Raw genomic sequence first — 55690 nt, forward strand, 5'->3', positions numbered from 1 at the left:
AACCCCCCACCGGCCCGCAGCCGAAGACCGGGCCCTAAAGGGGCGCGGGGAACTGCGCGAGCAACCCCCCACCGGCCCGCAGCCGAAGACCGGGCCCTAAAGGGGCGCGGGGAACTGCGCGAGCAACCCCCCACCGGCCCGCAGCCGAAGACCGGGCCCCTCAGCCCCCCGCCAACCGCCGATCCATCGCCAAAGACAGTTCCGCCTCCACCACATCCCTCGCCAGAGGACGCAGCCGGGACAGATCCTGGTCCGGGGCGTGCGCGCGCAGCAGGTCGACGAACAGGCCCGCCAGGGCATCCGCGTGGGAGCGGACCTCGCGGCCCGCCGCGAGCACCGCCGCCAGCGGAACGCCCTCACGCACCAGCGCGGCCGAGACATCGAGCAGCCGGCGGCTGATGTGGACGATCTCCTCGCCGTCGACCGCGAGATAGCCGAGGTCGAGCGCCGCCGCCAGGTTCTCCGGGGTCACCTCGCCCGCGAAGTGGTCCGCCAGGGCCTGCGGGGTCAGCCGGACCGGGGTCTCCTCGGTCGGCTCGACCAGCCCGAGCGCCTCGCCCGCGTCGCGCCCGGACTCGAACGCGGCGGTCAGGTCGGCGATGCCGGAGAGGGTGTGGCCGCGCTCCAGCAGGGCGGCGATGGTCTGCAGCCGGGCGAGGTGGCGCTCGTCGTACCAGGCGATCCGCCCCTCGCGGCGCGGCGGCGGAATGAGGTCGCGCTCGCGGTAGAACCGCAGCGTGCGTACGGTGATGCCGGCCTTGGCGGCCAGCTCCTCCATGCGGTACTCCCGGGGCCCGCCCGGAACGCCGCCCCCGTCCCCGCTCCCCACTCCTGCGTCTGCCACGTCCGCCAGCCTATGTTGTACCGCCGGTAACTTTCCTCCACGCACCCCTACCGCTCGGTATGCCGCTGCTCTACTCTCCCCATTGTGCCAGTGATTACTGGCAGTGTTTCGCGTCTTTCAGACTCTCCGCACAGACGTCCTGCATGGAGGCGGTGGCATGGTCCAGCACGAGCGCGAGCCCGAGCACGTACGGGTGGCGGTGATCGGGTCCGGATTCGGCGGGCTCGGCGCCGCGGTCCGGCTGCGGCGGGAGGGCATCACCGACTTCGTCGTCCTGGAGCGGGCGGGCTCGGTCGGCGGGACCTGGCGGGACAACAGCTATCCCGGGTGCGCCTGCGACGTACCGTCGCACCTGTACTCGTTCTCCTTCGCGCCCAACCCCGACTGGCCGCGCACCTTCTCCGGGCAGGAGCACATCCGGGCCTATCTGGAGCACGTCGCCGACACCTTCGGGCTGCGCCCGCACATCCGCCTGGACCACGAGGTCACACTGATGCGCTGGGACCGCGAGGGGCTGTACTGGGTGATCGAGTGCGCGGGCGGCGGCGTCCTGCACGCCGATGTCGTCGTCTCCGCGACCGGGCCGCTCTCCGACCCCAAGATCCCCGACATCCCCGGGCTCGACACCTTCCCCGGCAAGGTCTTCCACTCCGCGCGCTGGGACCACGACTACGACCTGAGCGGCAAGCGCGTCGCCATGATCGGGACCGGCGCCTCCGCGATCCAGATCGTCCCGGCCGTCCAGCCGAAGGTGCGCACCCTCACCCTCTTCCAGCGCACCCCGCCGTGGGTCATGCCGCGGATGGACCGGGCGATCACCGCACCCGAGCGCTGGCTGCACCGGCAGCTTCCGTTCACCGGGGCCGCGCGCCGCGGACTGCTGTGGGGCATCCGGGAGTTGCAGGTCAGCGCCTTCACCAAGCGGCCGAACGAGCTGGGCCTCGTCGAGTCGCTGGCCAAGCGCAACATGGCACGGGCCATCAAGGACCCGGCCCTGCGCGCCAAGCTGACGCCCGACTACCGCATCGGCTGCAAGCGCATCCTGCTGTCCAGCGAGTACTACCCGGCCCTCGCCCAGCCCAATGTGGACCTCGTCGCCTCCGGGCTCAGTGAGGTGCGCGGCTCCACCCTGGTCGCCGCCGACGGCACCGAGACCGAGGCCGACGCGATCGTCTTCGGCACCGGGTTCCACGTCACGGACATGCCGATCGCCGACCGCGTCGTCGGCGCGGAGGGGCACACGCTGGCCCAGGCGTGGAAGGGCGGCATGGAGTCGCTGCGCGGCGCCACCGCCGCCGGCTTCCCCAACTGGATGACGATCATCGGCCCCAACACGGGCCTGGGGAACTCCTCGATGATCCTGATGATCGAGTCGCAGCTCAGCTATATGGCCGACTACCTGCGGCAGTTGGACGTCCTGGGCGGCCGCGTGGCGCTCACCCCCCGGCCGTCCGCCGTCGGCGCCTGGAACCGGCGCGTGCAGGAGCGCATGAAGCGGACCGTGTGGAACACCGGCGGCTGCACCAGCTGGTACCTGGACGCCAGTGGCCGCAACACCACCATCTGGCCCGGCACGACAGGGGAGTTCCGCAGGGCGACCCGCGAGATCGACCTCGGGGAGTACGAGGTGGTCCGCGCCGCGGCGCCCGAACCGGCCCCGGCCGCAGAGGGCAGCGCGCGGGAGCCGGGAGCGAACCCCACCACCTCCGAGGCGGTGACCTCGTGAGACGCCCCGCACACGTCACCTCGGGCCCCTTCGCCCCGCCCGACCCCGCCCGTACGCTGACGGCCGTCTCCGCCGACGGCGCCCGGCTGCACGTCGAGGTGCACGGGCCCGAGGGCGCCCCGGCCGTCGTCCTCGCCCACGGCTGGACCTGCTCGACCGCCTTCTGGGCCGCGCAGATCCGCGCCCTGGCCGGGGACCACCGGGTCGTCGTCTACGACCAGCGCGGTCACGGCCGTACGGCGGCGAGCCCGACGTGCTCCGCCGAGGCGCTCGCCGACGACCTGGAGGCGGTGCTGGGGGCCGCCCTCGCACCGGGCGAGAAGGCGGTGCTCGCCGGGCACTCGATGGGCGGGATGACGCTGATGGCCGCGGCCGGACGGCCCGCCCTGCGCGAGCACGCGGCGGCGGTCCTGCTCTGCTCCACCGGCAGCTCGCGCCTGGTCGACGAGTCGCTGGTGGTGCCGCTGCGGCCGGGCCGGCTGCGCACCCGCCTCACCGCGGCGGTCCTCGGCTCCCGGGCCCCGCTCGGCCCCGTCACGCCGGTGGCGAAGAAGGTCCTGCGGTACGCGACGATGGGCCCGGGCGCCGCCCCGGAGCGCATAGAAGCGTGCGCCAGGATCGTGCACGGCTGCGCCCGTGGCTCCCGGTACGCCTGGTCGAAGGTGCTGGCGGAGCTGGAGATCGACGCCCGGGTACGGGAGTTGAGGGTGCCCACCGCCGTGGTGGCGGGCACGGCCGACCGGCTCACCCCGCCGGTGCACGCCCGCCGCATCGCGGCGGCGCTGCCCGACTGCGTGGGCCTCACCGAACTCACGGGCATCGGCCACATGACGCCGATGGAGGCCCCCGAGGTGATCACGGAACGTCTGCGTGAACTGGTTCGTACGTATGTGAGCGTCGAGGAGGACGTGGCATGAGCAGGGTGAGCCTGGAGGGGCAGGTCGCGGTCGTCACGGGCGCGGCCCGGGGCGTCGGCGAGCTGCTGGCGCGCAAGCTGTCGGCGCGCGGCGCCAAGGTGGCCCTGGTCGGCCTGGAGCCGGACGAGCTGAAGCGGGTGGCCGCGCGGCTGCACACCGAGGCCGAGTCCTGGTTCGCGGACGTCACCGACCACGAGGCGATGGCGCGGGTCGCGGGCGAGGTCAAGGAGCGGTTCGGCAAGGTCGACATCGTCATCGCCAACGCGGGCGTCGCCTCCGGCGGCCCGTTCGTGGACTCCGACCCCGACGCATGGCGCCGCGTCATCGAGGTGAACCTCATCGGCGGCGCGGTCACGGCCCGCGCCTTCCTGCCCGTCCTGATGGAGAGCCGGGGCTACTTCCTCCAGATCGCCTCGCTGGCGGCGATCACCCCGGCACCCATGATGACGGCGTACTGCGCGTCCAAGTCGGGGGTGGAGGCCTTCGCGCACAGCCTGCGGGCCGAGGTGGGCCACAAGGGCGTACGGGTCGGGGTCGGGTATCTGTCCTGGACCGACACGGACATGGTGCGCGGGGCGGACGAGGACGAGGTGATGCGCGAGCTGCGGCAGCGGCTGCCGTGGCCCTCCAATCGCACCTATCCGCTGGGCCCGGCCGTCGACCGGATCGTGGCCGGCGTCGAGCGCCGCTCCTCGCACGTGTACGCGCAGTGGTGGCTGCGCGGGATGCAGCCGGTGCGCGGTTACCTGCCGGCCGTCATCGGGGCGGTGGGCCGGCGCGAGATGCGGCGCTTCGAGCCGCGGCTCGCTTCGGTCAGCCGGGGTCTGGTGGGCGCGGGAGGCGCCGCCGACCAGCGGGAACGCACGCTCCGTGACCTTCCGTAACTGATCGAAATGCGCCTTATGTCCTTGCGTGTCACGCTGGTCGAGGCCCGGCGGAGCCGAGGGAAAGGCCCCGGCACCCGGCCCCCTGAACACCCTCGTAGGAGTGAACTCGATGGGCATCAAGGACCAGTTCCAGGACAAGGCGCAGCAGGCCCAGCAGAAGGGCAAGCAGGCGATGGGCGCCAAGAAGGACCAGCAGCAGGAGCGCGCCCGCCAGGCCCAGCAGAAGGGTCGCGAGCTGCCGGACGAGGCCCAGCGCTCGGCGCGGGAGCAGCAGGACAAGTACGACATGGACTACGACGCCTAGTCGCACTCCCGTGAACGGGAAGTGGCGCGTCCCGGGTCGCCCGGGACGCGCCACTTCTCCGTGCTCCGGCGCGTCCTAGCCGCCGTACACCACGGTCACCGGCGCGTGGTCGCTCCACCGCTCCTCGTGCGTCGCGGCGCGCTCCACGAAGCCCTTGACCGCGCGGGCCGCCAGGCCCGGGGTGGCGAGCTGGTAGTCGATGCGCCAGCCCGAGTCGTTGTCGAAGGCCCGGCCGCGGTAGGACCACCACGAGTACGGGCCCTCCTGGTCGGGGTGGAGGCCGCGCACCACGTCCACGTATCCGCCGTCGGCGGCGTCGAGAACGCGCGAGAGCCACTCCCGCTCCTCCGGCAGGAAGCCCGCGTTCTTCCGGTTGGCGCGCCAGTTCTTCAGGTCGGCCTCGCGGTGGGCGATGTTCCAGTCACCGCAGACCACGACCTCACGCCCGTCGGCCGCCGCCCGCGCGCGGAGCTCCTTGAGGTAGGGCAGGAACTCCCCCATGAAGCGGTACTTCTCGTCCTGCTTGGCGGTCCCGGCCTCCCCGGACGGCAGATAGAGGCTGGCCACGGTGGCGCCGGGCAGGTCCGCCTCCACGTACCGGCCGCTGCCGTCGAACTCCGTGCTGCCGAACCCGACCCGCACCCGCTCCGGCTCGCGGCGGGTGTAGAGCGAGACCCCGGCCCGGCCCTTGGCCGCGGCGGGGGCGTGCACCACGTGCCACCCCTCGGGCTCGCGCACCTCGGCGGTGAGCTGGTGCGGCTCGGCCCGCACCTCCTGGAGGCACACGACGTCGGCGTCGGAGCCGGCCAGCCACGCAAGGAATCCCTTCTTGGCGGCGGCGCGGAGCCCGTTTACATTCACAGTGGTAACAGTGAGCACCCGCGCACCCTACCCACCCGGTCACCGTGATCGCCTGCATAGAAGTACGCTCTATCGCATGCATATACGTACGCGCGGGTACGACCACCCGGACGCCGTGAAGCTCAACGACCAGGTGCAGCTCGAATACGCCGAGCGCTACGAGGACGAGGGCGACGCCACGCCCCTGGACGCCTCGATGTTCCGGCCGCCCCGCGGCCTCTTCCTGGTCGCGTACGACGATCAGGAGCGCCCGGTCGCCACCGGCGGCTGGCGCACCCAGGACGAGAACGACGAGGGCTACTCGGACGGCGACGCCGAACTCAAGCGCATGTACGTCATACCGCAGGCGCGGGGGCTGGGCCTGGCCCGCCGCATCCTCGCCCTCCTGGAGGCCGACGCCCGCGCCGCGGGCCGCACCCGGATGGTCCTGGAGACCGGCGACCGGCAGCCGGAGGCGCTCGCCCTCTACGCCTCGAGCGGCTACGCGCCCTGCCCCAAGTTCGGCTACTACCGCCACTACCCCAGCAGCATCTGCTACGCGAAGTCCCTGCTGCCGTGATGCCGCCGAGCCGCCCCGAGGGGCGGCCACGGGGCGGACTGCGCCGACCGCTTTTGTCATGAGCCCGACCCCCCTCACCGGTTAGGCTGCTGAGCGCACGCGCACCGCACGGGGGAACACGTATGAGCGACGACACACTGCCCGAACCGGCCCAGCTGCCACTCTCGCCGGACGAGCTGAAGCGGCACCACTCCGAATGGTCCGCCGGACTCACCAAGGCCCCGCCCGCCGACAGCTACGTGGACCCGCTCACCCCGGTCCCCCTGCGCCCGAACCCGCCGATCACCGGGTCGCCGCTGCTCAAGCCGCCGCTCCAGGGGCCGCCTTCGGCGCCTCTGCCCGACTTCCGGCTCGGGCCGTACCCGCCGCCGTCGCCCGCCGGCCCGCCCCAGGACATGCTCCGGATCGCGCCCGGCGTCCTCACCGCGGCGGCGGGCCGCGCGGACGAGATCCACACGGCGTTCACCAAGCCCGCCGCGGCGCTGGAGGACCCCGCGCGCAAGGCGTCGGCGGCGATGGACGGCTGGGAGTCGGCCAGGGCCATCCGCACGGCCGGCGCGCAGTGGGAGAAGCAGGCGGGCACCGTGGCGGGCTGGCTCGCCCGTATCTCGGAGAGCCTGCGGATCGGGGCCCGGGACTACCGCACGACGGACCACGCCGTGGACGAGTCGCTGAAGGGCATCGCACCCCGCCGCTCGAAGCTGGAGGGGCTGTAGGAATGCCGTCGTTCTACCAGGAGATCCTGGACACCGACCTCGGCCCGCTCCAGAAGCTCGCCGACCAGTGGCGCACCACCCACACGGACCTGGCCAAACTGCCCAAGCGGGTCCACGACGAGGTGCTCACCCCGCTGCGCGACAAGGGCTACTGGGAGGGCGCCGCCGCCCCGTACGCCTGGCGGATGATCGACGACATCGAGCGCCAGATCGAGGCCGCCGCCAAGGTCGCCCAGGCGGCGGTCGGGGTCCTGGACGACGCGCTCGGCGAACTCAAGTCCGTGCAGAAGGACTTGAAGGACGCGGTACGGCGTGCCCAGGACAGGGGGCTGCACATCGGCGGCGACGGAGTGGTCTCCACCGACGTCGTCAACGGCGTCTGCACGGTGGTCGAGAAGGGCTCGGCGGACGCCAAGGCGATCGAGGACGCCCAGCGGGAGATCGTCGGCATCGTGAAGCGGGGCGTCGTCGCCGACCGGAACCTGGCGTTCTCGCTCATGGCGGACGTGGGGCTCGGCGACTGGTTCAACACCGCCCCGCGGCACACGAACATCGACACGACCCAGACCATCGGCCAGGCCGACTACAACGCCCTCGACCTCGCGATGCGGGGCAAGGACCCGCACCCCTCCCCCCAGGGCGACGACCCGTACTCCCTCGGCTTCGACTGGGTCACCGGCATCGGGCCGCGCGAGCGCGAGTACCACGACGGCGACCGGATGACCGAGCTGATCAAGTCCAGTGTCAGCATGGAGCAGCTGCGGGCGGACACCCTCGCCAACTGGAACAAGGACGGAAACGACCAGGGCACCGTCCACTACTCCATCTCCAAGGGCGGGAAGATCGGCGCCCTGGAGAAGCTCTTCCTCACCGACCTGCCCGCGATCGCCACCGGCGACGAGGACCACCTGGGCGAGGCGTTCGTCGGCTCGTACTCCCTCGACTACGCGGTCAAGGGCCAGGACCCCGACGGCTCCCTCGTCGTGGAGTACACGCTCAACAACAAGACCAGCAACGAGTCCTTCCTCCACTTCGTCGGCTACTACGACTGGCTGAAGAAGACCAACCGCGACGACGGCGTCTTCTCCACCGTCGGGCAGCAGATGACCTGGACCGAACGCATCCCGGCAGCAGGGAAGTAAGCACCGTGCCCCACCACTCCCGACGCGCCCTCGGGGCCGTCGCCGCCCTCGCGGTCCTCGCCGCCCCGCTCACCGCGTGCGGCTCCGACGCCCTGCGGCGCTGCGTCCCGGCCGCCGCGACGTCCGCCACCCCCGGCGAGCTGACCGGCCGCTACGAGGGCGCCCACGAGGCCGCCGGGGTGCGTCTGACGCTCTCCGAGGGCGGCGCCATGCGGGCGGAGAAGTGGCCCACCGGCGACTACCACCGCGCGAAGCTGGGCGCCACGTTCAACGGCTCCGGCACCTGGGAGATCGAGCCGTCCACGTCCTCCACCGACCGCGCGCTGCTGCGGCTGCACTTCACCGCGCCCACCCTGTTCCTCCAGGGCGACACCCTCGACAAGCTCTCGATCGGCACCGACGCCACCCGCACGGACCTCTACGACGACCTCGACCCGGACGTCTGCCCCGACTTCCGCCTCCGGCGCGCCAAGCCCTGAGACGACGGGCCGTCAGGGGGCGCGGGGCCCGGGGGCGGGGGCCTCGGAGGCGGCGCCCCTCCGGGGGCTGCCCTCCAGGGGCGGAAACGACGAGATCCCGGCCGGACGGTGACCGTCTGACCGGGATCTCGTGCACCCTTCGCGGGTGAACCCGCGGTGGGTTGTTGTTGTGGACCTGAGGGGATTCGAACCCCTGACCCCCTCGATGCGAACGAGGTGCGCTACCGGACTGCGCCACAGGCCCTTGCAACGGGTGAAACATTAGCACCCCGACGGGGGTGCTTGGAAATCCGGTCCCCGCTGGTCAGCGAGACGGGCCTCACTCGTTGGCGGCGCGGGGGCGCTCGTCGTCCGCGTACTGGTCGAAGAGCGGGGTCCGTCCGCTCCCCGGCGACGTGCGGCGACGGGGCGCCGGAGGGGCCGGAACCGTCGGGTCCGCGGTGGAGGAGCGGGCCGAGGACCAGGTGTCCGGGGCGCCCAGGTCGATGCTGCCGGTGGCGCGCGGGGCGACCGGGGCCGTCACATAGGTGGGGAGCGGCACCGGGACCGGCTCCCAGCTGTCGCCGCGCTCGGGGCCGCGCTCGCGCTGCTGGTCGACCCACTCGGCGTGGTCGGTCTGCTCCACCAGCGCGCGCCGGTCGGCCTCCTGCGGGGAGACGACGGGCTCGGGCTCGGGGGCCGGGTGCGGCTCCGGCTCCTCCTCGGGCTCCGCGACGGCGACGGGCTGACGGCGCGGCTGGCGCTCGCGCAGCCGCTGCGCGGCGGCCTCGGCCCGGCGCCGGTCCATGACGAACGCGAATCTGCGCCGCTCCTGGGCGCGCAGATGCATGATGTACGCGCTGAGCAGGACGGCCGGGACCGCGGGCGCCCACAGGAAGCCGAGGCCGCCCACCGCCGCCACCACCGCGCCCACCGTGAAGGCGAGGAAGAGGATCACGGTCGTACGGCGGCGGCGCGCCAGGACCGCGCTGCGCCGGGCGCGCCGGGCCCGCTCCGCGGCGTCCGCGGAGCTGCCTTCACGCCGGCGTGCGTCATTTGGCCGCGCGCCCCCGGACCGCTCCTCACCACCGCGCCCGCTCCCGCGGCGCTCCTGGGCGGGCGGGGCCTCGTGGTGGGGTTCGGCGGGGTGCGGGGGCTCGGGCCGGGCCTCTTCGGGGCGTGGCTCCGCGCGCCGCTGAGCCCCGGCACCCGTGGGGTGCTGTCGGGGCACGGCGAGGTCCCGGACGTCGACGCCCTGCGCGGGGTCCCCGAGGAACTCCGTGGGCGCGTCCGGGTCGGCGTCGGGTGCGGGGTCGCCGGAACCTCGCTGCCTGAGCTCCCTGGCGTAACGGCGCTCCATGGCCGACCGTCCGGACAGCAGCCGGATGGCGGTGCTGAAGCGTTCCGTCGGACGGGCCTCGTTGAGCTCGTCCTGCCTGCGGAGCCACATCGGCACCAAGTAGGCGGCCCAGGCCCCGACGATGACTGCGTAGATGAGGCCGCTGCTGCTCACACCCCACACGGTAGAGGGACGGGCGCGAGGGGATACGCCAATTGAGCCGGTGTGTCGCACGATCTGGCTGATAAGACCGGCTTTTTTTGTGATTCTTCAGATCGGTTCATGGTCATACCGGTACTGAATTCGAACGTTTATTTTATTTCTCGTGGTGCGCCCGTCGTGCCTGCTTCCACCTGTGGAGCAGCCCTTCGGGCACCTCCTCGGCGGTCAGCGCGTACACCAGATGGTCCCGCCAGCCGCCGTCGATGTGGAGATAGCGCGGGCGCAGCCCCTCCTCGCGGAATCCGAGTTTCTCCACCACGCGCCGGCTCGGCCCGTTCTCCGGGCGAATGCAGACCTCCATGCGGTGCAGCCCGACCGTACGGAAGCAGTGGTCGGTGGCGAGCGCGACGGCGGTGGGCATCACACCGCGGCCCGCCACCTCGCGGTCCACCCAGTAGCCCACGTGCCCCGAGCACATCGAGCCCCAGGTGATCCCGGCGACCGTGAGCTGGCCGACCAGCCGGCCCTGGTACTCGATCACGAACGGCAGCATCCGGCCCGCGTTCGCCTCGGCGCGCAGATGCCGGACCATCTGCCGGTAAGTGGGCCGCTGGGCGGGCGGAGCGCCGGGCGCGGGCGGCGGGACGGTCGCCTCCCAGGGCCGCAGCCATTCGCGGTTGCGCCGGTTGACCTCGCGCCAGACGCGCTGGTCGCGCAGCCTTATGGGACGGAGGAGGACATCGCCGTCCGTCAGCTCCACCGGCCATGAGGGGACGTTCAGCTCAAGCTCCCCACGGGTCTGGGGTGGTCGCCGCCCCGCAGCTGGTCGACGGCGTGCACCAGCAGCCGCTCCAGGACGGCCAGCCCGTCGCGGACGCCTCCGGTGGAGCCCGGCAGGTTGACGACCAGGGTGCGGCCGCCCGCCACTCCGGCGAGCCCGCGCGAGAGCGCGGCGGTCGGGACCTTCGCCAGCCCCTCGGCGCGGATCGCCTCCGGGATGCCGGGGACCTCGTAGTCGAGGACGCGGCGGGTGGCGTCGGGGGTGCGGTCGGTCGGCGAGATGCCGGTGCCGCCGGTGGTGACGATCACGTCGTACCCGGCGGCCGCGCCCGCGCGCAACGCCTGTTCCACCGGGTCGCCGTCCGGCACGACCAGCGGACCGTCCACGGCGAAGCCGAGCCCCGCCAGGCCCTCGGCGAGGATCGGGCCGCCCTTGTCCGCGTACACCCCGGCCGAGGCGCGGTTGGAGGCGGTGACGACGAGCGCCGCGTACGGGGCGAGCAGCGCGGCGCCGAGGCCCGCCGAGTCGCCGGGGAAGGGGGGCGCGTTCTCCACTCCGGGGCGGTCCGGGGCGCGACCGGCCGTGGGAGCGGGCGTCCGGCCGGCGCCGGGTGCGTCCGGCGCCGTCACGCCGTGGCCCCGTCCGCCTCGGGGCGGGACCAGTCGCCGGACTTGCCGCCGGTCTTCGTCTCCACCCGTACGTCCGTGATGACGGCCGCCTTGTCCACGGCCTTCACCATGTCGACGACGGTCAGCGCGGCCACCGACACCGCGGTCAGCGCCTCCATCTCGACACCCGTGCGGTCGGCCGTCCTCACCGTCGCCACGATCTCCACCGCGTCGTCGGCCACCGTGAGGTCGAGCGTCACGCCGGAGAGCGCCAGGGGGTGGCAGAGCGGGATCAGGTCCGGGGTGCGCTTGGCGCCCATGATCCCGGCGATCCGGGCGGTCGCCAGGGCGTCGCCCTTGGGCACGCCCTCGCCGCGCAGCAGCTCGATCACGCGCGGCGAGACGCGTACGCGACCGCTCGCGCGCGCGGTGCGGGCCGTCACGTCCTTCTCGGAGACATCGACCATACGGGCCGCGCCCGCCTCGTCGATGTGCGTCAGCCTGCCTTGCGTACTCATGGTGTGGCGCTCCCGGTCCGGCCTGTGTGGGCAGACACGCTACCGCCACCGGGGCCCGGTCAGCCGAGCAGGATCACCTCCACTTCGGAGCCGGGCTCCACGGAGGTGACGTCCTCGGGGATGACGATCAGGCAGTCCGCCTGGGCGAGGGCAGCGATCAGATGCGATCCGGAGCCGCCGACCGGGGTGACGCTCTGCTGGTCCGGGTCGTGGCTCCCGCGCAGGAACTGGCGCCGGGCGGCCGGGGAGGTGAGCGCCTTGTCGCAGTTGAGCACGGCACGCGCGCGGGGCCGGTGCACGTCCGGCAGGCCCATCAGGGTGCGGATCGCCGGGCGCACGAACAGCTCGAACGAGACGTACGACGACACCGGGTTGCCGGGCAGGGCGAGCAGCGGAGTGTGGTCGGGGCCGATCGAGCCGAAGCCCTGGGGCTTGCCGGGCTGCATGGCGAGCTTGCGGAAGTCGATGCCGCTGCCCGGCTCGTCCTCATCGCCCACCGAGGAGAGCGCCTCCTTGACGACGTCGTACGCCCCCACGCTCACGCCGCCGGTGGTCACCAGCAGATCGGCTCGGATCAGCTGGTCCTCGATGGTGGCGCGCAGGATCTCGGCGTCGTCGGTGACCGCGCCCACCCGGTAGGCGATGGCTCCCGCCTCGCGCGCGGCGGCGGCGAGGGCGAAGCTGTTGGAGTCGTAGATCTGACCCTCCGCCAGCGGCTCGCCGGGCTGGACCAGTTCGCTGCCGGTCGACAGGACGACCACGCGCGGACGCGGGCGGACCTTCACCGTGCCCCGGCCGATCGCCGCGAGCAGGCCGATCTGGGGCGGCCCGAGCACGGTCCCGGCGGCCAGCGCGAGGTCACCCGCCCGCACGTCGCTGCCGGCCGCGCGGACGTGGGCGCGGGCCCCTGCGGGCCGGTGGACCCGGACCTCGCCGCTCGCGCCCTCGGGCGCGCCGCTGGCGGCCCGCATGCCGGTGGCCGCTCCCCCGCCCGTACCGCCGTCGGTCCACTCGACCGGGACGACGGCCTCGGCGCCGGGCGGCAGCGGGGCGCCGGTCATGATCCGGGCGGCCTCGCCGGGGCCGACGGTCGGCAGCTCGCCGCTGCCCGCGGCCACGTCGCCGACCACGGTCAGCACCGCGGGGAACTCCTCGCCGGCGCCCGCCACGTCCGCCACGCGCACCGCGTAGCCGTCCATCGAGCTGTTGTCGAAGGGCGGCAGCGCGAGCGGCACCGTGACGTCCTCCACCAGGACGCAGCCCTGGGCGTCGGGCAGTTGCAGCTCGATGGGTTCGAGCGGCGCCACGGTGGCGAGGACGTCCTCCAGGTGCTCGTCGACCGACCAGATCGTGTTGCTCAAGGTGCCTGCATCTCCTCGGTCACGTAACTGCGAAGCCAGGCCTTGAAGTCGGGGCCCAGGTCTTCACGTTCGCACGCGAGTCTGACAATGGCACGCAGATAGTCGCCGCGGTCCCCGGTGTCATAGCGCCGGCCCTTGAAGACCACGCCGTGCACCGGGCCGCCGACCTTCTCGTCCGCGGCCAGCTGCTGGAGCGCGTCGGTGAGCTGGATCTCGCCGCCGCGGCCCGGCTCGGTCCGGCGCAGTATCGCGAAGACCGAGGGGTCCAGGACGTAGCGGCCGATGATGGCCAGGTTGCTCGGCGCGTCCGCCGCGTCGGGCTTCTCCACCAGGCCGGTGATCCGCACGACGTCGCCGTGGCCGGTCGGCTCCACGGCCGCGCAGCCGTAGAGGTGGATCTGGGAGGGCTCGACCTCCATCAGGGCGATCACGCTGCCGCCCTCGCGCTCCTGGATCTCCACCATCCGGGAGAGCAGCGGGTCGCGCGCGTCGATGAGGTCGTCGCCGAGGAGCACCGCGAAGGGCTGGTCGCCCACGTGCGGCGCGGCGCACAGCACCGCGTGGCCCAGGCCCCTGGGGTCGCCCTGGCGCACGTAGTGCATCGCGGCGAGGTCGCTGGACTCCCGGACCTTGGCGAGCCGGGCCTCGTCCCCCTTGCGGGAGAGGGCCTCCTCCAGCTCGTAGTTGCGGTCGAAGTGGTCCTCCAGCGGGCGCTTGTTACGCCCCGTGATCATCAGCACGTCCGAGAGACCGGCGGCGACCGCCTCCTCGACCACGTACTGGATCGCGGGCTTGTCGACGACCGGCAGCATCTCCTTGGGCGTGGCCTTGGTGGCCGGCAGGAACCTGGTGCCGAGGCCTGCCGCCGGGATGACAGCCTTGGTGATCCGTGGGGGCGACTGAGTCATGCGCAGCACACTATCCGCTGCGTATGTGCGGAAGATTATCCTCCGGTTAATACGGCCTCATAAACCGGCATTTGAGGGGATTGTGAAAACACTGTGAGTGATGATGCAGCCGAAAAGGCCCTCTTGCGCGCGGAACTCCTGGGTGCCCGGCGCCTCCTGACGCAGCAGGACGTCGAGCGGGCGGGCGAGGAGCTGGCGCGCCGGGCGCTGGGGCTTCCCGAGCTCGCGGCGGGCGGAACCGTCGCCGCCTACGTCTCGGTGGGGCGCGAGCCGGGGACGCGCGCGCTGCTCGACGCGCTGCGCACCCGTGGTGCGCGCGTCCTGCTGCCCGTACTGCAATCGGACAATGACCTGGACTGGGGCGAGTACGAGGGCGCGGACCGCCTCGAACCGGCCGGGCGGGGACTCCTGGAGCCCTCCGGCCCCCGGCTCGGGCCCACCGCCGTGCTGGAGGCCGGAGCCGTGCTGCTGCCCGGCCTCGCCGTGGACGCGCGCGGGATGCGCCTGGGCCGGGGCGGCGGCTCGTACGACCGGGTGCTGGCCCGGATCGCGGCGGCGGGCCACGACCCCGCGCGCGTGGTGCTGCTCTACGCGAACGAGGTGGTCGCGCGGGTCCCGGAGGAACCGCACGACCACCCCGTCCAGGTGGTGGTCACCCCCGAGGGCGTGACCCGCTTTCCGGCCTGAGCCCACAAGCCCGAGCCCAGTGGCTCAGTGGCTCACGGCTTGAGCGTCAGCGTGTCGACCGTCGAGGCGCCGACCGCCCTGGCGCTGAAGGACCAGTCCAGCTGCTCGCCCCTGGCCCACTTCCCGGTCTGGTCCGAGTAGTGCGCGCTGTAGGCGTGGCCGGAGGCGCCGGTGAGGTTGATCCACTTCGACTTGTCGAAGTCCTTCAGGTTCACCACCATCCGCATCGACGGCACCCAGGTGACCGAGTAGTCACCGCCGCCCGCGTTCCAGCCCGTGGCGTTGACGGCCGCCTCGCCGCCGCCCAGGTTCCACGGGCCCCGGTTGAGGAGGAACCGCACGATGCCGGGGCCGTCGGTGCCGAGCGTCTGGTTCTTCAGCGTCAGCTGGTGCAGCTGTCCCCAGCTCCAGGTGGTGACGTCCTTGCCGAGCTTGGCCGTCAGCTCCCAGCGGGCGTCCTTCATCGCGCGCGCGAGCAGCTGGTCCCGGGTCCTGGTGGCCGGGTCCAGACGGCTCTTGGGCGTCTGCCACCACGCGTTCTTCTCGTCGTTGAAGATCCGCCGGACCACCTCGAACCAGCGGTCGCCGCCGTCGGGCTGCGCCGAGTCCGCGTCGCGCTGGCCGCACTCGCGCACCAGCCCGTTGAGGTCGTCCACCGGGCCGGCGCTGTCCGGCGGGCGCACGTTCAGGCACTCGCCCTCGACCCGGAGCTCCTTGGGGAGCTTGTTGCCGAAGGCCAGCTTGAGGACGTTGCGCCACACCGCGTTGAAGTAGGCGGCCGCCCCGGAGTCCGGCTCCTGGGTGTAGTCCCAGCCCTCCAGCAGCTTCTGCGCCTCGCGGACGGACGGGTCGGGGACGTCGACCTTCAGCAGCGCGGGCGTCAGCAGCGCGGCGATCTCACTGCTGTTGTCCATCTGCATCTTCTGCATGTCCTCGGTGGAGACCTTGCCGCCGTCCTTGGTCTTCGACTCGATGAGGTCGTTGATCCGCTGGCTGCGGGTGCCGTAGCCCCAGTCCTTGGTCAGCAGGTACGGGTACTTCTTCTCGTCGACCACGGCCTGGTTGGCGGTGACGATGTAGCCGCGCTTGGGGTTGAACTCGTACGGCAGCTGGTCGAAGGGGACCGGCGCCGGCTTCCAGTTGTACTTGGAGTCCCAGCCCGGCGCGGGCACGGAGCCGTCGTAACCCTTGGCGCGGACCGGGATCCTCCCGGGCGCCTGGTAGCCGATGTTGCCCTTGGTGTCGGCGTAGATCATGTTCTGCGAGGGGACCTCGAAGTCCTTCGCCGCCGCGCGGAAGGACTTGAAGTCCTTGGCCCGGTCGAGCTCGAAGACGGCGTCCATGGACTTGCCGGGCTCCAGCGCGGTCCACCTCAGGGCCACCGCGTACCCCTCGCCCCGGTCCGGGGCGGAGGTGGCCACGGGGGCCTTCTTGCCGACCTTCTCCAGCTCGTCGTCGCGGTCGGAGACCAGCGGGCCGTTGTTGGTCTCGCGCACGGTGATCGTCTTGCTCCTGCCGCCCGCGACCTTGATGACCTCCTCACGCGTGACGAGGGCCTTCTGCTGGTTGTCGTACAGGTAGGTGCCCCCGGGGGCGATCTTCTCCAGGTACAGGTCGGTCACGTCGGCGCCGAGGTTGGTGAACCCCCAGGAGATGTCCTGGTTGTGGCCGATGACCACACCGGGCATGCCGGAGAACGTGTAGCCCGCCACGTCGAAGCCGCAGCTCGCCGAGACCGTACGGCAGTGCAGGCCCATCTGGTACCAGAGCGAGGGCATCATCGGCGCCAGGTGCGGGTCGTTGGCGAGCAGCGGCATGCCGGTCGTCGTGTACTTGCCGGAGACGACCCAGGAGTTGGAGCCGATGCCGCTGCCGTTGGGGCCGAGGAAGGCCGGGATCTTGTCGAGGCTCTCGGAGAGGCGCGCGAGCTGCGTCTGCGCGCCCTGGGCGGCCCCCTGGACCGCCGCCCCGGCCCCGGCGCCCGCGCCCGGCTCGCGGCTCGGGTCGTACTTGCCGGTGACCTTGCTGACCGAGCCCCCCTCGACGATCGGCCGGTGGGTGGCCGTCGGGTACGGCGGGTAGAGGTCCTTCACCTGCTTGGGGGTGAGCCGGCTGGTCATCAGGGACCGGTCGATCTCGTCCTGCATGTTGCCGCGCAGGTCCCAGGCCATGGCCTTGAGCCAGGCCACCGAGTCGACCGGCGTCCACTTCTCGACCTTGTAGTCGTGGACGAAGTCCAGCGCCGCGTACTCGACGGAGATGTCCTTGGGACCCTTGCCCTCCAGATAGGCGTTGACACCGGCGGCGTACGCCTGGAGGTACTTCTTCGTCTGCGGTGACAGCTTGGTGTCGTACTCCCGCTGCGCGACCCGGCGCCAGCCGAGAGTGCGCAGGAAGGCGTCGGTCTCGACCTGGTCCTTGCCGAACATCTCCGACAGCCGGCCGGAGGTGACGTGGCGGCGGACGTCCATCTCCCAGAAGCGGTCCTGGGCCTGGACGAAGCCCTGGGCCATGAAGAGGTCGGTGTCGTTGTCCGCGTAGACCTGCGGCACCCCGTAGTCGTCGCGCTTGACCTCGACGGGGCCGCCGGTCAGGCCCTTGAGCTGGATCGACCCCGTGGTCTGCGGGAAGGAGGCGCGCACGGTGCTGACGCCCCAGTACGCGCCGAGACCGACACCCGCGACGAGCGCCAGCACCAGGACGATCAGGATCAGACGGGCACGGCGTCCCTTCTTCCTGCCTTTCGTCTCGGCGGGAGGGGCGGTTGTGTTGGCGGGCATCGCTGTCCTTCGAGGGGCAGGGTGGTCCTAGGTGCTGGAGCAACCATAGGCGCAGCGACTGACAGCCCCGGACGCGGTGTCGTGTATGGGCGTCAGCCCGTCCGGCAGACACGTTCTTGCGTAAAGAACTCGTCAAAGATTAGGTAAGGTAACGAAGTACCGTTGCCTGAAAGAACGTTTCAGCATCGGTGCGTGAGGGCGCCTGACGGTGCGTGAGGGGAAGGATCGGCCACTGACTGTCCACCATCTCAACGAGCTCCTGCTCATCTGCTCGCTCGTTCTGCTCATCGCGGTCGCGGCCGTGCGCGTCTCCTCCCGCAGCGGGCTCCCCAGCCTGCTCCTGTACCTCGGGATCGGGATCGCCATAGGGCAGGACGGAATCTTCGACGTCCAGTTCGACAACGCCGAGATGACCCAGGTCATCGGTTATGCCGCTCTGGTGGTGATCCTGGCCGAGGGTGGTCTGGGCACCAAGTGGAAAGAGGTCCGCCCGGCGCTGCCGGCGGCGGTCGTGCTCTCCATCGTCGGTGTCGCGGTGAGCGTGGGGGTGACCGCGGCCGGGGCGCACTACCTGGTCGGGCTCGAATGGCGGCAGTCACTGATCATCGGCGCGGTGGTGTCCTCGACGGACGCCGCGGCCGTCTTCTCCGTCCTGCGCAAGGTCCCCCTGCCGTCCCGGATCACCGGCGTCCTGGAGGCCGAGTCGGGCTTCAACGACGCCCCGGTCGTCATCCTGGTCGTCGCCTTCTCCACCCCGGGCCCCGTGGAGTCCTGGTACGCCCTGCTCGGCAAGATCGCCCTTGAGCTGGCCATCGGCGCCGGGATCGGCCTCGCGGTCGGCTGGCTCGGCTCCTGGGGGCTGCGGCACGTGGCACTGCCCGCCTCCGGCCTCTACCCGATCGCCGTGATGGCGATCGCCGTCACCGCGTACGCGGCGGGCGCCATGGCCCACGGCTCCGGCTTCCTCGCCGTCTATCTGGCCGCGATGGTCCTCGGCAACGCCAAGCTGCCGCACTGGCCCGCCACCCGCGGCTTCGCCGACGGGCTCGGCTGGATCGCCCAGATCGGCATGTTCGTGCTGCTCGGCCTGCTCGTCACCCCGCACGAGCTGCCCGACGACTTCTGGCCCGCCGTGCTCATCGGCCTGGCCCTGACGATGGTGGCCCGGCCACTGGCGGTGCTGATCAGCGTGGCGCCCTTCCGGATGCCGTGGCAGGAGAAGGCCCTGATGTCCTGGGCCGGGCTGCGCGGCGCCGTGCCCATCATCCTGGCCACCATCCCCATGGTCTCCGGGATCGACGGCAGCGAGCGGGTCTTCAACATCGTCTTCGTCCTGGTCGTCGTCTACACCCTCGTCCAGGGCCCCACGCTGCCCTGGCTCGCCAGGAAGCTGCGGATCTCGGACGTGGAGGCCGCCTCCGACCTCGGCATCGAGTCGGCGCCCCTGGAGCGGCTGCGCGGCCATCTGCTGTCGGTGGCGATCCCGCCCGAGTCGCGGATGCACGGCGTCGAGGTGCACGAGCTGCGCCTGCCCCCCGGCGCCGCGGTCACCCTGGTCGTACGGGACGGCAAGAGCTTCGTACCGGGGCCGACGACCGTCCTGCGGCGCGGCGACGAGCTCCTGGTGGTCGCGACGGACCCGGTGCGCGACGCGGCCGAGGCGCGGCTGCGGGCGGTCGGCCAGGGCGGCAAGCTGGCCGGCTGGCTGGGCACGGGCGGGCCCGGCTCGCACCCCGGCCGGGCCACCAAGGGAACAAGCGGACGAAGGTCCGGTTAAATCAGAGGTGTGATCTCGATCATCCGCGCGCTTTCACAGGCGCGGAACCGAATCCCCCTGTACCATGAAGGCACACCACTGATCGACCAACTCTGCCTGACGCAGAGCTGGCGCGACCGTATGGCGGTCGGAGGCTCCCCCCGGGTGAGCCCCGGCATCTACCGCAGTTCCGCGCAAGAGGACAGCTCTCGGCGGCGCCCGTACCCACCCGGTACGAGGGGCGCGCTACCAGGCGGCAGAAAGGCAAGGGCCGTGGCATCCACGGTCGCTTCCGAGCGTCGCCCGGGCTACGGGCAGCTCCTGCGCACTCCCGGCGCACTGACGTTCCTCCTGCCCGGCTTCGCCGCCCGGCAGCCCTTCGCGATGCTCACCATCAGCATCGTGCTTCTTGTGCAGCACACCACCGGCTCGTACAGCAGCGCCGGTGCCGTGGCCGCCGTCACCGGCGTCTCCATGGCCCTGTTCGCCCCCCAGAGCGGCAAGCTCGCCGACCGCCTCGGCCAGCGCGCGGTGCTGCTCCCCGGCGTCCTCGTGCACGCCGCCTCCGGCTCCGTACTGATCACGCTGGCGCTGGCCGGCGCCCCCCTGTGGGCGCTGTTCCTGGCGGCCGTCCCCACCGGCGCCTCGGTGCCGCAGGTCGGACCGATGGTCCGGGCCCGCTGGGCGGCCAAGCTCGACGGCTCGCCCCTGATGTCCACGGCCGCCGCCTTCGAGTCGGTGACCGACGAGTTCACCTTCGTCATCGGCCCGGTGCTCGCGACCGCGCTGTGCACCGGCGTCCACCCGGCGGCCGGCCTCATCACCGAGGCCGCGCTGACCCTGGTCGGCGGCCTGCTCTTCGCCGCCCAGCACCGCACCCAGCCGCAGCCCAGCCGCGCCGGCGACGACAACGCGCGCGTGGAGCACGTCTCCGCGCTCTCCATCCCCGGTGTGCGCGTCCTCGCGGTCTCCTTCCTCGGCATCGGCGCCGTCTTCGGCGGGATGCAGGTCTCGCTGACCGCCTTCTCCGAGGAGATCGGCAACCCCGGCGCCAACGGCCTGCTGTACGGGGTCTTCGCCGCGGGCAACATGCTGGCGGGCATCGCGTGCGGCGCCATCGCCTGGAAGTCCGCTCCCCGGACCCGGCTGATCGCGGGCTACACCGGTCTGACCCTGGCCGCCTCGGGCCTGTGGGCCATGCACTCCGCGGTGCTGCTCGGCGGCCTCGGCCTGATCGTCGGACTCTTCATCGCCCCGGCCCTGATCACCGGCTACACCCTGGTCGAGTCGCTGGTCCCCTCCTCCGCCCGGACCGAGGCCTTCACCTGGCTGACCGGCGCGGTGGCGCTGGGCCAGGCCGGCGCGGTCACCGTGGCCGGCCGGCTGGCGGACGCCCACGGCTCCAGCGCGGGCTTCCTGGTGCCCCTGGCGGGCACCGCGCTGGCCCTGGTCACGCTGGTCTCCCTGCGCTCCCGACTGGCTCCGCGCTCCTCGGGACGCACCGTCGCGCGTAGTGGCGTGGGTCACCGAGTCCCCGTCACGGTGGACTGATCCAGCGGAATACGTCACTATGGACCGTCGTTAGCACTCATCGAGTGAGAGTGCCAGGAGGAAGACAAGTGCCGACCTACCAGTACCAGTGCACCGAGTGCGGCGAAGGCCTCGAGGCGGTGCAGAAGTTCACCGACGACGCCCTGACCGTCTGCCCGAACTGCGACGGCCGCCTCAAGAAGGTCTTCTCGGCCGTCGGTATCGTCTTCAAGGGCTCCGGCTTCTACCGCAACGACAGCCGCGGTGCCTCGTCGAGCAGCTCGCCCGCGTCCTCGGCCGCCAAGCCGTCGACGTCGTCGGGCTCGGAGACGAAGCCGGCCGCGTCGTCCTCGGCGTCGTCGGCGTCTTCCTCGTCGAGCTCCACCAGCTCGTCGTCGGCCGCCTGACCGGCCGCACGAGCCCCGGAAACCTTCGGACCCCGCCGTCCCCGACGGCGGGGTCTTCGGCATGCCCGAATGCCCGAGCCACGCCACCGGCCGCGGCGGGGCCCGGACGGGCGTGCCTTTCCCGCGCACCGGCCCCGGCGCACGGCCCCAGCGACCCGGGCGCGACGTGAAGGGCACGCCCTAGGGTGCTGCCCATGGCTAACGCAGAGATCACACAGAGCGCGGGGAACGCCGAACGCGCGGAGATCGGCGTCATCGGGGGCTCGGGCTTCTACTCCTTCCTGGAGGACGTGACCGAGGTCCAGGTCGACACTCCGTACGGAAGTCCCAGTGACTCCCTGTTCCTGGGGGAGATCGCCGGGCGCCGGGTCGCCTTCCTGCCCCGGCACGGCCGCGGCCACCACCTTCCGCCGCACCGCATCAACTACCGCGCCAACCTGTGGGCCCTGCGCTCGGTGGGCGTGCGCCAGGTGCTCGGCCCGTGCGCGGTGGGCGGCCTGCGGCCCGAGTACGGTCCGGCCACGCTGCTCGTGCCGGACCAGCTGGTGGACCGGACGAAGTCACGCGTCCAGACGTACTACGACGGATACCCGCTGCCCGACGGCTCGGTCCCGAACGTGGTGCACGTGGCGCTGGCCGACCCGTACTGCCCCGAAGGCCGCAAGGTCGCGCTCGCGGCCGCGCGCGGGCGGAACTGGGAACCGGTGGACGGGGGCACGCTGGTCGTCATAGAGGGCCCGCGCTTCTCCACGCGCGCGGAGTCGCGGTGGCATGCGGCGATGGGCTGGTCGGTGGTGGGGATGACCGGCCACCCCGAGGCGGTGCTCGCCCGCGAACTGGGGCTCTGCTACACGACGATGACCCTGGTCACCGACCTGGACGCGGGCGCGGAAACCGGCGAGGGCGTCTCCCACGAGGAGGTGCTGCGGGTCTTCGCGGCCAATGTGGACCGCCTCCGCTCGGTGCTGTTCGACGCGGTGGCGGGCCTGCCGTCGGGCGAGCGGGGCTGCCTGTGCGCGCGGGCACTGGACGGGCTGGAGACGGGGATCCGGCTGCCGTAGGGGGTGTGTCGATCTGTCATCCCATCCACCCCAGCGGGTGACGGAGTTGTCCACAACCCGGGAGTAATCCACAGGGCTGGGCGGGAAGTTGGCGGGCCGGGGGATCGTGAGGAGCGTTCGAGCAGCACCCGCTGCGGCTCCCGTTCCTCACGATCGGTGGTGACCCGCCATGTCCTGGCCCTCCCCCCTGCCCTCCTCCCCCGCACCCGCGCCCTCTCCCGCCCCCGCTCCCCTGCCTTCCCCGGCTCCCGAACCGGCCGGTGTGCCCGTCTTCCCGCCGCTGCGGGTGCGCGGGAGCCGGCACCGGCTGCGGCGTGCGGTGCGGCGCCGGCGGCGGGCTATGGCGGCCGGGCTCGCGGTGGCCGCGGCGGCGCTGGCGGCGGTGGGGGCGCGGGCCCCGGGGCCCGGGGATACGGGCCACCCGGCTCCCGGCGCCGTCGCGGCGGCGAGCACGGCCGCCCCGCCGGCCGGTGCGCCATCCCGCCGCGCCGCCAAGGCCGTTGACGTGGTGTCGGCGCCGGTGCGGATCGCGGACGCGGAGACCGTACGGCTGCTGAGGCCCGGCGACCGGGTCGATGTGATCGCGGCGCCCGACTCCTCATCGCGCGGTACGGGCGGATCCGGCGGTACGGGCGGGTCCGGTGCGGCGCGTCTGGTGGCCTCGGGGGCGCGGGTGACCGAGGTGCCCCGGCCGCGCGGTCCGTCCTCGTCCGACGAGGGGGCCCTGGTGGTCCTCTCCGTCCCCCGCGCCACCGCGACCGCGCTCGCGGGCGCCGGCGCGACGTCCCGACTGGTGGTGACCTGGTGCTGAATCGCACGGACATCCTGTCAAGTCGCCTGTTTGCGTACGCGGATTGGACAGCGCGGTCATGCGCTGACGTAGGTTGCGGAACAGTTTGCTCCACCCCCCGCACCTGCGAAGAGAGGCTCATTCGTGACCGAGGAGAAGAAGAGCGGCGGCATCATGGCGGGCTTCCGGGCCTTCCTGATGCGCGGCAATGTGATCGACCTGGCCGTCGCTGTGGTCATCGGCGCCGCGTTCACCACCATCGTCAACTCGGTCGTGAAGGGCGTCATCAACCCGCTGGTCGGCGCGTTCGGAACGAAGGACCTGAACAGCTACAGCTCGTGCCTGAAGGGCCCCTGCCGGTTCGACCAGAAGACGGGCGAGGCGGTCTCCGGCATCCCGATCATGTGGGGTCTGGTCCTCAGCGCGGTGCTGAGCTTCCTCATCACGGCGGCCGTCGTGTACTTCCTGATGGTCCTGCCGATGGCCAAGGTCCTGGCCAAGCGCGCTCAGCGGGACAAGGCGAAGGTAGGCGTCCAGGAGACGCTGGAGATCAGCGAGCTGGAGGTGCTGAAGGAGATCCGCGACGCCCTGGTCTCCCAGCGCGGCACGGGGCACAGCGCCCCATAGCGCACCACCGCCGGTCGGGACGGCGGAACCGGGCTCAGATGTGGTGGGGCGGCTTCTCGTCGAGGAAGCGCGCAAGGTCGGCCGCGCTGCCGGTCGAGGGGGCCCGCTCACCCCACCCGCGGTCCGTGTCGTCCGCGGACTGCTGGTCCAGCGGATCGTCGAAGACCAGCGCGGGCCTCGGCTTCGGGTCGGACGCCGGCTTCGCATCGCGCAGTCCGGGGGCGGGGGCGGTACTCATAGCTCCAGGGTACGGCGAGACGGCGGACGAAGCCGTGGGCGACCGGGTGGCAGACGTCACCGCTACGGCTACAGCTACAGCTACAGCTACAGCTACAGCTACAGCTACAGCTACGGGCAACGACGCTCTCCCCCTTCCCCTTCACCGGTCCTTGGGGTCGAGCAGCCAGAGTCCGAGGACGACGAGGAACGACAGGCCCAGGAACCCCGTGCCCCACCAGGCGGTCGCGGTGTCGCCCTTCATCCACTCATTAACGATCACCGTCAGCCCCCATAGCTGGCCGACGACCACGGTGATCGCGAGGACGAGCCGGGCCGTGAGCTTGGAGGACCGCTCGGGCTCCTGCTCGGTGCCCGCGCCGGGGCCCGGGCCGGTGCGGCGGGTCCGGGGATCGCCGTATCCGCTGGTGGCACGGATCTGGGGGTACCGGTCGCGTACGGGGCGGTTGAGGCGCGGCTGGGCGCTGCCGGGTGTGTACGGCGGCGGCGCGGGCACGGCTGCGTCGCCGCTCCCGCCGGGGCCCGGGCCGGGGTGGACGCTCATGTCCGCTCGCTCCTCTCGGGCTCGGACCGCGCTCCCGGACAGCCGATCCGGGCCGCCATGTCCGGGCGCTTCTCCGCGAACTGCCGGCACATGGCCGCCTTGAAGCTCTCGCCGGAGCGGGTGGTGGCCACCGCCCAGACGCTGCCGTCGATCTCCTCCACGAGGAGCACCTTCGGCAGGGGGCGGGGCGGTGGTCCGGCGGTGACCTCACCGGTGCGGGCGTCGAAGGCGCCCTCGTGGCAGGGGCAGTACAGCTCGCCCTCGTCGCCCCGGTCCTCGCGCCACAGCACCGCGCAGGCCAGGTGCGTACAGACGGCGGAGTAGCCGACGAGGGTGCCGTCCCTGAGCCGTACGCCGACCGCCCGGTCGTCCTCGCCGGGGAAGCGGAAGGCGATGGACTCGCCGGGACCGAGCCGGTCGGCGACGCGTTTGGCCTCGGGGGCGTCCGTACCGTCGCCGTGCCGGTGGAGCACGCCCCCGGCGACGGCGACCGCGCCGACGGCGAGCCCGCCGGAGACGGTGGTGACGATCCGCAGATAGTCGCGGCGGGAGGTGAGCGAGTCGGCGGCGACACGGTCGCGCAACGCCTCCTGGGCGGGGTCGGGCCAGGGGGCGGCCGCGGACCCCTGACCAGCCGCGTAAGAGGTGCCCGGGCCGCCGCCCTCGCCCGGTGTACCGGGCCCGGCGTCCGGGGCGCCGGAGGGCGGGGGCTGGCCGGTCGTGCTCATCGGACCGTCCTTCCGTTCACCTCGACGACCGGAAGGCCGCCGGGGACCGGCCACTGGACCCTGTCGGCCGGGACGACCATCGCCACGCCGGTGGAGACGACGACATCGCCGAACGTGAAGGAGTCGGCGACCTGCACACCGGGGCGTTCGGCGCGGAGCTCTTCGACCGTTCCGTAGAAGAGGGCGCCGGTGGGGCAGACCGTCGCGCACATGGGGGCGAGGCCGTAGGCGGTGCGGTCGTAGCAGAGGTTGCACTTCATCTGGAGCTTCGCCTGGAGGTCGATCTTCGGTACGCCGAAGGGGCAGGCGTTGACGCAGTTGGCGCAGCCGATGCAGCGGGTCGTGTCGGCCTGCTGCACCACCCCGTCGGCGGTCACCAGGATCGCGTCGGCGGGACACACCTCGGCACAGGGGGCCACCGGGTCCTCACAGTGCATGCAGACCGTGGGAAGGGAGGCGACCGAGTGCCCCTCGTCGGGGTAGTCGAGATGGATCATGGATGTGCCCCGGTGCGAGTCGCACTCACGGCAGGCGGAGACACAGGCCTGACAGCCGATGCACCGGCCCGGGTCGATGAAGATCGTTCTGCCCATCATGGCGGGCGTCAGCTCCTCTCGGCGGTGCCGCGCCCCTGCGGGGACGTGGGCGGCCGGGGGTCGGTCCGGGAGGCCTGGGCCGCCGGACGGGCCACCTGGCCGGGGGCGGTCGGCGGCGCGGGGACCTCGGCGATCCGGTCGCCGGGCTCGATGCGGCAGGCGCAGACCTTGTACTCGGGAATCTTGGAACGGGGGTCGAGAGCGTCGATGGTGAGCACATTGGCGGCCGTGGGAGCCGGCCAGTGGTACGGGATGAAGACGGTGTCCGGGCGGATCGCCTCGGTGACCAGGGCGGGGAAGACCTCGCTGCCGCGCCGGGTGACCACGCGCACCGGGTCGCCGTTGCGGAAGCCGTGGGAGGGGTGCACCTCCACCCAGGGGCGCGGGGTCTGTTCGACGAGCGCGCCGAGCCGTCGGGTCTGATTGCCGGAGAGGAAGTGCGCCACGGTCCGGCCGGTGGTGAGGGAGAGGGGGTGCTCGTCGTCGTACGGGTCCATCGGCGGATGCCATTCGACGACCTGCATATGGATCTTGCCGTCGGGGTGTGAGGTCCGCCCGTCCTCGAACAGGCGCGGGGTGCCGGGGTGGTCGGTGGAGGGGCAGGGCCAGACGATCCCGCCGGTCTCCTCCAGGCGCTCGTAGGTGATGCCGTAGTAGTCGTTGACCGTCCCGGCGGAGGCGACGCGGAGCTCGTCGAAGACCTCGCGCGAACCGGCGAAGGCGAACTTGTCGCCCGCGCCCAGGCGTTGGGCCAGCTGGCAGATCACCCAGGTGTCGGTGCGGACTCCGGCGGGTGGCTCCTGGGCCTTGTTGTGCTTGACCACCCGGGCCTCGGCGTTGGCCATCACGCCCTCGTCCTCGGCCCAGGTGGTGACGGGGAAGACCACATGCGCCTCGGCCGCGGTCTCGGAGAGGAAGAAGTCGAATTGGGCGTGGAACTCGAGGGCGTCGTAGCCCTCCCTGACCGTCCTGTAGTTCGGGAGCGAGACGAAGGGGTTGTTGCAGATGCCGATCAGGCCGCGGATCTCCTGGCGGCGCATCTGATGGACCATCTCCATCATGGAGGTTCCGGCGGGCGGGAGTTCGGACTCCTCGATGCCCCAGATCTCACAGATCTGCCGCCGGTGCTCGGCGTTCATGATGGAGCGCCCGCCCGGCAGCAGGTCGGCCTTCTGGCCGTGCTCGCGGCCGCCCTGGCCGTTGCCCTGGCCGGTGATGGTGCCGTAGCCCGCGCCGGGCCTGCCGAGGTTGCCGGTGGCCACGCAGAGGTTGATCACGGAGAGGCAGTTCTCGACGCCCTGCGAGTGGTGCTCGATGCCCCGGGCGTGCCAGGCCATGGCCCTGGGGGCGCGGGCGAAGACACGGGCCACCTCGACGATCTGGGCGGCCGGGACCCCGCAGATCTCCGCGGCCCGCTCGGGCGGATACTCGGCCGCCTTGGCCCGGACCTCCTCCCAGCCCGTCGCGTGGGCGGCGAGGTAGGTCTCGTCGACGAGCCCCTCCTCGACCACGACGTGCAGGAGCGAGGTGAAGAACGCCGAGTCGGTGCCGGGCTTGAGGGCCACGTGGATGTCGGCGGTGCGGGCGACCGCCGTCTCGCGGGGGTCGATCACGATCAGCGTGGCGCCCCGGTCGCGTGCGCCCCACACGTACTGCGTCATGACGGGGAAGCACTCGCCCACGTTGGAACCGGCGATGAGCAGGCAGTCGGTGAGGAGGATGTCGGAGAAGGGGTTGGCGGCCCGGTCGATGCCGAAGGCGAGCTTGTTGGCGCCGGCCGCGGAGACCATGCACAGCCGCCCGTTGTAGTCGACGTGCCGTGTCTTCAGCGCGACGCGGGCGAACTTGCCGACGAGATACGTCTTCTCGGAGAAGAGGCTGGCCCCGCCCAGCAGACCGAGGGCATCGTTGCCGTGGGCGGCCTGGATACGGCGGATCTCCGCGACCGTGAAGTCCAGGGCCTCCTCCCACGACGCCTCGCGGAACGGCTCGTCGCGGGAGCGGCGCAGCAGCGGCGCGGTGAGCCGGTCGGGGTGGTTGATCTGCTGGTACGCGTTGATGCCCTTCGGGCACAGGCGCATCCGGTTGATGTCGTGGTTGCGGGGCTCGACGCCGAAGACCTTGCCGCCGCGGTCGACGCGGAGATACATCCCGCACTGCACCCCGCAGAAGCAGCAGTGGGTGGGCACGAGGGTCTCGCCGTCCTTGTCGGCGCGCCACCGGTCGGCCGGGATCCCGCCCGCGTCCCGGAAGGTGCGGGTGCCGGGCGGGGCGAGGGAGGGGTCCAGCGGGAGCCGGTTCACTTGTAGCCCTTCTTGACGTGCGCGAGATAGGCGGAGCCGCGCAGCACCCGCTTGCAGCGCGGGCAGTACTCGGCCCAGGCGTCGAAGCCGAGCTCCAGGTCGCGCATGGTCCCGCGCAGGTTCTCGACATAGGGGGCGGTGTCGACGGGCTCGCCGCAGCGGCGGCACGGGAAGACCCGCTCGTCCTGGCGGGCGGTGTACTTGAAGAGCTGCATCCCCACGGCGGCGGGCCGCTGGACGATGTGGAAGAACTTCCCGAACGGGATGTAGATGAGGGTGAACACCACCGACACCATGTGCAGCACGGCCAGGAACTCGTAGCCGCCGCCGCGCAGGAAGAGCGACGAGAAGGTGAGGAGGAGGCCGGTCACGGAGATGACGATCAGCAGGAGCAGCGGGACCAGGTCGTAGGCGAAGCGCTGGCCGGTGATCGCGCCGCGGTCCTTCATCCGGCGCCACAGGAAGTACGAGGCACCGGGGATGACCAGGAGGGCGGCGATGTCCAGACCGTGGAACATCAGCCGGCCGAGGAGGTCGAGGGAGTCGAAGCCGAGGATCTTCAGGCCCCAGATCCTCATCTCGTAGCCGGGTCCGGCGCCGGTGGAGGAGGTGAAGGTGAACCAGCCCCAGGTGAGGGGGAAGGTGATCGCGGCGGCCAGCAGACAGCCCCAGAAGATCAGCTGGTGGGCGGCCCAGCGGGCGTGCGAGCGAGCGCCGAGGAACTTCTGGAGGCCGAGGTAGGTGGCGGCCATCCTGGGCAGCGCGGTGGGCGCCCGGCGGAAGTTGGCGATGGAGAACAGGCTGCGCCACCCCTGGGTGAGAAGGCGGCGGGCGGCCGGGGAGGAGACCCACACGGTGTAGCGGTAGGCGACGCCGAAGGCGAGGAAGACGGTGGCGCAGGCGTAGGGAAGGAGGGCGGAGTCGAAGTCCTTCAGGCGGCGGCTGCCGAAGACGATGGCGAGGATCAGCAGGAGGGAGAGGGCGGTACCGGCGGCGGTCGCACGCAGCGCGACGGCCGGCTTGCCGGTGGGAGGCTTCGCCGCGGGAGGCTTCGCTACGGGAGGCTTCGCTGCGGGTCGGTTCGCTGCGCGGCGCTTCGCTGCGGGTCGGTTCGCTGCGGGAGGCTCGGTCACCCGGCCACCGTAGGCGCGCCTGACCCTTATCACCCGATTTGACGGGCGGCGGGGTGAACCCTTCAGTCAGATGGCAGTCAGGGCCGGACGGGGCCACCGCACTCCTGGTCCGGCCGGGACCGGACGCGCGAGTCTGCGCCCAGCCCGAAACGGGCCCAGCCGGGCCCCGGCGGGGGCAGGCCGCTGCCCCCTTCCGGCCGGGAACGGACCCTGCCGGTCCGCTCTGCCCGCAGGGGACGGGCTCGGCGCCAGGCCCCTCGGGCGGGCCGGGCCGCTGCCCCCACTCCCGCCCGGGACGGACCGCGCCCGTCTGCCCGCAGCCCGGACGGCCCGGCGTCGAGCGCTCGGCGCCGGGCCCCGGGCAACCCGCGCCGGAGCCCCGGCGACCGCCGCCGCGGCCCCCGGGCAACCCGCCCGGGCGCCCCCGTTGCCCCCCTCGCCACCTCCGCGTCTGATCTCCTTGGGGCATGCCCCGCATGACCGCACGCAGCCGCCACGAGGAACACCGCGCGGCCACTCCCCTGGAACTCTTCTTCGACCTCTGTTTCGTCGTCGCCGTCGCGCAGGCCGGCGCGCGGCTCGTCCACTCGCTCGCCGAGGGCCATCTCGGCGCCGGGCTGGCCGGCTACACCGCCGTCTTCTTCGCCATCTGGTGGGCCTGGATGAACTTCACCTGGTTCGCCTCGGCGTACGACAGCGACGACGCGCTCTACCGGGTCGTCACGCTCGTCCAGATCACCGGCGTCCTCGTCCTGGCCGCCGGGGTGCCGCGCGCCTTCGACCACCGCGACTTCACCGTCTGCGTCATCGGCTACATCGTGATGCGGCTCGCCCTGACCAGCCAGTGGCTGCGGGCGGCGCACAACGCGGCGGACGCGGGCGAGCGGCGGATGGCGCTGCGGTACGCCGCGGGGCTCGTCGTGTGCCAGCTCGGCTGGGTCGGGCTGCTCTTCGTGCCGGCCGGCACCGCCCGCTCCTGGTTGTTCGTGGTGCTGGCCCTCGCCGAGATCGCCGTCCCCATGATCGCCGAGCGGGACGCGCAGAGCACCTGGCATCCGCACCACATCGCCGAGCGGTACGGCCTGTTCACCCTGATCGTGCTGGGCGAGACGGTCGCCGCCGCCACCGTCGCCGTACAGGAGGCGCTCGACGAGCACGAGGCGCTGGGCGAGCTGCTGCCGCTCGCGGGCGGTGGGCTGCTGATCGTCTTCGCGGCCTGGTGGATCTACTTCGCCGTACCGATCGCGGGCCATCTCACCTCCAACCGCCAGGCGTTCACCTGGGGGTACGGGCACTTCGTCATCCTCGGCTCGGCCGCCGCCATCGGGGCCGGGATGGAGGTGGCGGTCGAGCAGGCCGTCGGCAAGGCGCACATCTCCACGGCGGCGGCCTCGGCGGCCGTCACCGTGCCCGCCGCCCTGTTCATGCTCACCGTCTGGGCGCTGCACTCGCGCCACTTCAAGCGCACCCTCGCCCAGCAGCTGGTCCTGCCCGTCTCGGCGGTGGCGACCCTGGCCTGCACGTTCGCCGGGCACGGCGCCGTCCTGGCCGCCGGTCTGGTGGCCGCCGCCACCGTGGCGGCGGGTGTGGCGCTGACCGGTCGCGACGGGGAGGGAGAGGGCCATAGGGTCGACGGTCATGGCTGACACCGCGAAGCCCGCCAGGGCCGACTCCCTCACGGATGTGCCCGGCTTCCTCGTCGGGCACGCCCGTGTCCCCGGCGAGCGCGCCCTGAGCGGGACCACCGTCGTCCTCGCCCCGGCCCCCGGCGCGGTCGCGGGCGTCGATGTGCGCGGCGGCGGGCCCGGCACCCGGGAGACCGACGCCCTCGACCCGCGCAACGTCGTCGAGCGGATCGACGCCGTGGTGCTGACGGGCGGCAGCGCGTACGGACTGGACGCCGCGGGCGGTGTGATGGCCTGGCTGGAGGAGCGGGGGCGCGGGGTCCGGGTGGGGCCCGAGCCGCACCAGGTCGTGCCGGTCGTCCCGGCCGCCTGCGTCTTCGACCTCGGGCGCGGCGGCGACTGGCGCGCCCGTCCGGACGCGGCCACCGGCCGGGCCGCCTGCGAGGCGGCGGGCACCGAGGTCGCCCAGGGCGGCGTCGGCGCCGGGACCGGGGCCGTAGCGGGCGGCCTCAGGGGCGGGGTCGGCACCGCGAGCCTCACCCTGCCCTGCGGCGCCACCGTCGGGGCGCTGGCCGTCGTCAACTGCGTGGGCTCGGTGTTCGACCCCGCGACGGGGGCGCTGTACGGGGTGCCGGGGCGCGTGGCGTACCCCGAACCGGCCGTCCACGAGGCGGCCTTGGAGCGGCTCGGCCGGGCCCGTGCCACCTCCGGGCTGCCGCCCCTGAACACCACGCTCGCGGTGGTCGCCACCGACGCGCCGCTCACCCGGCCGCAGGCGCAGAAGCTGGCGGGCACCTCGCACGACGGGCTGGCGCGGGCGATCCGCCCGGTGCATCTGATGCACGACGGGGACACCGTCTTCGCCCTCGCCACCGGCACCGCCGCCGCCACCGCCACCGGCGCGTCGCTGTCGCCCGCCGATCTCAACGCGGTGCTGGCGGCGGGCGCGGACGTGGTGGCCCGCGCGATCACCAAGGCCGTGCTCGCCGCCGAGGGGGTGGACGGCGCCGGCGGGACGTTCCCCTCGTACCGGGACCTGTACGGGAGTTGAGCCGGCCCGTGGCGCGCCCACCACACCCCCCTGTGGCGTGAGTCACAGAGCGTCCCCGCAACCGTAACGGCCGTGTGAGTGCTCTGTGCACGTACTGAGTGACGTACGCACAGATGGAGCCACCACGTGATCTCGCCCGACACCGCCGCGCGGCCGCAGCCCCGCACCTCGCAGCAACCGCGCGCCCGGCGCCGGGCGTTCACCGCCGCGTCGGCCCTGCTGCTCGGCGCCCTGACCCTGACCGCCTGCGGCGGCAACGCGTCCGGCTCCGACAAGGGCGACGGCAAGGGCAGGGGCGGCGACTCGGCCCCCGCCCAGGACGTCTCCACGCTGAAGATCACGATCTCGGCGAAGGACGGCTCCACCAACGCGAGCGTCAACAGCACCGCCGTCACCGCCCAGGGCGGCAGGCTCACCCGGGTCACCATGGTCGAGGCGCAGACCGGCAAGGCCGTGGCCGGGGCGCTCGCCGCCGACGGGCTGTCCTGGAAGCCCACCGCGAAGGTGGAGCGCGGCACGCCGTACAAGATCATGGCGACCGGCAGGGACGACAAGGGGCGGCCCGCGACCGAGAACTCCGCCTTCACCACGGTCTCCTCGAAGAACAGCTTCATCGGCACCTACACCCCGGACAACGGCGCGACCGTGGGCGTCGGCATGCCGGTCTCGTTCACCTTCGACAAGGCGATCACCGACAAGAAGGCCGTCCAGTCCCACATCACGGTCAGCTCCAGCAGCGGCCAGCAGGTGGTCGGCCACTGGTTCGGCGGCCAGCGCCTGGACTTCCGGCCGCAGGAGTACTGGAAGGCCGGGTCCAAGGTGACGATGAAGATCGACCTGGACGGGGTCCAGGGCGGCCGGGACATCTCCGGCGTGCAGTCCAAGACCGTCACCTTCACCATCGGCCGCAACCAGGTCTCCACGGTCGACGCCAAGACGCAGCAGATGACCGTGCGGCAGGACGGCAGGACCGTCAAGACCCTGCCCGTCTCGACCGGCAGCGCCGAACACAGCACGTACAACGGGCAGATGGTGATCTCCGAGAAGTTCACCGAGACCCGGATGAACGGCGCCACGGTCAACTTCGGCGGCGAGTACGACATCAAGGACGTACCGCACGCGATGCGCCTGTCCACCTCGGGGACCTTCCTGCACGGCAACTACTGGTACAAGGGCGACCCGTTCGGCAACTCGGGAACCAGCCACGGGTGCGTGGGGCTGAAGGACGTCCGGGGCGCCCGGGGCGACACCCCCGCCAAGTGGTTCTTCGACCACTCGCTGATCGGTGACGTGGTGACCGTGAAGGGCTCGCCCGACAAGACGATCGCCCCCGACAACGGCCTGAACGGCTGGAACATGGCGTGGGCCGAATGGCAGGCGGGCAGCGCCGTCTGACGACCCGCCCAGCACGGCCCGGGGCCCCGCCCCCGGGCCGACTCCCCCGCCGCACCCGGCCGTTCCAAGCCGATGAGAATGTTTCGGCCATGCCCGCTGCGCGAAGCGCGCGCAAGGGCTACGTTGAGCACCCTCTACGTGACGAACAGCTACGGCGGGGAGACGCCTTGGTGCCCAACGAGTGCGAGTACGAGACGGCCGAGGACCACCTCGCCGGCCTGCTCGGCCGCGCGCTGAACTCGTTCGACCTTCCGGACGAGCTGGTGGAGAGCCTCGACTCGGCCCTCGCGCACACCACTTCGCTGCATTCGTCGCTGCACGCCTCGGGCGGCCCAGGCCGCCCCCGGCTCAGCCGCGAGACCTACCGCCACACCTATCTCCTCCTCGACGGCACCACGGTCACCCTCTGGGAGGTCGTGCACGGCCGGGGCAACGAGGTGTACGCGGACGAGGAGAGCGCCGTGCTCGCCGCGGCCCGGCTGTGCCGGCGGATCCGGCCGGACCTGGCGCCGGGGGCCGCGGACGACGGTCTGGACCCGGGCCTCACCGGCATCGAGGTCCTGAGCGGGCTGGCGCCGGTGGAGCGCGCCGGGGCGCACCGAACATACGAGGCGGACGGCTCGGCCGACCACGCGCGGCGGCTGCTGCGCCGCGCCGAGAACCCGGACCGGCCCGGTGAGAGCGTGGCCCGCTTACTGCGCGGCGCCGTCGCCCACCGCATCACCCGGGCCCTCGGCGGCCACGGCGGTGCGGCCGGGCGCGGCGGCGCCATCCTGTACGAGCACGCGTTCCTGCTCCGTGACGGCGGCGAGCTGAGCCTGTGGGAGGTCGAGCACACGGCGACCCCGGACGGCCGCCACATGTGCGAGGTGTACGCGGCACAGGACTCGGCGCGGGCGGCGGTGGAGCGGCGGGCGCGGGTCTCCTGAGGGGCCGGCGCAGGACGCGGGTCTTCTGCGGGGCCCTGGGAAACGACGGCGCCGGGCCGGGTGGAGGTCTCTCCACCCGGCCCGGCGCCGTCGTCCGCCTACCGGTTCGCCCACCGCGTCACGGCGTCAGCGCCGGTTCCTTGGCGACGCCGTCGGACGGCGTCGCGTCCGCGCCGCCCTCCAGGTGCTGCTTGGGCCGGGCCGGCAGCAGGAACATCCCGACGAAGATCAGCGCGCAGACGCCCGACACGACCCACAGCGAGCGCTGGAAGGCGTCCGAGAAGGCCGGGCCGATCTCGGCGAACGGGAGGTCGTCGTCGATCGCGCCGAAGAAGACCACGGAGACCAGGCCGAGGCCCAGCGCGTTGCCCATCTGCTGCACGGTGTTGATCAGGCCGGAGGCGGAGCCCGCGTGCTCCTGCGGGACCTCGGAGAGGACCGCGTCGGTGAGCGGGGCGACGATCAGGCCCATGCCGATGCCGAGGACCACCAGCGGCAGCGCCATCTGCCAGGACTCGATGTCCATGCCGAAGTGGCGCGCCTCCCAGATGTAGATGAGCAGGCCGAGGGCGGTCACCAGGGCGCCCGCCTGGAGCACCTTGCGGCCGAACCGGGGCACCAGCGACTGGACGGACATGCCCGCCGCGGCCGACATGGCGATGGAGAACGGGATACCGGTCAGACCGGCCCGCAGCGCGCTCCAGCCCAGCCCCAACTGCATGTACAGCGTCCAGACCAGGAAGAAGATGCCCATCGCGATGCCGAACGTCATCTGCACCGCGATGCCCGCCGCGAAGCTCTTCACCCGGAACAGCGAGAGCTCCACCAGCGGCGAGCCGTCCCTGCGCGCCTTGACCCGCTCGTACGCCACGAGCGCGCCGAAGACGACGAGGCTGCCGGCCATCGCCAGGTGTCCCCACAGCGGCCAGCCCAGCTCGCGGCCGCGGGTCAGCGGGTAGAGCAGCATCAGCAGGCCGAGGGTGACCAGCGCGACGCCCACCAGGTCGAGCTTGAGGGCCTTGGGTGCCTTGGACTCGGTGATGAACTTGGCGCCCAGGACCAGACCGGCGACGCCGACGGGCAGGTTGATCAGGAAGATCGGCCGCCACTCGAGGCCGAACAGGTTCCACTCGGTCAGCAGCGCGCCCAGGATCGGGCCGGAGACCGCGCCCAGGCCGATGACCGCGCCGAACATGCCGAAGACCTTGCCGCGCTCCTCGGCCGGGAAGGTCGCGTGAATGATCGACAGGACCTGCGGCACCATCAGCGAGGCCATGGCCCCCTGAAGGATGCGGGAGGCGACCAGCATCTCGGGGTTGGCCGCGAGGCCGCAGAGCGCCGAGGCGATGGTGAAGCCGGTCATGCCGATGAGGAAGAGCTTCTTGCGGCCGTGGATGTCACCGAGGCGGCCGCCGGTTATCAGACCGGCGGCGAACGCCAGGGCGTATCCCGCGGTGATCCACTGGATCGAGGCGAAGGTGGCCCCGGTGTCCTTCTGGATCGAGGGAATCGCTACGTTGACGATCGTGACGTCGACCAGGTCCATGAAGGCCGCGGTCATCACGATGGCCAGGGCGAACCACCGTCGGCGGTCGTTCGCGGCGGCCGCTGTGCCGGGGGCCGCGGCTTCTGGAGGGGTGGGCGTGGTGGAGGTCATGGGAGAGAAGTTAGACCGTATGTAGGTCAGAGTGCGTCCTAATTTTCCCGCATCCTGGATCTCATGACGGACACCCCGGCTCGGCTGCTCCAGCTCCTCTCCCTGCTCCAGACGCCCCGCGAGTGGCCCGGCGGCGAGCTCGCGGACCGCCTCGGCGTCTCCCGGCGCACGGTCCGCCGCGATGTGGACCGGCTGCGCGAGCTGGGGTATCCGGTCCAGGCGACCCTGGGCGCCGATGGCGGGTACCGGCTGGTGGCCGGGAAGGCGATGCCGCCGCTGGTCCTCGACGACGAGGAGGCGGTGGCCATCGCGGTGGGACTGCGCGCGGGCGCGGGCCACGCGGTCGACGGGGTGGAGGAGGCGTCGGTGCGGGCGCTGGCCAAGCTGGAGCAGGTGCTGCCGTCCCGGCTGCGGCACCGGGTCGCCACCCTCCAGGCCGCCACGATGCCGCTGACCGGGCCGTGGCGCGGCGACGGGGCGAGTGTCGATCCGCACACCCTGACCGTGATGGCCTCGGCCGTCACCGGCACGGAGCGGCTGCGCTTCGACTACCGCAAGGGCGACGGCAGCGAGTCGCGCCGCCAGGTCGAGCCGTACCGCCTGGTGTCGACGGGACGGCGCTGGTACCTGGTGGCGTACGACATCGAGCGCGAGGACTGGCGTACGTTCCGGGTCGACCGGGTGGCCTCGCCCTTCGCGACGGGGTCGCGGTTCGCGCCCCGGGAGCTGCCCGCGCAGGACGCGGCGGAGTTCGTGAGCCGGTCGCTGTCGCGGATGCAGCCGGAGCTGGACCTGGACGTGACGTTCGAGGCGCCCGCCGACTTCGTGACGGCGCGGCTCGCCGCCTCGATGGGGGCGCCGGTGCCGCTCGGCCGGGCGCGGTGCCGGCTGCGGGCGCGGGTGACGGAGTCGCTGGAGTGGGTGGCGATCCGGCTGGCGCTGGTGGACTGCGAGTTCGCGGTGGCCTCACCGGGGGCGCTGACGGACTACCTGGCGGATCTGGGGGCCCGGCTGACCCGGGCGGCGGGGCCGCAGCCCGAGTAGTCCCCGGGCACCCGGGGGCCGGTCCCGGGCAGGGGGGAGCCCCCGGCACCAGGGGGGGAGGGCGCCGGGGGCTCGTCTTGGGGGGCGGGCCGGGGCGGATCGTTACGCCGCCGCGTCGAAGCCCGTGTCCCGTGCCATCTTCTTCAGTTCCAGCAGGGCGTGCTTCTCGATCTGGCGGATGCGCTCGCGGGTCAGGCCGTGCTCCTTGCCGACCTCCGTCAGCGTGCGCTCGCGGCCGTCGTCGATCCCGTACCGCATCTTGATGATCGAGGCGGTGCGCTGGTCGAGCTTGCCGATCAGGTCGTCGAGCTCCTCGCTGCGCAGCAGCGTGAGCACCGACTGCTCGGGCGAGATCGCCGAGGTGTCCTCCAGGAGGTCCCCGAACTGGGTCTCGCCCTGGTCGTCGACCGCCATGTTGAGCGAGACCGGGTCGCGCGCCCAGTCCAGGACGTCGGCGACGCGCTCCGGGGTGGAGCCCAGCTCCGCGGCCACCTCGGCGGCCTCCGGGTCCCTGCCGTTCTCCCGGTTGAACTCGCGCTGGACGCGGCGGATGCGGCCCAGCTCCTCCACCAGGTGGACGGGGAGGCGGATGGTGCGGGACTGGTCGGCTATGGAGCGGGTGATGGCCTGGCGGATCCACCACGTCGCGTACGTCGAGAACTTGAAGCCCTTGGCGTAGTCGAACTTCTCGACCGCGCGGACCAGGCCCGCGTTGCCCTCCTGGATCAGGTCGAGCAGCGGAAGACCGGCCCGGGGATAGCGCCGGGCCACGGCCACGACGAGGCGGAGGTTGGAGCGGATGAAGAGGTCCTTGGCCCGCTCACCGGCGGCGACCAGGGCTTCGAGCTCCTCGCGGGAGGCGCCGCCCGCCTTGCTCTCCACCTCTCCGTCGAGGATCTGGCGTGCGTACACCCCTGCCTCGATGGTCTGGGAGAGCTCGACCTCCTTGGCGGCGTCGAGCAGCGGCGTCCGCGCGATCTCGTCGAGGTACATCCCGACCAGGTCGCGGTCGGCGATCTCGCCGCTGACGGCGCGAACACTGCTCCCCGACTCGGATCCGCTGCTTGCGGTCCGGCGGGCGACGGCGCGGGTTGCCATGCGTGCTCCCTTGCTGTGTAGGTCGCGACACCCTTCCGGGTGCCCTGCATCCGATGGAAACAACGGCTGGAATCCGGACAGAATTCCCGTCCGGACCATCGATTTCCGGATCATGCAGTACCCTGTGCCGCCACCGAGTGCCGCACGGGTGCTGCGGGAACGTACAGAGGCGCAGGTCAGACCCGGTGCCGAGGGGTTCGGCCCGCAGCCGCGACCACCGCTGAGGTGAGACCGGCGTCACACCCGAAACAGTTGCCTTCACCTCGGAAGAGCCCTCCCCGTTTCCGTTCTCTCCCACCGTGAAGACGACCCGCGCCGCCTCCTGGTTGCTCAGGATGTCCAGACTGCCCTGGTTCCCTGGTACCCCTCCCGGCCGAACCGCACCGCCCTTTTCGCCCGCCCCACCAGAAACCCCTCACCAACCGCCCGGGGCGTGCCGTTGTGGGCGATTGGCGGCTTACAGGTGATTGGCGTAATTAATGGTGGCTTGTTCAACTTTCAAGGAGTGGTCGTACAGTGGAGCCCATGACCACCACCCCCGCCGAGGAGCCGCGCTGGCTCAGCGACGACGAGCAGCGCACCTGGCGTGCCTACCTCCACGCCACGACGCTCCTGGAAGACCATCTCGACCGTCAGCTCCAGCGGGACGCCGGGATGCCGCACATCTACTACGGGCTGCTCATCCAGCTCTCCGAGGCCCCCCGGCGGCGGCTGCGGATGACCGAGCTGGCCATCGGCGCCAAGATCACCCGTTCCCGGCTCTCGCACGCGATCGCGCGGCTGGAGAAGAACGGCTGGGTGCGGCGCGAGGACTGCCCCTCCGACAAGCGCGGCCAGTTCGCGGCGCTCACCGACGAGGGCTTCGAGGTCCTGGAGCGCACCGCGCCGGGCCATGTGGCGGCCGTGCGCCAGGCCATGTTCGACCGGCTCACCCCCGAACAGGCCGAACAGCTCGGGCAGATCATGCGGGTGATCGCCGAGGGCCTCCAGCCCAAGGACGCAGGCGCGGACCTGCCCTGGCTCCGTTGAGAGCCTGACAGGTCCGCGCCCGGTGCGTGCTCTGCTTCCCGCTTACGCGTCCCCCACGTAGGCGGTCGGCGTCAGTGGGCGATCACCGGCACCCGGATCTCGTCCTCGGCACCCTCGCCGTCACCGGAGCCGGAGAGCGAACCGGTGTCGGGGCGGCCGGTGTTGATGAAGGTGACCGCGATCGCCGAGGCGACCACCAGGATGCCGACCGCCCACCAGATGGCGCTGGTGAAGCCGTGCACCATCGCCTGGAGCTTCAGCAGCTCCAGGCTCTTGGCGCCGGCGGCGTGCGAGGTGGCGTACGCCGTGGTGGCCGAGGCGGCGATGGTGTTCAGCAGGGCCGTGCCGATGGCGCCGCCCACCTGCTGCGAGGTGTTGACCATGGCGGAGGCGACTCCCGCGTCACGCGGCTCGACCCCGATGGTGGCCAGCGACATGGCGGGCATGAAGGCGGTGCCCATGCCGAGGCCGAGCAGGAGCTGCGCCGGCAGGATCAGCCCGGCGTAGGAGGTGTCGATCTGAAGCTGGGTGAGGATCAGCATGCCGATGCCGGCGGTCAGGAAGCCGGGGCCCATCAGCAGGCGCGGCGGCACCCGGGTCATCAGCCGGGCACCGATCTGGGTGGAACCGGTGATCATGCCCGCGATCATCGGCAGGAACGCGAAGCCGGTCTTGACCGGCGAGTAGCCCTTCACGACCTGGAGGTAGTACGTCAGGAAGAGGAAGAGGCCGAACATCGCGATGATCGCGAGGCCGAGGGAGAGGTAGACCCCGCCCCGGTTGCGGTTGGTGATGACGCGCAGCGGCAGCAGCGGGTGCTTGACCCGGGCCTCGGTGGCGACGAAGGCGGCCAGCAGCACGACGGCGGAGACGAACATCGTCACCGTCAGCGTGTCCGACCAGCCGGCCGACTCGGCGCGGGTGAAGCCGTAGACCAGCGCGACCAGGCCGAGGGTGGACAGGACCACGCCCGGGACGTCCAGCGGCGAGCGGTTGCGGGTGCCGGAGGGCTCACGGATGACGAAGTAGGCACCGGCCGCGGCGACGATCGCGAACGGGATGTTGACGAAGAAGGTCCAGCGCCAGTTCAGGTACTCGGTGAGGAAGCCGCCGAGGATCAGGCCGACGGCGCCGCCGCCACCGGCGATCGCGCCGTAGATGCCGAACGCCTTGGCGCGCTCCTTGGCGTCGGTGAACATCACCGCGAGCAGGGAGAGCGCGGCGGGCGCGAGCAGCGCGCCGAACGCGCCCTGGAGCGCGCGGGAGCCGAGCAGCATGGTCTGGTCGGTGGCGGCGCCACCGAGCGCGGAGGCCGCGGCGAAGCCGAGCAGACCGACGACGAAGGTGCGCTTGCGTCCCCAGAGGTCGGCTATGCGGCCGCCGAAGAGCAGCAGACCGCCGAAGGCGAGGGCGTAGGCCGTGATGACCCACTGCTTGTTGCCGTCGGAGATGCCCAGGTCGGTCTGGGCGGAGGGCAGGGCGATGTTCACGATCGTCGCGTCGAGCACGACCATCAGCTGGGCGAGCGCGATGAAGGCGAGGGCCTTCCAGCGACTGGGGTCAGGAGCGAGGTCCTGGGGCTCGTTCTTCCGAGCCTCGACGGTTTTCGACATGGGTGTAGCCACCTTGGGACGCGATGGTGCGATGAGCGGAGTGCTGAGTGATGTGTGCTGCGTGCTGAGTAGGAAGTACTGAAGGTCTGAGGTCTGGGTGTGCTGAGCGGGCTCGCCGCCCGGGCGCGGGGCCGGTTACGGCTGGCTGAGGTCCCGCATGGTCGCCGCCGTCCCCGGCAGCTCGGACCGCGCCGGGGCCATGAGCCCGTCGAGGAAGAGCTGGAGATGGCGTTGGACGAACCGGTCCATGTTCGGGCACGCGGTGCCCGGCAGCGGCCGGGTGAGCTGAGTGAGGGCGACCATCAGATCGCCCACGTCGACGTCGTCGCGCAACTGGCCGCTGCGCCGGGCCCGCGCCATCAGGACACGGACGGCCCCGTCGAGGCGTTCCCGGGCGGCGTTCAGCTCCGGCACGTCCTTGTCGAAGCTCTCGGAGAGCATCGGGCACAGGGCGCCGATGCGCTCGTCGGCCGCGTTCAGGACGAACCGGCGCAGCGCGGCGAAGGCGTCGGGCTCCTCGGCGATCGCGGTCTCCGCGGCCACCGCCCCCCGTTCCATCACCGCGAGCACCACGCTGGTGATCAGCTCGGTGCGGTCGTGGAAGTGCCGGTAGAGCGTGGCGTTGCCGATGCCCGCGCGCTTGGCGATCTCGTCGAGCGGCACCATGGCCCCCTCCTCGACGAACATCTCGCGCGCGGCCGCGATGATCCGCTCCCGGTTGCGCAGGGCGTCGGCCCGCGGCCGCGGGGCGCGACGGGGCTCCGCTGCGGTGCTCGGGGTGGCGGTGGACACGGCTTGCTCCTTCTGCTGCGTACGAAGTCGTCGTCCGAACCGGAACCGGGGAAGCTCTCCCCGTTTCGGCGGGACACAGGTGCAAACGGGGAAAGGCTCCCCGGTTATTTCCGCCCCCGGACTCAGTTTCCTGTGACCTGAGTCACACCTCCCGTACCGGAAAACCACACGCACGGCTCACCCAGCGCGCGCCCGCGACACGCCCGACACAGGGTGATCGCACGAGCGCAGCCCGGAGCGGCCGGCTGCCGGTGGGCGAAGGCGAGGGTGCGCATGGAGGAGTCCGGCAGACCGCACCGCCGGATACCCGGCGGGCCGCGCGACCCGCGCCGCCGCCGTACCGTCGCGGGCGCGGCCCTCGCCGCCGCGGTGCTCGCCTCGATGACCGCGGGCAGCACCACCCTGATGCCCCCCCTGCGGGCGTCGGCCGGACCGGTGGCCACCGGCGGCGAGACCGCGCTCGCCCCGTGCCGGATCAACGCCACCCTCGGCGTGCAGATGTCGGAGGGCCTGCCCACCCCGCCGGGCTACACCCACTCCACGGGCACCATCCGCGCCCTGACCCTGATGGTCGACTTCCCGGACGCGCAGGGCACCGAGTCCGCGCTGAGCCGGTACGCGGAGTTCTTCCCCCAGACCACCCAGTGGTTCCGCACCGCGTCGTACGGACGGCTCGACTACCGCCCCGACGCCCCCCTGCCGCAGTGGCTGCGGATGCCGCAGTCGTTCGCCGCGTACGGCATAGAACGCGGCTCGCCGTACGAGCCGGGCTACCGGCGGCTGGTCAAGGACATCGTGGCGGCGGCCGACTCCCGGGTGAACTTCGCGGCGTACGACCTGGTCAACATCCTCATGTCGCCGAACGCGGGGCCCTCCGCGCTGGACACGGTGCTGTCGGTGACGTTCTCCGGGAACGAGGACGCGCCCCTCGCGGACGGGGTCCCGCTCTCCAACACGTCCTTCGTCTACAGCCGCCAGGACGACGGCTCCGGCTCGTACCGCGAGACGGGCTACCGGGTGCTGCCCCACGAGAACGGCCATGTCTTCGGGCTGCCCGACCTCTACACGCCCGAGGGCGGGGGCGCGGTCGGCCACTGGGACATCATGTCCGAGGACTGGGGGGCCAACAACGACCTGCTGGGCTGGCACAAGTGGAAGCTGGGCTGGCTGGACAACGCGCAGGTGGGGTGTGCGGCGGGGGCGGGTATCAGCGAGTACCTGCTGACCCCGCTGGCGGCCCCTGGGACGGGCCGCAAGCTGGTGTTCGTGCCCCTGTCGGACGAGAGCGGGTACGCGGTGGAGGTGCGGACGCGGACCGGGAACGACGAGGCGGTGTGCAAGCCGGGGGTGCTGGTGTACCGGGTCAGCACGGACGTCGACACGGGGCGGGGGCCGATCACCGTGGCGGACAGCGCGAAGGACAGCGGCGGGTGTACGCGGCGGCCCAATGTGCACGCGGAGCTCTCCGACGCGCCCTTCGGGGCCGGCGAGACGTTCACCGACCGGGAGCGGGGGGTACGGGTCGCCGTCCTGGGGGCGGACGAACTGGGGAACTACCGCGTGCGGGTCACCCGAGACTGAACCTCCCCCGCAGCCACCCCTCCACCTCCCCCCGCAGCTCCCCCTTCAGCACCTTCCCCGTCGCGTTGCGCGGCAGCGGAACCGTCCGTACGAGCACGTGCGCGGGGACCTTGTACGCGGCCAGGACCCGTGACGCGTACGCCCGCAGCTCCTCCGGGGTGACCGGTGAAGCCGCCTGCACCACCGCCGCCACCTCCTCCCCCAGCTCCGCGTGCGCCACTCCCACCACCGCCGCGTCCAGCACCGCCGGATGGCCGTGGAGGACGGACTCGACCTCCACGCAGTAGACGTTCTCGCCGCCCCGGATCACCATGTCCTTGAGCCGGTCGACCACCGCGATCCCGCCGTCCCGCGCCACCGCGAGGTCGCCGGTCCTGAACCAGCCGCCGGCGAAGGCGCGCGCGGTGGCGGCGGGGTCGTTCCAGTAGCCCCGTACGTTCGCCTGGGCGCGCAGCCGGAGTTCGCCCACCCCGCCCTCGGGCACATCGGCGCCGTCCTCGCCTACCACCCGCACCTCCGTGGTGGGCGTCGGGCGGCCCACGCTCTGCGGCCTCCGCCGGTACTCCGCGCCGAAGCAGGCCAGCACGCCGCCGCTGGTCTCGGTCAGCCCGTACCCGTTGCGCGGCTCCACCCGCTCCCCGTACCGCGCGGTCAGCCGTTCCACCAGGGTGGGCGGCGCGGCGGAGCCGCCGGTGTTGAGCATGCGCAGCGACGCCATCGGGTCGCCCGCCCGCTCGGCCGCGTCCAGCAGCTGGAGGGCGGTGGTGGGCACGCCCGCGTAGTGCGTCACGCCGTGCTCGCGGATCAGGGCGAGGGCCCGGTCCGGGTCCCACGCGCGCATCATGACCAGGGTGCCGCCCGAGCCCATCACCGAGTAGAAGCCGCTGAACCCGGCGACGTGGAAGAACGGATAGGTGACCAGGGACACCGGCGCGGGCCCCTGCCCGGGCACCAGGCCCCGGCCGAGCGCGGAGGCGGCCGCGTGGAAGCGCGCGTTCATCGCCGCCCCGGCCTGGGCGAGGTGGGTGGCCACGGCGCCCTTGGGGCGGCCGGTGGTGCCGGAGGTGTAGATGATCGTGGCGTCGTCGTCCGGCGACACCGGCACGTCCGGCGGCCCGGCCGCCGGGTCGGGCGCGCCCAGGTCCTCGTACGCCTCGAAGCCCCTCGGGGCCGGGTCCGAACCCTGGAAGACGATGCCCCGCACCCCCGCCGCGTGCGCCCAGTCCGCCACCCGGGCCGCCCGCTCCCCGTCCACCAGCAGCACACCGGGCGCGCAGTCGTCGAGCGCGTGACCCAGCTCCGCCCCGGTCCACCAGGCGTTCAGCGGCACCGCCACCAGCCCGGCCAGCTGGGTCGCCCAGAACGCGATCTGCCACTCGGGGAGGTTGCGCATCGCCACCGCCGCGCGGTCGCCCTTGCGCAGCCCGTACTCCTCCACCAGGCGCCGGGCCAGCGCCGAGGCCGCCGCGAAGAACTCCCCGTAGGTGTACGTGCCGCTCTCCGCCACGAGGAAGGGCCTGTCCCCGTACGCCCAGGTGACCTCGGCGAACTCGCGCAGGGTCCGCGGCCCCGACGCGTACACGAGCACCCCGTCCGGCCCCCGCTCGACGGCGAAGGGCGCCCCGGGCGCGGTCAGGAGCGCCTCGGCGGCGGCAGGGGTGTACGGCGGCACGGAGGCCCTCCTCGGCGGCGGGTGTGGGGCGCGGGGCTCCTCGTAACATAGACGCCGCCTCAGCCCGGCAGGAGACCGCCCGGGGCGGAGCGGACGACACCGGTCAGCGCCTCGGCGAGGACGCGTACACCGTCCTCGGTGAGCACCGACTCGGCGTGGAACTGCATCGAGGCGAAGCCGGGGCCGCGCAGCGCGTGCACCTCGCCGGTGTCCTGGTCGCGGCTGACCTCGATGACGCCGAGTTCGGGGTGGGTGAGCTTGTCGTCGGCGCTGCGGGCGGCGAACGTGTTGTAGAAGCCGACCCGCTCGTACGCGCCGAAGAGGTCGATCTCCTTCTGGACGCCCTGGTTGGGGATGTCGCGGCGGGCCAGGCCGAGGCCGAGGAGCGTGGCGAGCACCTGGTGGCTGAGGCAGACCGCGACGAACGGGCGCCGTTCGTCGAGGAGCCGGGTCACGGCCGCCCGCAGATGGGCGATCTTGGGGTGGCCGGTCTCCCGGGGGTCGCCGGGTCCGGGCCCCATGACGACGAGGTCGTGGTCCTCCAGGGCGTACGGCTCGTCGAACCGGCGGACCGTCACCTCAAGGCCCAGCGCGGCCAGTTCGTGGCCGATCATCGCGGTGAAGGTGTCCTCCGCGTCGACGATCAGCACCCTGCGTCCGGCCAGCTCCTCTACGGGCGAGGCCCGCCGGGCGGGGTCGCGCAGCCAGAAGCGGGCGATACGGTCGTTGCGCCGCTCCAGCGCCTCGCGCACCCGCGGGTGCCCGGCGAACCGTCCGGCACGGGCCGCGCCGGGTGCGCCGGAAGCGTCCGCGTCGAGGGCGGCGAGCAGGCCCGCGGCCTTCGCCCGCGTCTCGGCGACCTCGCTCACCGGGTCGGAGTGGCGCACCAGGGTCGCGCCGACCCCGATGGCGATCCGCCCCTCGGCACTGATGTCGGTGGTGCGGATGAGGATGGCGGAGTCCATGGCGCGCCCGCCGTGCCCGTCGCGGCCGATGAGGGCCATGACCCCGCTGTAGTAGCCGCGCCCCCGTGGCTCGTACCGGGTGATCACCTTGCAGGCGCTCTCCAGCGGGCTGCCCGTGACGGTCGGGGCGAACATCGTCTCGCGCAGGATGTCGCGCACGTCGTGGGAGGTGCGGCCCTCGATGACGTACTCGGTGTGGGCGAGGCGGCCCATCTCCTTGAGGTACGGGCCGACCACCCGGCCGCCGCCCTCGCAGATCCGCGCCATCATCTTGAGCTCCTCGTCGACGACCATGTAGAGCTCGTCGGCCTCCTTGCGGTCGGCGAGGAAGGCCATCACGCCGGGCAGGTCGGGGCCGGCCGGCGGGTAGCGGTAGGTGCCGCTGACGGGGTTCATCACGGCGGTGCCGCCGTGCAGGCTGACATGGCGCTCGGGACTCGCCCCGACGAAGGTGCGCCCGCCGGTGTGCACCAGGAACGTCCAGTACGCACCGGACTCCCGCTCCACCAGCCGCCGGAAGAACGACAGCGCGCTGTGCGGGGTGTACGGCGTGATGTCCGCGACGAACGCCCGCTTGACGACGAAGTTGGCGCCCTCGCCGTTGCCGATCTCGCGCTCGACGACGTCGCGCACGATCGCGGCGTAACGGTCGTCGTCCACGTCGAAGCCGCCGCCGGTGAGGATGACCGGCTCGTCCGGCAGCCGCCGCAGCGCCTCGGCCAGCGGCAGTTCGCCCTGCTCGGCCACGGCCATCACGAGCAGTGGCTCGCCGTCGTCGGTACTGGTGAAGCCGCGCTCGAAGATCTGCCGGTACGGCACGACCGCCAGCACCTCGTGGCGGGCGCCCGGCCCCCCGGGCGCGTCCGGCAGCGGGATCCCGGCGAGCGTGTCCACCGCCGCGACCTCGCCGAGCAGCACCTCCAGCACGTCCCGGCCCACCGTCTCGGGCCGGTGCAGCAGGGCGTACGCGGCGGGGGCGCGGTCCAGCACCCGGCCGAGCAGGTCACCGTCCAGCGGGGCACGGTCCGGCGGGACCCCGTCCGCCGGGGGCCGGGCATCGCTCATCGGTGCGTCCCGTCCACGGGGGCCAGCTCCGCGAGGACCGCCTTGGTGGTGGTGACCACCGCACACCGCCCGGCCGCGTACTCCAGGGCGAGGCGGTGGTGGCGCTCGGCGAAGTCCGCGACCGCGTCCGCGACGAGGAAGGGCTGGATGTCGTGGGTGAACGCCTCCACCGCCGTCATCAGCACGCCCACGTGCGCGTACACCCCGCAGAGCACCAGCTGGTCGCGGCCGGCCGTGCGCATCCGCTCCAGCAGGTCCGACCGGAAGAACGCGCTGTAGCGCCACTTGGTGAACAGCCAGTCCTGCGGGGCCGGTTCGAGCTCGTCGACGATCTGGCGGTCCTCCGGGGTGACCCGCATGCCCGGACCCCAGAAGTCCTTCAGCAGCCCGCGCTCCCGCTCGCTCATCCCGCCGGGCTGGGCGGTGTAGGCGACCGGGATGCCCGAGGCGGCGCAGCTCTCGCGCAGCAGCACGGTGTTGCGCAGCAGGGGGCCACCGGGCGACTGGTCCGCGGGCAGCGGCCGCAGGAAGTAGCGCTGCATGTCGTGGACGAGCAGCACCGCCCGGGCGGGATCGACCGTCCAGGCCGCGGTGTTCGCGGGGAGGTCGCCCTCGGCGGGCATCGGATACGGGTCGATGGTGGGCAGGCCCGCCATGGAGGATCCTTTCGCTGTGCCGGTACGGGTGCGCGGGTCGGGCTGGGCGTGCGGTCATCGGCGTACGTACGTGCAGGGGGGTGCCGTCACCGGTGTACGTCCAGGGGCGGGGGCGGTCGTCAGCCGAGCCAGGCCGAGGCCACCGTGACCGCCTGGCGCGGGTTGAGCCGCGGATCGCAGAAGCTCGTGTACTTGTCGCCGACCTCGTGCAGCCGGTCCTGGTCGGTGACGCACTCGGTGACGTCGTCGGGGGTGGTCTCCAGATGGATGCCGCCCGCGGTGCCGCCCGCCGTGGTGACCGCGCGGTGGAACTCCACGACCTCCCGCACGACCGTCTTGACCAGCCGTGTCTTGAGTCCGTCGGGGCCCACGACCGTGTTGGCGTGCATCGGGTCGGTCAGCCAGATCACCGGATGGCCCGCCGCGCGCACCGCCGCCACCAGCGCGGGCAGCCGCTCCCCCACGGTGTCCGCGCCCATCCGGGCGATCAGCGTGAGGCGGCCGGGCACCCGACCGGGGTCGAGCCGCTCGCAGAGCTCCAGCAGGTCCGCCGAGGTCGTCGAAGGACCCACCTTGCAGGCCACCGGGTTGGCGACGGCCGCGAGCAGCGCCACGTGGGCCCCGTCGGGCCGCCGGGTGCGCTCGCCGACCCAGGGCCAGTGGGTGGAGGTGAGCAGCACCCGGCCGTCGTCGAGGGTGCGCAGCGAGGGCAGTTCGTAGTCGAGCAGCAGCGCCTCGTGGCTCGTCCACACCGGGGCCTCGTGCCGCACCCCGCGCCCCGGGCCGCTCCAGCCGAGCAGCTCCAGGATGCCGCGGGCCGCCCGGTAGCCGGTCAGCATCCGGGTGGGGTCGGGGCGGCGCAGCTCGGGGTCCGGCTCGGGCGCGTTCACCATGTGGCCCCGGTAGACGGGGAGTTCGACCCCGGCGACCGTCTCCGTCGGGCGGGAGCGGGGCTTGCCGTACTGGCCCGCCAGGCGTCCGACCCGCAGTACCGGTTTGTGCGAGGTCATCCGCATGACCCCGGCGAGCATGTCGAGCAGCCCCGCCTTGCGGGCCACGTCACCGTGGCCGCCCTCCGCCCAGTCCTCGGCGCAGTCGCCGCTCTGCACGACCTGGACGCGCCCGGCGGCGACCTCCGCCAGCCGCGCGCGGAGCCGGTCCACGTCGTCCGCCTCGACGAGCGGCGGCAGCGCGGTGAGCTCCCGCCGTACCCGTACGAGTTCGGGGTGGCCCTCCCAGTCCGGTTGCTGCACCGCGGGCAACGAGCGGAGGAACGTGTGGACGCTGTTCACCTGAAGCCTCCCTGCGTGGCGTGGCACCGCTCGCCCGGGGGGCGGATCGGGAAGCGGCCGGACGCCGACTCTCGCGGACCACGGGAGGAAAACCGAAGGCCGTGTCGCGGACTCCGTGACATACGGGCCGAACATGGCCCGGACTTGACGGAGTGTCCGTCCCGGGCGGGCGCGGGCGTGCGGGGCACGCCCCGGCGCCGGGTCCGCGGTGGGGCGGTCACCACCGGGGCGCACGGTAGCGCGTGGCCTCGCGCGGGGAAGCGGTGCGCGGGCGGGCCGGCAGTGGCGAGCCACCCACGCGGCGGCGCGACGGGGTGCCCCGTGCACCTCGCCCATCCCTACGGCCCCGGCCATGGTCGAAGGGGTGGCTCCGACCGGCCGCCGAGAGCTTCCGAAGCTTCCAGGGGGTATCCGTGAGCGTTCCCGCCGGCCGTACAAGGCCCGTCCGCTGCCGTCCCGCCGCGTCGCACCGCGCCTCGCCCGCGGTGATGTACGAGCGGGAGTTCATGCTCAGGGACATGAGCAGCACGCTCTTCGCGTCCCTGCCCAGGCGGGACCAGCGCCACAAGGGCGAGCAGTACCTGCGCGGGCTGCTCACGGCGAAGGGCCGCCGCTCCATCCGCAACGTGGCGGCCTGCCTGGGCGATCCCACCCTGGAGCAGACCCTCCACCACTTCATCTGCAACTCCACCTGGGAGTGGCGCCCGGTGCGCGAGGCGCTGGCCTGCTGGGTCGGCCACCTCATCGCTCCGCGCGCCTGGGTGGTGCGGCAGACGCCGATCCCCAAGTCCGGCCACCACTCGGTGGGTGTGGGCCGCGGCTTCGACCTCCACCGCAACCAGATGTTCCACGGCCAGCAGGCCTTCGGAGTGTGGTGCGCCTCCCCGGAGGCGGCGGCCCCGGTGAACTGGCGGCTGGTGCTGCCGGAGCGGCGGGGCGAGGACGGCGAAGGCGGCGAGGGTACAGCCCCGGGCGCGGCGGGCGGAAGGTACCGCGGGCACATCGGCGAGACGCCCGAGGAGTGCGCCACCACCGCCGCCCTGGACTTCGCGGACCTGCACGGCGCCCCGCTGCTGCCCGTGGTGCTCGACCTGCCCGCCCGTGACCCGGAGGCCGTCGTCCGGCGGTTCGGCGCGGCCGGGGTGCCGGTGCTCGTCCGCGTCGGGGCGGGGGCCCTGTTCACCGTGGAGGAGCCCGCCCCGGCCCGGTTCGGCCCGGGCGCGCTGCCGGCGCACCGCGTCCTCGACTCGGTCCGGGGCCGCCGCCAGCGGGTCGGCGGCTTCGACCCGGCCGCCCCCTCGGGCGTACCCCACACCACGGCCGTCAAGGTACGGGTGGGGCTGCCGGGCGGCACCCCGGTGCCCCGCGAGGGCGCTCTGGCGCTGCTCGGGGAGTGGCGGGAGCCGCACGGGGCGCCGAGCGGGATGTGGCTGACCAACCTGGGCTCGGTGCCCGCCTCCACGCTGCTGGGCCTGACCCGGCTGACCGACCGGGTCGCCCGGGACTTCGCCGAGCACGGGGACCGGGCGGGGCTGCGGGACTTCGAGGGGCGCTCCCTGCGGGGCTGGCACTGCCACATGACGCTCGCCTCGGCCGCCCACGCCCTCCAGGTGCTGACCGCGCGCCGGGGGCGGGAGGAGGGCTACTTCCCCAAGGTGTCCTGATGCGGTCCGTCGGAGCCCTCCCGCCGCCCCGGCACCGCCTCGCGCCGGCGGCGCAGCACGTCCCGGGCGCGCAGCAGCCGCAACGCCAGCTGCGCCTCGGTGGCGCGCTCGGGCCGCTGCCAGCCGGGGCCGAGCAGCTCGGTGATGCGTTCCAGGCGGCGGGCGACGGTGTTGGGGTGGACGTGCAGGCCGCCCGCCGCGCGAGTGGGGCTGCTGCCCGCCGCGAAGTACGCCTCCAACGTCTCCACCAGCCGCGTCATGCGCTCCGCGTCGTGGTCGAGCACCGGCCCGAGGACCGAGGCGACGAACCCGTCGACGTCCTGGTCGTCGGAGAGCAGCAACCCGAGGAAGCCCAGGTCGTCGAGGGAGGCGGAACTTCCGGCCCCGTCCAGCGCGAGCAGTGCGTCGAAGCAGCGCAGCGCCTCCTGGTACACCTGGGCCACCGAGGCGAGCGAGCCGGCGGGGCCCGCCGAGGCCACCGTGACCGGCCCGGCGAGCAGCGGCGACAGCTCGCCGGAGACCGCGCGGGCGACGGCCGAGGCGTCGGCGCCGGGCAGCAGCAGCACGACGCCGCCCTCGTGCGCCTTCATCAGCCCCGCGCCACGGTAGGCGTACGAGGAGGCCCACACCACCGCCTTGCCGTGCTCCTCGCCCTCCGGCCGGGCCACCACCACGACGTGCGGGGCCTCCGGGTCGAGGCCCACCTGACGTGCCTGGCGGGCGAGTTGCTCCGGTGCCTGGGCCGTGCCGGTGAGCAGCGCGTCGAAGAACTCCTCGCGCGGCGGCCCCTCGGCCACGGCCGTGCTGCGCCGCACCGCGAGCAGCAGCGCCACCGCCTGTCCCGTGAAGCCGAGGAAGGCCCGCTCGTCCTCGGTGGGCTCCCGCTCGGCGCGCAGCAGCACCAGCCCGGGCTCCTCGCCCGCGCCGACGGGCGCCGCCCACACGCTCGGGGCGACCCGGACCGGGCCGCCCGCCGCGTGCGCCTCCAGGGCCGCCTCCCGTATCCGCGCCTCGCCGAGGTCCGGTGCCTGCCCCGCGCCCGCGAGGGCGCGCCCGCACCCGTCGCTCACCACGATCCCGGCGCCGAGCGCCGCGGCGGCGGCCTCGGCCAGCTCGTGCGCGTCACCGCCGCCCAGCACCAGCGCGGCCAGCTCCGCCCGCGCGTCGGCGAGCCGCCGCAGCCGCGCGATGGCGGCGTCCGCGCGGACGCCCGCCGACTCCAGCGCGACGATCTCCTTGCGGGAGCGGTCGAGCAGCCGGGCCTTCTCCAGGGCGACCGCGGCGAAGTCCGCCAGGTACCGCATGACGCTGATCTCGTCGGGCGTGAAGTGCCGCACGACCCGGTCTGCCCCGTACAACGCCCCTATGGACACGCCCCCCTGACGGATCGGCACCGCCATGACGGCGTGCAGCCCCTCGGCCCGGACGACCGCATCGAGCTGCTCGCCGTGCGCGATACGGTCGTCGTTGAGGTAGTCGGAGGTCCAGGAGGGCGCACCGCTGGCGTGCGCCATCTCTCCGAGCCCGCGGCTCCTCTCGACCACCAGCCCCACGTTGAGGGATGTGGTGTCGCCGTCGGAGCTGTGCACGTACGAACCGCCGCCCGGGTCACGCAGACTGATGTACGCCATGTCGAACCCCAGCAGCCGTCGGGCGCGGCTCGTGATGACCTCCAGCAGGCTGTCGGGGTCGTAGGGGATCGTCATCTCGTGGACGGTGTTGACCAGGTCGGCCATCACCGACTCCCGCTGCCGGCGCTGATGACCGGAGGCCTGGATCTTCAGGGCGAGCATGGTCGCCCTCTCCAGCTCCTCCAGCGGCGCGGAAGGCAGTTTCTCGCGGCGGGCGCGGTCGAGCAGCTCCTGGAAGTGCGCCGGCGGCGCGTCAACGGCGAGCAGCTCCAGAACGGCCAGGGCCGGGGAATCCGATAACGCCTTGCCGTCCACCATGGCCGCCGCCCCCCAGAGCCTCGGAACGGGGCACGAGCCCCCATCGAACTTACGTTTCTGGCCAAGACGGGTCAAGGGCGGGTCAAAGGGGCTGACCAGGGCGGGGAGCGGGGCTCAAGTGGGGCGCGAGGGGGGATGGGCCGCGCCTGGGCCCGACGGGGGGCCGTGGGGGTCCGGGGGCTGCGGGGCCGGGCCGCTCGGGGGGTCCGGCGCGGCTGCCCCGTCCGGGCGCGGGCATCCACACGCGGTACGGACACCTGCACGTAGCGCGGACACCTACACGTAGCACAGCCATCTACACGCACTACGGGCATCCAAACGCAGCACGGGCATCTACACACACCACGGCCGTCTACACATAGATCACGCCGCGGGCGAGGACCGCCCCATGACCACCGACGTGCACCGAGACGACCGCGTCACCGTCCCCTTCCACGTTCGCGTACATGGGGGACGGCCGTCCCATCTCCACGCCCTGGAGGATCTCCAGGTCCTGGCCGTAGGAGGCGAGGCCGTGGCGTGCCAGATGGATGGCGACGGGCCCGGCGGCCGAGCCGGTGGCCGCGTCCTCGACGACGCCGTACGCCGGGGAGAACATCCGCGAGCGCCAGTGCGTGCCCGAGCCCGCGAAGCAGTACGCCGACATGTCGGGGAAGGCGCGCAGCGCGTTGTGGTCCGGGGTCAGGGCGGAGAGGGCCGCGACGCTCTCCAGGCCGACGAGCACGTGCCGGGGACCGTTGCGGTACGCCTCGACGGGGGTGACCGAGGCGTCGAGCCCGAGGGCGGCGAGCAGCGCCCCGGCGTGCTCGTACGGCTCCCAGACGGGTACGGGCTGCGCCATCCGTACGGAGGTGGCTTCGTCGTCGTGGACCAGCTCGAAGGGGATCGCGCCCATGGCGGTCTCCAGGACCAGCCGGTCGGCCTTGCGCGGGCGTCCGATGGCGACGGCCGTACCGAGGATCGGATGCCCGGCGAACGGCAGCTCGTTGACCGGCGTGAAGATCCGCACGCGCGCGTCGCCGCCCCGCTCGGCGGGGAGCACGAAGGTGCACTCGGAGAGGTTCATCTCCTTGGCGATCCGCTGCATCACCTCGGCGGGCAGGTCCCCGGCGTCGAAGAAGACGGCCACGGGGTTGCCTTCGAGCGGAGTGCGGGCGAAGGCGTCCACGACGGTGTACTCATGCATGGAACGGGGTCTCCTGGGGGCGCGGGTGCCGGGGGGCCGGGCTCAGGTGGGGATGCCCTCGCGCTTGACCACGGGGACGGGGATGCCCAGGGCGCGCAACTGCTGGTTGGGGTTCATGAACTCCCGTTGCAGCTTGATCTTGCCGTTCTCGAACTCAAAGGAGTGGAGGAAGTGGTTCCGGTAGTACCCCTCGGGGTAGCCGGGGAAGAGGATCTTCCCTTCGCCGTCGCACTCCACCCAGAACCGGTTCGGGTCCTGCGTCTCGAAGATCTCCACGTTGATCCACGTCCAGTCGGGGAAGCACTTCAGCGACCACACCGCGTGCTCGCCGAGGGTGTCGCGCCCGCGGATGGCGATGGGCTCACCGGTGTCGGTGGTCCACAGCCCGCCGACACCGTCCTCGGTGAACAGCAGATGCCGCCGAAGCCGGTCCTCACCACGGCAGTTCATGTACTGCTCGACGACGGCCCGGTTGCTCCGCCGCACCTCCGCGTGGTCGTCCTGGAACGTGTGCGGCCGGGTGGTCTCGGACATCGCGCGATCCTCCAAGTACTGCGTCGGCGTGAGCCGCGGGCTGCGTACGGCTACGGACACGGCTACGGCCGCGACGGGCATGCGCGCCGGGCCCCGCAGCCGTGTCATGGCGTACGGCGACCCTGTTCCGCCCCGGGCGTCCGGGCAACCACGCGCCGGCGACTTTGGCAGGTACGGCGGAGACGGGGGCCGAACCTGACGGAGTACGGCCCCCGCCCCGGCCCCGGCCAAGCCACGCCCCCAGGCACCCCGCCCCGCCCTCCCAGCACCATCCGCTACCCTGTCCTGGGCTGCCCACGACGGGCGACCCGGGTACGCCTCCGTAGCTCAGGGGATAGAGCACCGCTCTCCTAAAGCGGGTGTCGCAGGTTCGAATCCTGCCGGGGGCACCAGTGCTACCAGGCACTACACGACAAAGAGCCAGGTCGGGGCAGTTCCCCCGCCCTGGCTCTTCTCTGTAGCTCCCGTGCTGCACACGGTCTGGCACGTCCTCGAAACGGTCTCCCTCGCGTGGCGATCTCCTAAATATCTCCTGAACGATCATGGAGAAAGCCCAGGTCGCACCTGCCCAGCTCGCCGAACGAGTCGGCGTCGACCGGCAGACCATCAACCGCATCGAGATGGGGCACCACGCCGCCCGCGGCGACACACTGCTCCTGATCGCCGACGCCCTCGACGTCCCGCTGTCCCCCTCGTCCGCCCCTAGCGACCGACAGCGACCCACGGATGGACCGGCACCCGCCCCCGGGTGTCGTGACCAACGGCGGCCGGGGGCGGGCGGTCATCGGGGCAGGGCCGACGTCGGCTCGACGTACAGCGGATTGCCCGGGGCTGGAGTGACCCGGCAGAACGATGTGGTGATGGCCCGGAACCCGTCATGGTCGTGTTGGCGGGCGGTATGCCGGATTGCCCAGTCCTCCGGCCCGTCGCGCTCGTCCGCGAGGTCTGACCTGTCAAGGCACGTGGTGCATTCCATGACGTAGATCACCCCGGACGCTCCGTCCATCATGTCCGGGCCGAGCATCCACTCCGCGTAGCGGATCACCGAGCGGGGGCTCACAGGACCCGCTCCCCGGCCGGAACGATGGCCAGCCGGTCCCGGCCCCGTCGCACGAGGGCGGCCAGAGCGTGGGGATCGCAGACGTTGCCCGGCGCGCGCGGTGGCAGCACCCAGTACGGTCCGGGCCGTGAGAGAAGATCCAGCCGTGGCACTCCCAGCCACGTCCCCGGCGTCAGGCATTCCACCCCGGGCACCCGCCAGTGGGCGAACGTGCGAGGCGGGACGAGGGCGTAGTACCAGACGCCGATGCCGTACGCGTCGTGGATGACCGCCCCGCCCTTCAGCACCTCGGCGAGGAGCGCACCGACCGCCTCGGGATCCGAGCCGCCCGCAGCCGCATGGACGATGGGGGCGGGGAGGCGGATCGCATCGAACACGACGCCGGTCCGCAGGAGTGCGATCCCTACGCCGAACTCGCGCCGGGCCTGCGCCGGGGAATCGTGGGCTGAGGCCAGCCACGCGGTGATCCCTCTATCGCGGGGGGAGGCCAGCCAGTTCGTGCCGTCCCTCATGCCACGGCCCCCGGGAGCGCGGAGGCCGGCATGACCGGGAAGCGGTCGTCG

52 protein-coding genes, 2 tRNA genes and 1 pseudogene (1 of these 55 running past the window's edge) are annotated in these 55690 nt (G+C 72.6%); 25 read left to right on the forward strand and 30 right to left on the reverse strand.

The features are described from left to right. Nucleotides 1-160 precede the first annotated feature (160 nt). Complete coding sequence (locus ACZ4MU_RS00725; protein WP_467870562.1) at nucleotides 161-778, reverse strand: MerR family transcriptional regulator; 618 nt, start codon at nucleotides 776-778, stop codon at nucleotides 161-163. Between the two features lie 223 nt (nucleotides 779-1001). On the opposite strand from ACZ4MU_RS00725, the gene ACZ4MU_RS00730 reads away from it, so the two are divergent. From ACZ4MU_RS00730 to ACZ4MU_RS00745, 4 genes are all read left to right on the forward strand, one after another. Next, complete coding sequence (locus tag ACZ4MU_RS00730; RefSeq protein WP_467869314.1) at nucleotides 1002-2570, forward strand: flavin-containing monooxygenase; 1569 nt, start codon at nucleotides 1002-1004, stop codon at nucleotides 2568-2570. Then, nucleotides 2567-3487, forward strand: a complete 921-nt coding sequence (locus ACZ4MU_RS00735; protein ID WP_467869316.1) for an alpha/beta fold hydrolase — start codon at nucleotides 2567-2569, stop codon at nucleotides 3485-3487. Before ACZ4MU_RS00730 ends, ACZ4MU_RS00735 begins: the two co-directional genes overlap by 4 nt. Further along, nucleotides 3484-4371: an SDR family oxidoreductase gene (locus ACZ4MU_RS00740; protein WP_467869318.1), complete on the forward strand. Its 888-nt coding sequence runs from the start codon at nucleotides 3484-3486 to the stop codon at nucleotides 4369-4371. The genes ACZ4MU_RS00735 and ACZ4MU_RS00740 overlap by 4 nt, the downstream gene beginning before the upstream one ends. A 112-nt stretch (nucleotides 4372-4483) precedes the next feature. Continuing rightward, nucleotides 4484-4678, forward strand: a complete 195-nt coding sequence (locus ACZ4MU_RS00745; protein ID WP_467870564.1) for a hypothetical protein — start codon at nucleotides 4484-4486, stop codon at nucleotides 4676-4678. A gap of 75 nt (nucleotides 4679-4753) precedes the next feature. Here ACZ4MU_RS00745 and xth read toward each other — a convergent pair whose 3' ends face one another. Then, nucleotides 4754-5557 (reverse strand): exodeoxyribonuclease III, encoded by an 804-nt coding sequence (xth, locus tag ACZ4MU_RS00750; RefSeq protein WP_467869320.1) that lies wholly within the window; start codon nucleotides 5555-5557, stop codon nucleotides 4754-4756. A 58-nt stretch (nucleotides 5558-5615) separates the two neighbouring features. Here xth and ACZ4MU_RS00755 point away from each other — a divergent pair, with 58 nt between their 5' ends. The 4 genes from ACZ4MU_RS00755 to ACZ4MU_RS00770 all read left to right on the forward strand — a co-directional run bounded on the left by ACZ4MU_RS00755 (nucleotide 5616) and on the right by ACZ4MU_RS00770 (nucleotide 8435). Further along, the gene (locus ACZ4MU_RS00755) at nucleotides 5616-6098 is read left to right on the forward strand and encodes a GNAT family N-acetyltransferase (RefSeq protein WP_467869322.1); all 483 of its coding nucleotides are present in this window, start codon (nucleotides 5616-5618) and stop codon (nucleotides 6096-6098) included. Nucleotides 6099-6220: 122 nt separating this feature from the next. Further along, entirely contained in the window at nucleotides 6221-6814 is a 594-nt protein-coding gene (locus ACZ4MU_RS00760; RefSeq protein WP_467869324.1) for a WXG100 family type VII secretion target, read from the forward strand. Nucleotides 6815-6816: 2 nt separating this feature from the next. Beyond that, a complete protein-coding gene (locus ACZ4MU_RS00765) occupies nucleotides 6817-7956 on the forward strand; it encodes a hypothetical protein (protein WP_467869326.1) in 1140 nt (379 codons plus the stop codon). Between the two features lie 5 nt (nucleotides 7957-7961). Beyond that, on the forward strand, nucleotides 7962-8435 hold the full coding sequence (locus ACZ4MU_RS00770; RefSeq protein ID WP_467869328.1) for a hypothetical protein: 474 nt from the start codon (nucleotides 7962-7964) through the stop codon (nucleotides 8433-8435). Between the two features lie 170 nt (nucleotides 8436-8605). Here ACZ4MU_RS00770 and ACZ4MU_RS00775 read toward each other — a convergent pair. The 7 genes from ACZ4MU_RS00775 to galU all read right to left on the reverse strand — a co-directional run bounded on the left by ACZ4MU_RS00775 (nucleotide 8606) and on the right by galU (nucleotide 14091). Next, nucleotides 8606-8679 (reverse strand) — tRNA-Ala (locus ACZ4MU_RS00775). A gap of 75 nt (nucleotides 8680-8754) precedes the next feature. Beyond that, the gene (sepX, locus tag ACZ4MU_RS00780; protein WP_467869330.1) at nucleotides 8755-9927 is read right to left on the reverse strand and encodes a divisome protein SepX/GlpR; all 1173 of its coding nucleotides are present in this window, start codon (nucleotides 9925-9927) and stop codon (nucleotides 8755-8757) included. Between the two features lie 142 nt (nucleotides 9928-10069). Next, nucleotides 10070-10675, reverse strand: a complete 606-nt coding sequence (locus ACZ4MU_RS00785) for a GNAT family N-acetyltransferase (RefSeq protein ID WP_467869332.1) — start codon at nucleotides 10673-10675, stop codon at nucleotides 10070-10072. A 17-nt stretch (nucleotides 10676-10692) separates the two neighbouring features. Beyond that, entirely contained in the window at nucleotides 10693-11199 is a 507-nt protein-coding gene (locus tag ACZ4MU_RS00790) for a MogA/MoaB family molybdenum cofactor biosynthesis protein (protein ID WP_467870567.1), read from the reverse strand. Between the two features lie 122 nt (nucleotides 11200-11321). Continuing rightward, nucleotides 11322-11822, reverse strand: coding sequence for a cyclic pyranopterin monophosphate synthase MoaC (gene moaC / locus ACZ4MU_RS00795; protein ID WP_467869334.1), 501 nt, complete (start codon nucleotides 11820-11822; stop codon nucleotides 11322-11324). 59 nt (nucleotides 11823-11881) lie between these two features. Then, a complete protein-coding gene (gene glp, locus ACZ4MU_RS00800; protein ID WP_467869336.1) occupies nucleotides 11882-13183 on the reverse strand; it encodes a molybdotransferase-like divisome protein Glp in 1302 nt (433 codons plus the stop codon). Continuing rightward, entirely contained in the window at nucleotides 13180-14091 is a 912-nt protein-coding gene (gene galU, locus ACZ4MU_RS00805) for a UTP--glucose-1-phosphate uridylyltransferase GalU (RefSeq protein ID WP_467869338.1), read from the reverse strand. The genes glp and galU overlap by 4 nt, the downstream gene beginning before the upstream one ends. A 93-nt stretch (nucleotides 14092-14184) precedes the next feature. On the opposite strand from galU, the gene ACZ4MU_RS00810 reads away from it, so the two are divergent. Further along, nucleotides 14185-14778, forward strand: coding sequence for a 5-formyltetrahydrofolate cyclo-ligase (locus ACZ4MU_RS00810; RefSeq protein ID WP_467869340.1), 594 nt, complete (start codon nucleotides 14185-14187; stop codon nucleotides 14776-14778). A gap of 32 nt (nucleotides 14779-14810) precedes the next feature. Here ACZ4MU_RS00810 and ACZ4MU_RS00815 read toward each other — a convergent pair whose 3' ends face one another. Further along, nucleotides 14811-17558, reverse strand: a complete 2748-nt coding sequence (locus ACZ4MU_RS00815; RefSeq protein ID WP_467869342.1) for a penicillin acylase family protein — start codon at nucleotides 17556-17558, stop codon at nucleotides 14811-14813. 208 nt (nucleotides 17559-17766) lie between these two features. Between ACZ4MU_RS00815 and ACZ4MU_RS00820 the strand changes: the two genes are divergently transcribed. The 6 genes from ACZ4MU_RS00820 (at nucleotide 17767) to mscL (ending at nucleotide 23729) form a co-directional block, all read left to right on the forward strand. After that, entirely contained in the window at nucleotides 17767-19335 is a 1569-nt protein-coding gene (locus ACZ4MU_RS00820) for a potassium/proton antiporter (protein ID WP_467869344.1), read from the forward strand. Nucleotides 19336-19587: 252 nt separating this feature from the next. After that, a complete protein-coding gene (locus tag ACZ4MU_RS00825) occupies nucleotides 19588-20865 on the forward strand; it encodes an MFS transporter (RefSeq protein WP_467869346.1) in 1278 nt (425 codons plus the stop codon). 68 nt (nucleotides 20866-20933) lie between these two features. Then, the gene (locus ACZ4MU_RS00830; protein WP_467869348.1) at nucleotides 20934-21251 is read left to right on the forward strand and encodes an FmdB family zinc ribbon protein; all 318 of its coding nucleotides are present in this window, start codon (nucleotides 20934-20936) and stop codon (nucleotides 21249-21251) included. 194 nt (nucleotides 21252-21445) lie between these two features. Next, a complete protein-coding gene (locus ACZ4MU_RS00835) occupies nucleotides 21446-22312 on the forward strand; it encodes an S-methyl-5'-thioadenosine phosphorylase (RefSeq protein ID WP_467869350.1) in 867 nt (288 codons plus the stop codon). Nucleotides 22313-22481: 169 nt separating this feature from the next. Then, nucleotides 22482-23123, forward strand: a complete 642-nt coding sequence (locus tag ACZ4MU_RS00840; RefSeq protein ID WP_467869352.1) for a hypothetical protein — start codon at nucleotides 22482-22484, stop codon at nucleotides 23121-23123. Nucleotides 23124-23246: 123 nt separating this feature from the next. After that, complete coding sequence (gene mscL / locus ACZ4MU_RS00845; protein WP_467869354.1) at nucleotides 23247-23729, forward strand: large conductance mechanosensitive channel protein MscL; 483 nt, start codon at nucleotides 23247-23249, stop codon at nucleotides 23727-23729. 34 nt (nucleotides 23730-23763) lie between these two features. Here the strand turns inward: mscL and ACZ4MU_RS00850 are convergent, their stop codons facing one another. The 6 genes from ACZ4MU_RS00850 to ACZ4MU_RS00875 form a co-directional block, all read right to left on the reverse strand. After that, complete coding sequence (locus ACZ4MU_RS00850; protein ID WP_467869356.1) at nucleotides 23764-23967, reverse strand: hypothetical protein; 204 nt, start codon at nucleotides 23965-23967, stop codon at nucleotides 23764-23766. Nucleotides 23968-24108: 141 nt separating this feature from the next. Then, the gene (locus ACZ4MU_RS00855) at nucleotides 24109-24510 is read right to left on the reverse strand and encodes a hypothetical protein (RefSeq protein ID WP_467869358.1); all 402 of its coding nucleotides are present in this window, start codon (nucleotides 24508-24510) and stop codon (nucleotides 24109-24111) included. Continuing rightward, nucleotides 24507-25238: a Rieske (2Fe-2S) protein gene (locus tag ACZ4MU_RS00860; protein WP_467869360.1), complete on the reverse strand. Its 732-nt coding sequence runs from the start codon at nucleotides 25236-25238 to the stop codon at nucleotides 24507-24509. Before ACZ4MU_RS00860 ends, ACZ4MU_RS00855 begins: the two co-directional genes overlap by 4 nt. Then, complete coding sequence (locus ACZ4MU_RS00865) at nucleotides 25235-25834, reverse strand: 4Fe-4S dicluster domain-containing protein (protein ID WP_467869362.1); 600 nt, start codon at nucleotides 25832-25834, stop codon at nucleotides 25235-25237. The genes ACZ4MU_RS00860 and ACZ4MU_RS00865 overlap by 4 nt, the downstream gene beginning before the upstream one ends. A gap of 8 nt (nucleotides 25835-25842) precedes the next feature. Beyond that, the gene (locus ACZ4MU_RS00870; protein WP_467869364.1) at nucleotides 25843-28137 is read right to left on the reverse strand and encodes a molybdopterin oxidoreductase family protein; all 2295 of its coding nucleotides are present in this window, start codon (nucleotides 28135-28137) and stop codon (nucleotides 25843-25845) included. After that, complete coding sequence (locus ACZ4MU_RS00875; RefSeq protein ID WP_467870570.1) at nucleotides 28134-29144, reverse strand: MFS transporter; 1011 nt, start codon at nucleotides 29142-29144, stop codon at nucleotides 28134-28136. Before ACZ4MU_RS00875 ends, ACZ4MU_RS00870 begins: the two co-directional genes overlap by 4 nt. Before the next feature lie 602 nt (nucleotides 29145-29746). Here ACZ4MU_RS00875 and ACZ4MU_RS00880 point away from each other — a divergent pair. The 4 genes from ACZ4MU_RS00880 (at nucleotide 29747) to ACZ4MU_RS00895 (ending at nucleotide 34270) form a co-directional block, all read left to right on the forward strand. Continuing rightward, nucleotides 29747-30916 carry a low temperature requirement protein A gene (locus tag ACZ4MU_RS00880; RefSeq protein ID WP_467869366.1) on the forward strand — a complete coding sequence of 390 codons (1170 nt, stop codon included), beginning with the start codon at nucleotides 29747-29749 and terminating at the stop codon, nucleotides 30914-30916. Further along, complete coding sequence (locus tag ACZ4MU_RS00885) at nucleotides 30909-31946, forward strand: P1 family peptidase (protein WP_467869368.1); 1038 nt, start codon at nucleotides 30909-30911, stop codon at nucleotides 31944-31946. Before ACZ4MU_RS00880 ends, ACZ4MU_RS00885 begins: the two co-directional genes overlap by 8 nt. 126 nt (nucleotides 31947-32072) lie before the next feature. Beyond that, nucleotides 32073-33341 (forward strand): L,D-transpeptidase, encoded by a 1269-nt coding sequence (locus tag ACZ4MU_RS00890; protein ID WP_467869370.1) that lies wholly within the window; start codon nucleotides 32073-32075, stop codon nucleotides 33339-33341. 167 nt (nucleotides 33342-33508) lie between these two features. Next, nucleotides 33509-34270 (forward strand): DUF6227 family protein, encoded by a 762-nt coding sequence (locus ACZ4MU_RS00895; RefSeq protein WP_467869372.1) that lies wholly within the window; start codon nucleotides 33509-33511, stop codon nucleotides 34268-34270. Between the two features lie 118 nt (nucleotides 34271-34388). Here the strand turns inward: ACZ4MU_RS00895 and ACZ4MU_RS00900 are convergent, their stop codons facing one another. Continuing rightward, nucleotides 34389-35927, reverse strand: coding sequence for an MFS transporter (locus tag ACZ4MU_RS00900; RefSeq protein ID WP_467869374.1), 1539 nt, complete (start codon nucleotides 35925-35927; stop codon nucleotides 34389-34391). Between the two features lie 63 nt (nucleotides 35928-35990). On the opposite strand from ACZ4MU_RS00900, the gene ACZ4MU_RS00905 reads away from it, so the two are divergent. Beyond that, on the forward strand, nucleotides 35991-36971 hold the full coding sequence (locus tag ACZ4MU_RS00905; RefSeq protein WP_467869376.1) for a helix-turn-helix transcriptional regulator: 981 nt from the start codon (nucleotides 35991-35993) through the stop codon (nucleotides 36969-36971). Nucleotides 36972-37073: 102 nt separating this feature from the next. On the opposite strand, the gene ACZ4MU_RS00910 is transcribed toward ACZ4MU_RS00905, so the two are convergent. After that, nucleotides 37074-38069 carry a sigma-70 family RNA polymerase sigma factor gene (locus ACZ4MU_RS00910; protein ID WP_467869378.1) on the reverse strand — a complete coding sequence of 332 codons (996 nt, stop codon included), beginning with the start codon at nucleotides 38067-38069 and terminating at the stop codon, nucleotides 37074-37076. 516 nt (nucleotides 38070-38585) lie between these two features. On the opposite strand from ACZ4MU_RS00910, the gene ACZ4MU_RS00915 reads away from it, so the two are divergent. Beyond that, on the forward strand, nucleotides 38586-39098 hold the full coding sequence (locus ACZ4MU_RS00915; RefSeq protein WP_467869380.1) for a MarR family winged helix-turn-helix transcriptional regulator: 513 nt from the start codon (nucleotides 38586-38588) through the stop codon (nucleotides 39096-39098). A 71-nt stretch (nucleotides 39099-39169) separates the two neighbouring features. On the opposite strand, the gene ACZ4MU_RS00920 is transcribed toward ACZ4MU_RS00915, so the two are convergent. Together ACZ4MU_RS00920 and ACZ4MU_RS00925 are read right to left on the reverse strand one after the other, a co-directional pair. Further along, complete coding sequence (locus ACZ4MU_RS00920; protein ID WP_467869382.1) at nucleotides 39170-40711, reverse strand: MFS transporter; 1542 nt, start codon at nucleotides 40709-40711, stop codon at nucleotides 39170-39172. Nucleotides 40712-40846: 135 nt separating this feature from the next. Next, nucleotides 40847-41503: a TetR/AcrR family transcriptional regulator gene (locus ACZ4MU_RS00925; RefSeq protein ID WP_467869384.1), complete on the reverse strand. Its 657-nt coding sequence runs from the start codon at nucleotides 41501-41503 to the stop codon at nucleotides 40847-40849. Nucleotides 41504-41776: 273 nt separating this feature from the next. On the opposite strand from ACZ4MU_RS00925, the gene ACZ4MU_RS00930 reads away from it, so the two are divergent. Continuing rightward, nucleotides 41777-43084 (forward strand): M6 family metalloprotease domain-containing protein, encoded by a 1308-nt coding sequence (locus ACZ4MU_RS00930; protein WP_467869386.1) that lies wholly within the window; start codon nucleotides 41777-41779, stop codon nucleotides 43082-43084. Here ACZ4MU_RS00930 and ACZ4MU_RS00935 read toward each other — a convergent pair. The 4 genes from ACZ4MU_RS00935 to ACZ4MU_RS00950 all read right to left on the reverse strand — a co-directional run bounded on the left by ACZ4MU_RS00935 (nucleotide 43071) and on the right by ACZ4MU_RS00950 (nucleotide 48734). Further along, nucleotides 43071-44756 carry a class I adenylate-forming enzyme family protein gene (locus ACZ4MU_RS00935; RefSeq protein ID WP_467869388.1) on the reverse strand — a complete coding sequence of 562 codons (1686 nt, stop codon included), beginning with the start codon at nucleotides 44754-44756 and terminating at the stop codon, nucleotides 43071-43073. The two genes, ACZ4MU_RS00930 and ACZ4MU_RS00935, sit on opposite strands and share 14 nt — an antisense overlap. Nucleotides 44757-44815: 59 nt before the next feature. Continuing rightward, nucleotides 44816-46786 (reverse strand): anthranilate synthase family protein, encoded by a 1971-nt coding sequence (locus ACZ4MU_RS00940; protein ID WP_467869390.1) that lies wholly within the window; start codon nucleotides 46784-46786, stop codon nucleotides 44816-44818. Further along, nucleotides 46783-47442: an isochorismatase family protein gene (locus tag ACZ4MU_RS00945; protein ID WP_467869392.1), complete on the reverse strand. Its 660-nt coding sequence runs from the start codon at nucleotides 47440-47442 to the stop codon at nucleotides 46783-46785. Before ACZ4MU_RS00945 ends, ACZ4MU_RS00940 begins: the two co-directional genes overlap by 4 nt. Nucleotides 47443-47561: 119 nt before the next feature. After that, nucleotides 47562-48734, reverse strand: coding sequence for a 3-deoxy-7-phosphoheptulonate synthase (locus ACZ4MU_RS00950; protein ID WP_467869394.1), 1173 nt, complete (start codon nucleotides 48732-48734; stop codon nucleotides 47562-47564). 488 nt (nucleotides 48735-49222) lie between these two features. Between ACZ4MU_RS00950 and ACZ4MU_RS00955 the strand changes: the two genes are divergently transcribed. Further along, complete coding sequence (locus ACZ4MU_RS00955) at nucleotides 49223-50398, forward strand: IS701 family transposase (RefSeq protein WP_467870571.1); 1176 nt, start codon at nucleotides 49223-49225, stop codon at nucleotides 50396-50398. On the opposite strand, the gene ACZ4MU_RS00960 is transcribed toward ACZ4MU_RS00955, so the two are convergent. The 3 genes from ACZ4MU_RS00960 to ACZ4MU_RS00970 all read right to left on the reverse strand — a co-directional run bounded on the left by ACZ4MU_RS00960 (nucleotide 50377) and on the right by ACZ4MU_RS00970 (nucleotide 54067). Then, a complete protein-coding gene (locus ACZ4MU_RS00960) occupies nucleotides 50377-52347 on the reverse strand; it encodes a helix-turn-helix domain-containing protein (RefSeq protein WP_467869396.1) in 1971 nt (656 codons plus the stop codon). The two genes, ACZ4MU_RS00955 and ACZ4MU_RS00960, sit on opposite strands and share 22 nt — an antisense overlap. Before the next feature lie 352 nt (nucleotides 52348-52699). Next, on the reverse strand, nucleotides 52700-53533 hold the full coding sequence (locus ACZ4MU_RS00965; RefSeq protein ID WP_467869398.1) for a PhzF family phenazine biosynthesis protein: 834 nt from the start codon (nucleotides 53531-53533) through the stop codon (nucleotides 52700-52702). Nucleotides 53534-53575: 42 nt separating this feature from the next. Continuing rightward, nucleotides 53576-54067 (reverse strand): PhzA/PhzB family protein, encoded by a 492-nt coding sequence (locus ACZ4MU_RS00970; protein ID WP_467869400.1) that lies wholly within the window; start codon nucleotides 54065-54067, stop codon nucleotides 53576-53578. A gap of 316 nt (nucleotides 54068-54383) precedes the next feature. On the opposite strand from ACZ4MU_RS00970, the gene ACZ4MU_RS00975 reads away from it, so the two are divergent. Together ACZ4MU_RS00975 and ACZ4MU_RS00980 are read left to right on the forward strand one after the other, a co-directional pair. Then, nucleotides 54384-54459 (forward strand) — tRNA-Arg (locus ACZ4MU_RS00975). Between the two features lie 150 nt (nucleotides 54460-54609). Further along, nucleotides 54610-54744 (forward strand): annotated as a pseudogene (locus ACZ4MU_RS00980) (helix-turn-helix transcriptional regulator); the annotation flags it as partial. 104 nt (nucleotides 54745-54848) lie between these two features. Here ACZ4MU_RS00980 and ACZ4MU_RS00985 read toward each other — a convergent pair. The 3 genes in view from ACZ4MU_RS00985 to ACZ4MU_RS00995 are tightly spaced (each overlapping or abutting the next) and all read right to left on the reverse strand, a layout consistent with a single transcriptional unit that may run on beyond the window. Beyond that, nucleotides 54849-55127: a DUF7848 domain-containing protein gene (locus ACZ4MU_RS00985; RefSeq protein ID WP_467869402.1), complete on the reverse strand. Its 279-nt coding sequence runs from the start codon at nucleotides 55125-55127 to the stop codon at nucleotides 54849-54851. After that, complete coding sequence (locus ACZ4MU_RS00990) at nucleotides 55124-55639, reverse strand: hypothetical protein (protein ID WP_467869404.1); 516 nt, start codon at nucleotides 55637-55639, stop codon at nucleotides 55124-55126. Before ACZ4MU_RS00990 ends, ACZ4MU_RS00985 begins: the two co-directional genes overlap by 4 nt. Continuing rightward, nucleotides 55636-55690, reverse strand: partial view of a hypothetical protein gene (locus tag ACZ4MU_RS00995; RefSeq protein WP_467869405.1) — the 3' portion only. Its footprint extends 152 nt past the window's final position; the window shows 55 of its 207 coding nt (coding positions 153-207); its start codon lies beyond the right edge, outside the window — the gene reads right to left on this strand; it ends in the stop codon at nucleotides 55636-55638. Before ACZ4MU_RS00995 ends, ACZ4MU_RS00990 begins: the two co-directional genes overlap by 4 nt.

The sequence above is a fragment of the Streptomyces sp. NPDC026377 genome (assembly GCF_055567715.1).

What these genes read in the sequence shown, in the direction of transcription:
- ACZ4MU_RS00760 (WP_467869324.1), top strand. Translation starts at nt 6,221, where the DNA reads ATGAGCGACGACACACTGCCCGAACCGGCCCAGCTGCCACTCTCGCCG.
- moaC (WP_467869334.1), bottom strand. Translation starts at nt 11,822, where the DNA reads ATGAGTACGCAAGGCAGGCTGACGCACATCGACGAGGCGGGCGCGGCC.
- ACZ4MU_RS00960 (WP_467869396.1), bottom strand. Translation starts at nt 52,347, where the DNA reads ATGGTGGACGGCAAGGCGTTATCGGATTCCCCGGCCCTGGCCGTTCTG.
- ACZ4MU_RS00880 (WP_467869366.1), top strand. Translation starts at nt 29,747, where the DNA reads ATGACCGCACGCAGCCGCCACGAGGAACACCGCGCGGCCACTCCCCTG.
- ACZ4MU_RS00930 (WP_467869386.1), top strand. Translation starts at nt 41,777, where the DNA reads ATGGAGGAGTCCGGCAGACCGCACCGCCGGATACCCGGCGGGCCGCGC.
- ACZ4MU_RS00920 (WP_467869382.1), bottom strand. Translation starts at nt 40,711, where the DNA reads ATGTCGAAAACCGTCGAGGCTCGGAAGAACGAGCCCCAGGACCTCGCT.
- ACZ4MU_RS00955 (WP_467870571.1), top strand. Translation starts at nt 49,223, where the DNA reads ATGTACGAGCGGGAGTTCATGCTCAGGGACATGAGCAGCACGCTCTTC.
- ACZ4MU_RS00970 (WP_467869400.1), bottom strand. Translation starts at nt 54,067, where the DNA reads ATGTCCGAGACCACCCGGCCGCACACGTTCCAGGACGACCACGCGGAG.
- ACZ4MU_RS00835 (WP_467869350.1), top strand. Translation starts at nt 21,446, where the DNA reads ATGGCTAACGCAGAGATCACACAGAGCGCGGGGAACGCCGAACGCGCG.
- ACZ4MU_RS00725 (WP_467870562.1), bottom strand. Translation starts at nt 778, where the DNA reads ATGGAGGAGCTGGCCGCCAAGGCCGGCATCACCGTACGCACGCTGCGG.
- ACZ4MU_RS00900 (WP_467869374.1), bottom strand. Translation starts at nt 35,927, where the DNA reads ATGACCTCCACCACGCCCACCCCTCCAGAAGCCGCGGCCCCCGGCACA.
- ACZ4MU_RS00815 (WP_467869342.1), bottom strand. Translation starts at nt 17,558, where the DNA reads ATGCCCGCCAACACAACCGCCCCTCCCGCCGAGACGAAAGGCAGGAAG.
- ACZ4MU_RS00860 (WP_467869360.1), bottom strand. Translation starts at nt 25,238, where the DNA reads ATGAGCACGACCGGCCAGCCCCCGCCCTCCGGCGCCCCGGACGCCGGG.
- ACZ4MU_RS00765 (WP_467869326.1), top strand. Translation starts at nt 6,817, where the DNA reads ATGCCGTCGTTCTACCAGGAGATCCTGGACACCGACCTCGGCCCGCTC.
- ACZ4MU_RS00740 (WP_467869318.1), top strand. Translation starts at nt 3,484, where the DNA reads ATGAGCAGGGTGAGCCTGGAGGGGCAGGTCGCGGTCGTCACGGGCGCG.
- ACZ4MU_RS00885 (WP_467869368.1), top strand. Translation starts at nt 30,909, where the DNA reads ATGGCTGACACCGCGAAGCCCGCCAGGGCCGACTCCCTCACGGATGTG.
- ACZ4MU_RS00865 (WP_467869362.1), bottom strand. Translation starts at nt 25,834, where the DNA reads ATGATGGGCAGAACGATCTTCATCGACCCGGGCCGGTGCATCGGCTGT.
- ACZ4MU_RS00990 (WP_467869404.1), bottom strand. Translation starts at nt 55,639, where the DNA reads ATGAGGGACGGCACGAACTGGCTGGCCTCCCCCCGCGATAGAGGGATC.
- ACZ4MU_RS00745 (WP_467870564.1), top strand. Translation starts at nt 4,484, where the DNA reads ATGGGCATCAAGGACCAGTTCCAGGACAAGGCGCAGCAGGCCCAGCAG.
- ACZ4MU_RS00730 (WP_467869314.1), top strand. Translation starts at nt 1,002, where the DNA reads ATGGTCCAGCACGAGCGCGAGCCCGAGCACGTACGGGTGGCGGTGATC.
- ACZ4MU_RS00850 (WP_467869356.1), bottom strand. Translation starts at nt 23,967, where the DNA reads ATGAGTACCGCCCCCGCCCCCGGACTGCGCGATGCGAAGCCGGCGTCC.
- ACZ4MU_RS00905 (WP_467869376.1), top strand. Translation starts at nt 35,991, where the DNA reads ATGACGGACACCCCGGCTCGGCTGCTCCAGCTCCTCTCCCTGCTCCAG.
- ACZ4MU_RS00840 (WP_467869352.1), top strand. Translation starts at nt 22,482, where the DNA reads ATGTCCTGGCCCTCCCCCCTGCCCTCCTCCCCCGCACCCGCGCCCTCT.
- ACZ4MU_RS00965 (WP_467869398.1), bottom strand. Translation starts at nt 53,533, where the DNA reads ATGCATGAGTACACCGTCGTGGACGCCTTCGCCCGCACTCCGCTCGAA.
- ACZ4MU_RS00910 (WP_467869378.1), bottom strand. Translation starts at nt 38,069, where the DNA reads ATGGCAACCCGCGCCGTCGCCCGCCGGACCGCAAGCAGCGGATCCGAG.
- ACZ4MU_RS00755 (WP_467869322.1), top strand. Translation starts at nt 5,616, where the DNA reads ATGCATATACGTACGCGCGGGTACGACCACCCGGACGCCGTGAAGCTC.
- galU (WP_467869338.1), bottom strand. Translation starts at nt 14,091, where the DNA reads ATGACTCAGTCGCCCCCACGGATCACCAAGGCTGTCATCCCGGCGGCA.
- ACZ4MU_RS00940 (WP_467869390.1), bottom strand. Translation starts at nt 46,786, where the DNA reads ATGAGCGATGCCCGGCCCCCGGCGGACGGGGTCCCGCCGGACCGTGCC.
- ACZ4MU_RS00945 (WP_467869392.1), bottom strand. Translation starts at nt 47,442, where the DNA reads ATGGCGGGCCTGCCCACCATCGACCCGTATCCGATGCCCGCCGAGGGC.
- ACZ4MU_RS00855 (WP_467869358.1), bottom strand. Translation starts at nt 24,510, where the DNA reads ATGAGCGTCCACCCCGGCCCGGGCCCCGGCGGGAGCGGCGACGCAGCC.